The sequence below is a fragment of the Azospirillum largimobile genome, assembly GCF_977007025.2.
The window spans coordinates 169959-225455 of sequence record NZ_CDRMUA020000005.1 but is presented as its reverse complement, the minus strand read 5'-3'; the positions used below and the strand labels follow the sequence as shown (position 1 = coordinate 225455).

General features: G+C 69.5%; 58 protein-coding genes and 1 tRNA gene (2 of these 59 running past the window's edge). 26 read left to right on the top strand and 33 right to left on the bottom strand.

Annotation, left to right across the window (positions count from 1 at the left end):
• From ACWPKK_RS25770 to ACWPKK_RS25760, 3 genes are all read left to right on the top strand, one after another.
• On the top strand, positions 1–826 hold the 3' portion of the coding sequence (locus tag ACWPKK_RS25770; protein WP_452010108.1) for a UxaA family hydrolase. 698 nt of this gene lie to the left of the window's left edge; only the last 826 of its 1524 coding nucleotides appear in the window; its start codon lies off the left edge, out of view; its stop codon occupies positions 824–826.
• 42 nt (positions 827–868) lie between these two features.
• Complete coding sequence (locus ACWPKK_RS25765) at positions 869–1843, top strand: DMT family transporter (RefSeq protein WP_452010105.1); 975 nt, start codon at positions 869–871, stop codon at positions 1841–1843.
• Between the two features lie 70 nt (positions 1844–1913).
• On the top strand, positions 1914–2834 hold the full coding sequence (locus ACWPKK_RS25760; RefSeq protein ID WP_452010103.1) for a sugar kinase: 921 nt from the start codon (positions 1914–1916) through the stop codon (positions 2832–2834).
• Positions 2835–2856: 22 nt separating this feature from the next.
• On the opposite strand, the gene ACWPKK_RS25755 is transcribed toward ACWPKK_RS25760, so the two are convergent.
• The gene (locus tag ACWPKK_RS25755) at positions 2857–3408 is read right to left on the bottom strand and encodes a TetR/AcrR family transcriptional regulator (RefSeq protein WP_452010100.1); all 552 of its coding nucleotides are present in this window, start codon (positions 3406–3408) and stop codon (positions 2857–2859) included.
• Positions 3409–3547: 139 nt separating this feature from the next.
• Here ACWPKK_RS25755 and bdcA point away from each other — a divergent pair, with 139 nt between their 5' ends.
• A complete protein-coding gene (gene bdcA / locus ACWPKK_RS25750; RefSeq protein WP_452010097.1) occupies positions 3548–4261 on the top strand; it encodes an SDR family oxidoreductase in 714 nt (237 codons plus the stop codon).
• 49 nt (positions 4262–4310) lie between these two features.
• Here the strand turns inward: bdcA and ACWPKK_RS25745 are convergent, their stop codons facing one another.
• Both ACWPKK_RS25745 and ogt read right to left on the bottom strand, forming a co-directional pair.
• Complete coding sequence (locus ACWPKK_RS25745) at positions 4311–4622, bottom strand: hypothetical protein (RefSeq protein WP_452010094.1); 312 nt, start codon at positions 4620–4622, stop codon at positions 4311–4313.
• Positions 4623–4751: 129 nt separating this feature from the next.
• Positions 4752–5273, bottom strand: a complete 522-nt coding sequence (ogt, locus tag ACWPKK_RS25740; RefSeq protein ID WP_452010092.1) for a methylated-DNA--[protein]-cysteine S-methyltransferase — start codon at positions 5271–5273, stop codon at positions 4752–4754.
• Between ogt and ACWPKK_RS25735 the strand changes: the two genes are divergently transcribed.
• From ACWPKK_RS25735 to hydA, 6 genes are all read left to right on the top strand, one after another.
• Complete coding sequence (locus ACWPKK_RS25735) at positions 5272–5580, top strand: hypothetical protein (RefSeq protein ID WP_452010089.1); 309 nt, start codon at positions 5272–5274, stop codon at positions 5578–5580. The genes ogt and ACWPKK_RS25735 overlap by 2 nt on opposite strands.
• Positions 5581–5616: 36 nt before the next feature.
• Positions 5617–6939 carry an NAD(P)-dependent oxidoreductase gene (locus ACWPKK_RS25730; RefSeq protein ID WP_452010086.1) on the top strand — a complete coding sequence of 441 codons (1323 nt, stop codon included), beginning with the start codon at positions 5617–5619 and terminating at the stop codon, positions 6937–6939.
• Positions 6940–6956: 17 nt separating this feature from the next.
• Positions 6957–8240 carry an NAD-dependent dihydropyrimidine dehydrogenase subunit PreA gene (gene preA / locus ACWPKK_RS25725; RefSeq protein WP_452010083.1) on the top strand — a complete coding sequence of 428 codons (1284 nt, stop codon included), beginning with the start codon at positions 6957–6959 and terminating at the stop codon, positions 8238–8240.
• A 39-nt stretch (positions 8241–8279) separates the two neighbouring features.
• A complete protein-coding gene (locus tag ACWPKK_RS25720) occupies positions 8280–9548 on the top strand; it encodes a Zn-dependent hydrolase (RefSeq protein ID WP_452010081.1) in 1269 nt (422 codons plus the stop codon).
• Between the two features lie 185 nt (positions 9549–9733).
• Entirely contained in the window at positions 9734–10444 is a 711-nt protein-coding gene (locus ACWPKK_RS25715; RefSeq protein ID WP_452010078.1) for a TetR family transcriptional regulator C-terminal domain-containing protein, read from the top strand.
• A gap of 14 nt (positions 10445–10458) precedes the next feature.
• On the top strand, positions 10459–11901 hold the full coding sequence (gene hydA, locus ACWPKK_RS25710) for a dihydropyrimidinase (protein WP_452010075.1): 1443 nt from the start codon (positions 10459–10461) through the stop codon (positions 11899–11901).
• A gap of 21 nt (positions 11902–11922) precedes the next feature.
• Here the strand turns inward: hydA and ACWPKK_RS25705 are convergent, their stop codons facing one another.
• The 10 genes from ACWPKK_RS25705 to ACWPKK_RS25660 all read right to left on the bottom strand — a co-directional run bounded on the left by ACWPKK_RS25705 (position 11923) and on the right by ACWPKK_RS25660 (position 22286).
• Positions 11923–12165, bottom strand: a complete 243-nt coding sequence (locus ACWPKK_RS25705) for a hypothetical protein (RefSeq protein ID WP_452010073.1) — start codon at positions 12163–12165, stop codon at positions 11923–11925.
• Positions 12165–14363: a chemotaxis protein CheA gene (locus ACWPKK_RS25700; protein WP_452010070.1), complete on the bottom strand. Its 2199-nt coding sequence runs from the start codon at positions 14361–14363 to the stop codon at positions 12165–12167. The genes ACWPKK_RS25705 and ACWPKK_RS25700 overlap by 1 nt, the downstream gene beginning before the upstream one ends.
• Complete coding sequence (locus ACWPKK_RS25695; RefSeq protein ID WP_452010068.1) at positions 14360–14758, bottom strand: response regulator; 399 nt, start codon at positions 14756–14758, stop codon at positions 14360–14362. The genes ACWPKK_RS25700 and ACWPKK_RS25695 overlap by 4 nt, the downstream gene beginning before the upstream one ends.
• Positions 14755–15633, bottom strand: coding sequence for a CheR family methyltransferase (locus ACWPKK_RS25690; RefSeq protein WP_452010065.1), 879 nt, complete (start codon positions 15631–15633; stop codon positions 14755–14757). The genes ACWPKK_RS25695 and ACWPKK_RS25690 overlap by 4 nt, the downstream gene beginning before the upstream one ends.
• A 4-nt stretch (positions 15634–15637) precedes the next feature.
• Positions 15638–16276 carry a HEAT repeat domain-containing protein gene (locus ACWPKK_RS25685; RefSeq protein ID WP_452010062.1) on the bottom strand — a complete coding sequence of 213 codons (639 nt, stop codon included), beginning with the start codon at positions 16274–16276 and terminating at the stop codon, positions 15638–15640.
• 10 nt (positions 16277–16286) lie between these two features.
• Positions 16287–17405 carry a chemotaxis-specific protein-glutamate methyltransferase CheB gene (cheB, locus tag ACWPKK_RS25680; RefSeq protein WP_452010765.1) on the bottom strand — a complete coding sequence of 373 codons (1119 nt, stop codon included), beginning with the start codon at positions 17403–17405 and terminating at the stop codon, positions 16287–16289.
• Between the two features lie 19 nt (positions 17406–17424).
• On the bottom strand, positions 17425–19095 hold the full coding sequence (locus tag ACWPKK_RS25675; RefSeq protein ID WP_452010060.1) for a chemotaxis protein CheW: 1671 nt from the start codon (positions 19093–19095) through the stop codon (positions 17425–17427).
• Between the two features lie 5 nt (positions 19096–19100).
• The gene (locus ACWPKK_RS25670; RefSeq protein WP_452010058.1) at positions 19101–21095 is read right to left on the bottom strand and encodes a methyl-accepting chemotaxis protein; all 1995 of its coding nucleotides are present in this window, start codon (positions 21093–21095) and stop codon (positions 19101–19103) included.
• An 82-nt stretch (positions 21096–21177) separates the two neighbouring features.
• Positions 21178–21894: a chemotaxis protein CheC gene (locus ACWPKK_RS25665; RefSeq protein ID WP_452010056.1), complete on the bottom strand. Its 717-nt coding sequence runs from the start codon at positions 21892–21894 to the stop codon at positions 21178–21180.
• Positions 21891–22286, bottom strand: coding sequence for a response regulator transcription factor (locus tag ACWPKK_RS25660; protein WP_452010053.1), 396 nt, complete (start codon positions 22284–22286; stop codon positions 21891–21893). Before ACWPKK_RS25660 ends, ACWPKK_RS25665 begins: the two co-directional genes overlap by 4 nt.
• A gap of 185 nt (positions 22287–22471) precedes the next feature.
• Here ACWPKK_RS25660 and ACWPKK_RS25655 point away from each other — a divergent pair, with 185 nt between their 5' ends.
• On the top strand, positions 22472–26290 hold the full coding sequence (locus tag ACWPKK_RS25655; protein ID WP_452010051.1) for a tetratricopeptide repeat protein: 3819 nt from the start codon (positions 22472–22474) through the stop codon (positions 26288–26290).
• Here ACWPKK_RS25655 and ACWPKK_RS25650 read toward each other — a convergent pair.
• The 6 genes from ACWPKK_RS25650 to ACWPKK_RS25625 all read right to left on the bottom strand — a co-directional run bounded on the left by ACWPKK_RS25650 (position 26262) and on the right by ACWPKK_RS25625 (position 31572).
• A complete protein-coding gene (locus ACWPKK_RS25650; protein ID WP_452010048.1) occupies positions 26262–27053 on the bottom strand; it encodes a MetQ/NlpA family ABC transporter substrate-binding protein in 792 nt (263 codons plus the stop codon). The two genes, ACWPKK_RS25655 and ACWPKK_RS25650, sit on opposite strands and share 29 nt — an antisense overlap.
• 26 nt (positions 27054–27079) lie before the next feature.
• Positions 27080–27748: a methionine ABC transporter permease gene (locus tag ACWPKK_RS25645; protein WP_108548565.1), complete on the bottom strand. Its 669-nt coding sequence runs from the start codon at positions 27746–27748 to the stop codon at positions 27080–27082.
• Positions 27726–28778 carry a methionine ABC transporter ATP-binding protein gene (locus tag ACWPKK_RS25640; RefSeq protein ID WP_452010045.1) on the bottom strand — a complete coding sequence of 351 codons (1053 nt, stop codon included), beginning with the start codon at positions 28776–28778 and terminating at the stop codon, positions 27726–27728. The genes ACWPKK_RS25645 and ACWPKK_RS25640 overlap by 23 nt, the downstream gene beginning before the upstream one ends.
• 44 nt (positions 28779–28822) lie before the next feature.
• Positions 28823–29602, bottom strand: a complete 780-nt coding sequence (locus ACWPKK_RS25635) for a MetQ/NlpA family ABC transporter substrate-binding protein (protein WP_310115250.1) — start codon at positions 29600–29602, stop codon at positions 28823–28825.
• Positions 29603–29647: 45 nt separating this feature from the next.
• Positions 29648–29848 carry a hypothetical protein gene (locus tag ACWPKK_RS25630; RefSeq protein ID WP_149222881.1) on the bottom strand — a complete coding sequence of 67 codons (201 nt, stop codon included), beginning with the start codon at positions 29846–29848 and terminating at the stop codon, positions 29648–29650.
• Positions 29849–30312: 464 nt separating this feature from the next.
• Positions 30313–31572 carry a hypothetical protein gene (locus ACWPKK_RS25625; protein ID WP_452010042.1) on the bottom strand — a complete coding sequence of 420 codons (1260 nt, stop codon included), beginning with the start codon at positions 31570–31572 and terminating at the stop codon, positions 30313–30315.
• Between the two features lie 306 nt (positions 31573–31878).
• Here ACWPKK_RS25625 and hisG point away from each other — a divergent pair, with 306 nt between their 5' ends.
• Genes hisG through ACWPKK_RS25605 form a run of 4 tightly spaced genes read left to right on the top strand, consistent with a single transcriptional unit; the run spans position 31879 to position 34839 of the window.
• Positions 31879–32556, top strand: coding sequence for an ATP phosphoribosyltransferase (gene hisG / locus ACWPKK_RS25620; RefSeq protein ID WP_452010762.1), 678 nt, complete (start codon positions 31879–31881; stop codon positions 32554–32556).
• Positions 32540–33844: a histidinol dehydrogenase gene (hisD, locus tag ACWPKK_RS25615; RefSeq protein WP_452010040.1), complete on the top strand. Its 1305-nt coding sequence runs from the start codon at positions 32540–32542 to the stop codon at positions 33842–33844. The genes hisG and hisD overlap by 17 nt, the downstream gene beginning before the upstream one ends.
• A gap of 19 nt (positions 33845–33863) precedes the next feature.
• Positions 33864–34349, top strand: coding sequence for a UPF0262 family protein (locus ACWPKK_RS25610; protein ID WP_452010038.1), 486 nt, complete (start codon positions 33864–33866; stop codon positions 34347–34349).
• A 22-nt stretch (positions 34350–34371) separates the two neighbouring features.
• Positions 34372–34839: an arsenate-mycothiol transferase ArsC gene (locus ACWPKK_RS25605; RefSeq protein ID WP_452010035.1), complete on the top strand. Its 468-nt coding sequence runs from the start codon at positions 34372–34374 to the stop codon at positions 34837–34839.
• Positions 34840–34845: 6 nt separating this feature from the next.
• On the opposite strand, the gene ACWPKK_RS25600 is transcribed toward ACWPKK_RS25605, so the two are convergent.
• The 3 genes from ACWPKK_RS25600 to ACWPKK_RS25590 all read right to left on the bottom strand — a co-directional run bounded on the left by ACWPKK_RS25600 (position 34846) and on the right by ACWPKK_RS25590 (position 37038).
• Positions 34846–35058, bottom strand: a complete 213-nt coding sequence (locus ACWPKK_RS25600) for a hypothetical protein (RefSeq protein WP_452010033.1) — start codon at positions 35056–35058, stop codon at positions 34846–34848.
• Entirely contained in the window at positions 35055–35747 is a 693-nt protein-coding gene (locus tag ACWPKK_RS25595) for a hypothetical protein (RefSeq protein WP_452010030.1), read from the bottom strand. The genes ACWPKK_RS25600 and ACWPKK_RS25595 overlap by 4 nt, the downstream gene beginning before the upstream one ends.
• 88 nt (positions 35748–35835) lie before the next feature.
• Positions 35836–37038, bottom strand: a complete 1203-nt coding sequence (locus ACWPKK_RS25590) for a PepSY-associated TM helix domain-containing protein (RefSeq protein WP_452010028.1) — start codon at positions 37036–37038, stop codon at positions 35836–35838.
• A 277-nt stretch (positions 37039–37315) separates the two neighbouring features.
• Here ACWPKK_RS25590 and ACWPKK_RS25585 point away from each other — a divergent pair, with 277 nt between their 5' ends.
• From ACWPKK_RS25585 to ACWPKK_RS25555, 7 genes are all read left to right on the top strand, one after another.
• Positions 37316–39784, top strand: coding sequence for an ATP-binding protein (locus tag ACWPKK_RS25585; RefSeq protein WP_452010025.1), 2469 nt, complete (start codon positions 37316–37318; stop codon positions 39782–39784).
• Positions 39785–39896: 112 nt separating this feature from the next.
• Entirely contained in the window at positions 39897–41051 is a 1155-nt protein-coding gene (locus ACWPKK_RS25580; protein ID WP_452010023.1) for a lytic transglycosylase domain-containing protein, read from the top strand.
• A gap of 169 nt (positions 41052–41220) precedes the next feature.
• A complete protein-coding gene (gene infA / locus ACWPKK_RS25575) occupies positions 41221–41439 on the top strand; it encodes a translation initiation factor IF-1 (protein ID WP_012977999.1) in 219 nt (72 codons plus the stop codon).
• Positions 41440–41464: 25 nt separating this feature from the next.
• Complete coding sequence (locus tag ACWPKK_RS25570) at positions 41465–42094, top strand: Maf family protein (protein ID WP_452010021.1); 630 nt, start codon at positions 41465–41467, stop codon at positions 42092–42094.
• Positions 42091–43329: a ribonuclease E/G gene (locus ACWPKK_RS25565; protein WP_452010018.1), complete on the top strand. Its 1239-nt coding sequence runs from the start codon at positions 42091–42093 to the stop codon at positions 43327–43329. The genes ACWPKK_RS25570 and ACWPKK_RS25565 overlap by 4 nt, the downstream gene beginning before the upstream one ends.
• Positions 43330–43365: 36 nt before the next feature.
• Complete coding sequence (locus ACWPKK_RS25560) at positions 43366–43629, top strand: DNA gyrase inhibitor YacG (RefSeq protein ID WP_452010015.1); 264 nt, start codon at positions 43366–43368, stop codon at positions 43627–43629.
• A 117-nt stretch (positions 43630–43746) separates the two neighbouring features.
• Positions 43747–43822: transfer RNA gene (locus ACWPKK_RS25555), tRNA-Phe, on the top strand.
• Positions 43823–43914: 92 nt separating this feature from the next.
• On the opposite strand, the gene ACWPKK_RS25550 is transcribed toward ACWPKK_RS25555, so the two are convergent.
• From ACWPKK_RS25550 to ACWPKK_RS25540, 3 genes are all read right to left on the bottom strand, one after another.
• A complete protein-coding gene (locus ACWPKK_RS25550; RefSeq protein WP_452010013.1) occupies positions 43915–44679 on the bottom strand; it encodes a DUF3750 domain-containing protein in 765 nt (254 codons plus the stop codon).
• A 128-nt stretch (positions 44680–44807) separates the two neighbouring features.
• The gene (cysE, locus tag ACWPKK_RS25545) at positions 44808–45650 is read right to left on the bottom strand and encodes a serine O-acetyltransferase (protein WP_452010011.1); all 843 of its coding nucleotides are present in this window, start codon (positions 45648–45650) and stop codon (positions 44808–44810) included.
• 50 nt (positions 45651–45700) lie between these two features.
• On the bottom strand, positions 45701–46696 hold the full coding sequence (locus tag ACWPKK_RS25540; RefSeq protein WP_452010009.1) for a helix-turn-helix domain-containing protein: 996 nt from the start codon (positions 46694–46696) through the stop codon (positions 45701–45703).
• 161 nt (positions 46697–46857) lie between these two features.
• On the opposite strand from ACWPKK_RS25540, the gene pobA reads away from it, so the two are divergent.
• From pobA to ACWPKK_RS25520, 4 genes are all read left to right on the top strand, one after another.
• Positions 46858–48057, top strand: a complete 1200-nt coding sequence (gene pobA / locus ACWPKK_RS25535; protein WP_452010006.1) for a 4-hydroxybenzoate 3-monooxygenase — start codon at positions 46858–46860, stop codon at positions 48055–48057.
• Positions 48058–48281: 224 nt separating this feature from the next.
• Positions 48282–48638 (top strand): Lin0512 family protein, encoded by a 357-nt coding sequence (locus ACWPKK_RS25530; protein ID WP_452010004.1) that lies wholly within the window; start codon positions 48282–48284, stop codon positions 48636–48638.
• 106 nt (positions 48639–48744) lie between these two features.
• Positions 48745–49155, top strand: a complete 411-nt coding sequence (locus ACWPKK_RS25525; protein ID WP_452010002.1) for a DUF2000 domain-containing protein — start codon at positions 48745–48747, stop codon at positions 49153–49155.
• 12 nt (positions 49156–49167) lie between these two features.
• Positions 49168–49755 (top strand): LysE family translocator, encoded by a 588-nt coding sequence (locus ACWPKK_RS25520; protein ID WP_452010759.1) that lies wholly within the window; start codon positions 49168–49170, stop codon positions 49753–49755.
• Positions 49756–49760: 5 nt separating this feature from the next.
• On the opposite strand, the gene ACWPKK_RS25515 is transcribed toward ACWPKK_RS25520, so the two are convergent.
• From ACWPKK_RS25515 to ACWPKK_RS25480, 8 genes are all read right to left on the bottom strand, one after another.
• Positions 49761–50576, bottom strand: coding sequence for a helix-turn-helix domain-containing protein (locus tag ACWPKK_RS25515; RefSeq protein WP_452010000.1), 816 nt, complete (start codon positions 50574–50576; stop codon positions 49761–49763).
• A gap of 119 nt (positions 50577–50695) precedes the next feature.
• Positions 50696–51697 (bottom strand): AraC-like transcriptional regulator QhpR, encoded by a 1002-nt coding sequence (qhpR, locus tag ACWPKK_RS25510; protein WP_452009997.1) that lies wholly within the window; start codon positions 51695–51697, stop codon positions 50696–50698.
• 238 nt (positions 51698–51935) lie between these two features.
• Positions 51936–52703 (bottom strand): ABC transporter ATP-binding protein, encoded by a 768-nt coding sequence (locus ACWPKK_RS25505; RefSeq protein ID WP_452009995.1) that lies wholly within the window; start codon positions 52701–52703, stop codon positions 51936–51938.
• Entirely contained in the window at positions 52691–53443 is a 753-nt protein-coding gene (locus ACWPKK_RS25500) for an ABC transporter permease (protein WP_452009993.1), read from the bottom strand. The genes ACWPKK_RS25505 and ACWPKK_RS25500 overlap by 13 nt, the downstream gene beginning before the upstream one ends.
• Before the next feature lie 30 nt (positions 53444–53473).
• Positions 53474–54514 carry an ABC transporter substrate-binding protein gene (locus ACWPKK_RS25495; RefSeq protein ID WP_452009991.1) on the bottom strand — a complete coding sequence of 347 codons (1041 nt, stop codon included), beginning with the start codon at positions 54512–54514 and terminating at the stop codon, positions 53474–53476.
• A 183-nt stretch (positions 54515–54697) separates the two neighbouring features.
• The gene (locus ACWPKK_RS25490; protein WP_452009988.1) at positions 54698–54826 is read right to left on the bottom strand and encodes a hypothetical protein; all 129 of its coding nucleotides are present in this window, start codon (positions 54824–54826) and stop codon (positions 54698–54700) included.
• A 143-nt stretch (positions 54827–54969) separates the two neighbouring features.
• A complete protein-coding gene (locus ACWPKK_RS25485; protein ID WP_452009986.1) occupies positions 54970–55257 on the bottom strand; it encodes a DUF1330 domain-containing protein in 288 nt (95 codons plus the stop codon).
• A 112-nt stretch (positions 55258–55369) separates the two neighbouring features.
• Positions 55370–55497, bottom strand: partial view of an NAD(P)(+) transhydrogenase (Re/Si-specific) subunit beta gene (locus tag ACWPKK_RS25480; RefSeq protein WP_452009984.1) — the 3' end only. The gene runs 1267 nt beyond the window's last position; the window shows 128 of its 1395 coding nt (coding positions 1268–1395); the start codon falls outside the window, past its right edge; its stop codon occupies positions 55370–55372.

The following is a 55497-nucleotide window of genomic DNA, read 5'->3' as shown; positions in this document are numbered from 1 at the left end:
CGGCACCGCCGCCGCCGCCCGCGAGGGCATCCGCCGGATCGAGGCGCTGCTGCCGGAGATCAACGACGTCACCCGCCAGACCCTGCCGGCCAGCCACCTGACGCTGGCTCTGCAATGCGGCGGCTCCGACGGCTATTCGGGCATCACCGCCAACCCGGCGTTGGGCTATGCCGTCGACCTGCTGGTCCGCAACGGCGGCACCGCCGTGCTGAGCGAGACGCCGGAGGTCTATGGCGCCGAGCATCTGCTGACCCGCCGCGCCGTCCGCCGCGAGGTGGGCGAGGCGCTGGTCGAGCGCATCGGCTGGTGGGAGGAGTACACCAGCCGCACCGGCGGCGAGATGAACAACAACCCGTCGCCCGGCAACAAGAAGGGCGGCCTGACCACCATCCTGGAAAAGTCGCTGGGCGCGGTCGCCAAGGGCGGCACCACCCCGATGACCGCCGTCTACCGCTATGCCGAGCCGATCACCGACAAGGGCTTCGTCTTCATGGACACCCCCGGCTACGACCCGGTGTCGGCGACCGGCCAGGTGGCGGGCGGCGCCAATGTGCTGTGCTTCACCACCGGCCGCGGTTCGGTCTTCGGTTGCAAGCCGACGCCCAGCCTGAAGCTGGCGACCAACAGCGAGCTGTTCCGCAAGATGCCGGACGACATGGACATCGACTGCGGCGCCATCGCCAGCGGCGACGCCTCAATCGAGGAAATCGGCCGCGCGATCTTCCAGCTGGTTCTCGACACCGCGTCGGGCCGCAAGACCAAGAGCGAGGAACTCGGCGTCGGCGCCGATGAATTCGCTCCTTGGCAGATGGGAGCGGTTATGTAAGGGGTCCGCCCCCTTTTTCATGACCGATGACGAGCCGGCGCCATGCCTGACAGTTCCACCCCGCGCACCAGTGTTGAATCCGGTCCCGAACCGGTGAACGCGCCGCAGACCCCGATCCAGCCAACTGGATCGGGGGCCAGGGGCACGGAGCCGATGCGGGCGATCCTGCTGGTGGTGCTGGCGGTGGCCTGCCTGTCCTGCTCCGACGCCACGGCGAAATATCTCGCCCGGACCCTGCCGCCGGCCGAGATCGCCTGGATGCGCTATGTCGTCTTCACCGCGCTCGTGATGCCGCTGGCTCTGCGCGGCGGCTCGCTGCGGGTGCTGAAGACGACGCGGCCGGGGCTGCAGGTGCTGCGCGGCATGGGCATGCTGGGCTCGGCCCTGTTCTTCATCATGGCGATGCAGCATCTGCCGCTGGCGGAGGCCGCGGCAATCAGCTTCGTCTCGCCCGTCTTCGTCACCGTGCTGTCGATCCTGCTGCTGAAAGAGACGGTCGGCATCCGCCGCTGGGTGGCGCTGCTGGTCGGGCTTGCCGGCGTCATCATCGTCATCCGGCCGGGGGCGGACGGCTTCCAGCCCGCCTCGCTGCTGCCGATCCTGACCGCCTTCAGCTGGGCTTTGGGCTTGGTGGCGACGCGCAAGATGACGGTGCAGGAGAACCCGCTGACCACCATGGTGTGGAGCGCGCTCACCGGCCTGATCGTCCTGACGGCGCTGCTTCCGCTGCATGCGGCATGGCCGACGCCGTGGGAGATGCTGCTCGGGGTCTTCATCGGGCTGGTCTACACCCTGTCGCAATGGCTGCTGATCCTGGCCTACCGCCAGGGCGAGGCATCGGTGCTGGCGCCCTTCACCTACGTCCAGCTGATCTGGTCGACCGCGCTCGGCTTCCTCGTCTTCGGCGCCGTGCCCGACCATTGGACCTTCGTCGGCACCGGCGTGATCATCGCCAGCGGCCTCTACACCGCGCACCGCGAACGGATGCGGGCACAACTACGCCGCTCCGCGGCGTGATGAATGGTCCGCCGATTAGCGGCGTCATGACTGATTTGCCGGGGCGATCCCCGGCTTGTGGAGAAGAAACATGACCGACACGCCCAACCGCGTCGCCGCGCTCGGCGAATGCATGATCGAGATGTTCCGGCGGCCGGACGGGTCGCTGACCATGGGCTTCGGCGGCGACACGCTGAACACCGCGGTCTATCTGGCGCGTCTGGGCACGCCGGTCGACTATGTCACCGCGCTTGGCGACGACAGCATCAGCGACGGCATGGTGGCCGCCTGGGCGGCGGAAGGCGTCGGCACGTCCCATGTCCTGCGGGTGCCGAACCGCCTGCCCGGCCTCTACCTGATCGAGACGGATGCCAGCGGCGAGCGCCGCTTCCTCTATTGGCGCGACAAGGCCCCGGCGCGCGAGCTGTTCGCCCTGCCCCAGACGCCGGAGCTGTCCAAGGCGCTGGAGGGCTACGGCATCGTCTACCTGTCCGGCATCAGCATCGCCATCCTGGGCGAAGAGGGCCGCGAGCGGCTGTTCGAGGTGCTGCAGCGGGTGCGGGCGCGCGGCGGCAAGGTCGCCTTCGACACCAACTGGCGCCCGCGCCTGTGGCCGGACATCGAGACCGCCCGCGTCGCCTTCGACCGCATGCTGCGGCTGACCGACATCGCGCTGCCCGGCGTCACCGACTTGCGCGACCTCTATGGCGACGCCGATGCCGACGCCGTGCTGGCCCGCGTCCGCAACGCCGGCGTCACCGAGATCGTCCTGAAGCTGGAGCAGCCCGGCTGCGTGGTGATCGAGAATGGCGAAGCCGTCGAGGTCCCCGCGCAGAAGGTCGCCACGGTGGTGGACACCACGGCGGCCGGCGACAGCTTCAGCGCCGGCTATCTCGCCGCCCGCCTGCGCGGCGAAGGCCCGGTCGATGCCGCCCGCGCCGCCCACACGCTGGCCGCCGCCGTCATCCAGCACCGCGGCGCCATCATCCCGCGCGACGCCATGCCGGCCTGACCGCCGGTATCGGCACGCCGGATCAGCCTTCCGCCGCCAGTTCGCGGCGGAAGGCGCTACCCGCCATTTCTGCGAAGGCGGTGAGCGCCGCCTCGTCCGCGCCGTCGCGCGCCGCCGCCGACATCCCCTTCATCGCGATCGCCACGAAGTCGGCCAGCTCGCCAGCCCGTTCCGGCGCCTCCCCGGCGATGAAGTCGCGGATCGCCGACACGCCGGCCTTCCTCAGTGCCTCGGCCAACGCGCAGGCCTCCGGATCGGCGCTGTTGCGCGCGCCGTCGAGCACGAGACAGCCCGCCACCCCGTTCCGCTCCGGATAGAGCCGCGCCGCCAGCAGCAGCGTGCGCTCGATCACCTCGGCCACGCTGCCTCCCTCCGCCTGCGCCCGCGCGAAAATGTTCGCCTCCCCCGCCGCATAGCGCTGAAGCGCCCGTTCGAACAGCCCGGCCTTGCTGCCGAAGGCCGCATAGAAGCTCGGCGGCTTGATTCCCAGCTCCGCTCCCAGCTCGGCGACGCCCACGGCGTCGTAGCCGCGCGCATGGAACAGCTTCATCGCGGTCTCGACCGCCTCGTCCACATCGAACGACCGCCGCCGTCCGCGTGCCCCGGACGATTCCCTTGGGGATAATTCTGTAGCGACCACTATATTTTCTCCTTGCGCAAACCCCCTGCCCAATTTTATATAGCGCTCACTACATTTTCTCAAGGAGCGCATCATGGGTGAGTTCACCGGCCGCAAAGTCCTGGTCCTCGGCGGCAGCCGCGGCATCGGCAAGGCCATCGTCCGCCGCTTCGCCAAGGCCGGGGCCGAGGTTGCCTTCACCTATGCCGGGTCGAAGGACGCCGCCGACGCGCTTGCCGCCGAAACCGGCGCGGAGGCCATCCGCACCGACAGCGCCGACCGCGATGCCCTGATCGCCACCGTGGCCGACCGCGGCGCGCTCGACGTGCTGGTCGTCAATGCCGGCACGGCGATCATCGGCGATCCGCTGACTTTCGATCCCGACGCCGTCGACCGGATGATCGACATCAATGTCCGGGCGCCCTACCACGCGTCGGTCGAAGCGGCCCGGCGCATGAACGACGGTGGGCGCATCATCGTCATCGGGTCGGTCAACGGCGATCGCGTGCCCTTCGCCGGCGGTGCCGCCTACAGCATGACCAAATCGGCGGTGCAGAGCATGGTGCGCGGTCTCGCACGTGACTTCGGCCACCGCGGCATCACCGTGAACGCCATCCAGCCGGGTCCGACCGACAGCGACATGAATCCGGCCGACGGGCCGATGGCGCCGGCCATGCGCGAGTTCATGGCCATCAAGCGCCACATCCACGCCGACGAGGTCGCCGAACTGACCGCCTACGTCGCCGGTCCGCATGCGGCGATGATCACCGGCTCGTTCCAGACCATTGATGGCGGCTTCGGCGCCTGACCGTCGGCACTCAAAAAAAATTGGGGGACGGTGCTCGTCCCCCGATTTTTTATTTCTGCTGATCCTTGCGCGAGGCGCCCATGCCGCCGGTGGCGTCCGGCAGCGGCGTGTGGCCGGTATTGCCGGTGCGGTGCTGCGGGTCGTCGCCGGCCTGCGGCGTGTTGCCGGGCGACATGGCGTCGACGGCACGCTTGATCCGCTCGCCGCCCTCGCGCGCCTCCTGCTCGTGACCGGACAGATCGCCTGCGGCCTTGTCCTTTGCCTGATCGATAGCGTCCCTCATGCGATCATCGTCGCGTCCCTTTCCACCCTGGGCCTGATCCTGCCCACCGGCTTGGTTCTGGTCGTTCCGGTTGTCCATCGACGCTTCCTTCCCTGGGGTGACGGCACCGCAGACTGGTCAGAAAATGGGCCGGCCGCGGCACTCCTCCCTCAACAACCGGGCCGGAGCCGCAAAGTGTGCTGTGCAGAAGCGGTATGGACCACTCCCCTACCGCACGGCCGCACCTTCATGGGCCAGCAGCCAGCGCTTGCGCTCCACCCCGCCGCCATAGCCGGTCAGCGCCCCGGCGGAGCCAATCACCCGGTGGCAGGGCACCACGATGCTGATCGGGTTGGCGCCGTTGGCATGCCCCGCCGCCCGCACCGCCGCCGGACGTCCGGCCAGCGCCGCCAGTTCGCGGTAGCTGACGGTGCCGCCGCAGGGGATGGCGCGCAGCGCCGCCCACACCGCGCGCTGGAACGGCGTCCCGCCGGTGCGTACCGGCAACCGGTCGATCACCGCAAGCTCGCCCGCGAAATAGGCATTCATCGCCCGCGTCAGTCCGCCCGGATCGGCTGCCTGCCGCAACTCATAGCCGCCGGGATGATGCAGGCGCAGCAGCCGGTGCAGCCGATCCTCATGGTCGGTCCAGTCGATGGCCCGCAAGGCGCCCTCTTCATCCGCGACGACGATCAACTCGCCGATGGGCGTGGCGGTGCGGTCGATCAGCAGGCTGGAGACAGCGGACATGGCGACACCCCTATCCCTGATGCATAGGCGCGCTGCCGAAAATGAAGGCATCGCCTTTGCGGCGCAACTCTTTGATACGGCGCAATTTCCTATCCCCTGCCTGCGCCGTTCAACGGGTTTTCTTGCGCATCGCCGCCAAAAGAGGCTCCAAAAGGCTGAGTTGCGTGCAATCCGCATGGCTGGCATGATCGAACCATGCCTGTCCATACCGTCAATTCTTGACCGAACAGTCAGCTTTTCCGCCGCCTCCGTGCCTTGGCAGTGCTGGTTGGTTCTGTTGGCACGCGGGTTGCTGACGCTTCGGTAGACACGCCGCTCTGCGACCGAAGGGAAGCCATCCGCCATGACCCTGATCGCTACGCTTGCCGACAGCCCAAAACCCGACGCGGACCGTCCGCCCTCGCCCTACGCCGACCTGACGCCGGCGATGACGCCGGTGCAGGCGCTGGCCGAGTCCAACCGCTGCCTGTTCTGTTACGACGCCCCCTGCATCAAGGCCTGCCCGACCGGGATCGACATCCCGGCCTTCATCCGCTCCATCGCCACCGGCAACCTCAAGGGTGCCGCGACGACGATCCTGTCGGAGAACATCATGGGCGGCACCTGCGGCCGCGTCTGCCCGACCGAGACGCTGTGCGAACAGTCCTGCGTGCGCAACCGGGCGGAGGACCGCCCCGTCGCCATCGGCCGGCTGCAGCGCCACGCCACCGACCGCCTGATCGACGGCGAGCCGGCCCACCCCTTCGCCCGCGCCGCCGCCACCGGCAAGCGCGTGGCCGTGGTGGGCGCCGGCCCGGCCGGCCTGTCCTGCGCCCACCGCCTCGCCACGCTCGGCCATGAGGTGACGGTGTTCGAGGCCAAGGCAAAGTCCGGCGGCCTCAACGAATACGGCCTCGCCCCCTACAAGATGGCCGACGATTTCGCCCAGCGCGAGGTCGCCTTCATCCTCGGCGTCGGCGGCATCAGCGTGGAACATGGCCGCAAGCTTGGCGCCGACCTGTCGCTGGACAGCCTGCGCGCCGATTACGACGCGGTATTCCTTGGGCTCGGCCTCGGCACCAACAACCGGCTCGGCATCCCCGGCGAGGAGCGTGCGGGTGTGGAGGACGCCACCGCATTCATCGAGCGCGTGCGTCAGGCGCCCCCCGGCCAGCCGCCGGCCGTCGGCCGCAGCGTCGTGGTGATCGGCGGCGGCAACACCGCGGTGGACGCCGCCATCCAGGCCAAGCGCCTGGGCGCGGAGGACGTCACCCTGGTCTACCGACGCGGCCGGGCCCAAATGGGCGCCACCGCCTGGGAGCAGGAGTTGGCCCAGACCGAGGGCGTCGTGCTGAAGACCTTCGCCGCCCCGAAGGATATCGGCGACACCACCATCACCTTCGAGCGCACCCGCCTGACCGACGGCAAGCTGATCGGCACCGGCGAGACCTTCACCCTCCAGGCCGACATGGTGCTGAAGGCGGTGGGGCAGAAGCTGTCGGCCGACGCGCTCGACGGCCTGGAGGTCACCGGCGGCAAGATCGCCATCGACGATGCCTACCGCACCACGTTGGCCAAGGTCTGGGCCGGCGGCGATTGCGTCGCGACGGGCGAGGATCTGACGGTCCAGTCGGTGCAGGACGGCAAACTGGCCGCACTCGCCATCCACAGCCACCTGACCGCCTGAGGAAAGGGAGCCACATCATGGCCGATCTTCGCAGCACCATCGCCGGCATCCGCTCCCCCAACCCCTTCTGGCTGGCGTCGGCCCCGCCGACCGACAAGGCCTACAACGTCGTCCGCGCCTTCAAGGCGGGCTGGGGCGGCGTGGTGTGGAAGACACTGGGCGAGGACCCCCCGGTGGTCAACGTCTCCAGCCGCTACGGCGCGCATCTCGACACCGACCGCCGGATGATCGGCTTCAACAACATCGAGCTGATCTCCGACCGGCCGCTCGACGTGAATTTGCAGGAAATCATCCAGGTCAAGCGCGACTTCCCCGACCGCGCCATGGTCGTCTCGCTGATGGCGACCATGACGGAGACGGCCTGGGCCGGCCTCGCCCGCCGCATCGCCGAGACGGGGGCCGCCGACGGCCTCGAACTCAACCTCGGCTGCCCGCACGGCATGTGCGAGCGCGGCATGGGCTCCGCCATCGGGCAGGTGCCGGAGATGGTGGAGCAGGTCACCCGTTGGGTGAAGAACGCCGTCAACCTGCCGGTGATCGTCAAGCTGACCCCCAACATCACCAACATCCTGTGGTCGGCGGAAGCGGCCAAGCGCGGCGGCGCCGATGCGATCTCGCTGATCAACACGGTGAACTCCATCGTCGCGGTGGATCTCGACGCCATGGCGCCGACCCCGGTTGTCGACGGCAAGGGCAGCCATGGCGGCTATTGCGGCCCGGCGGTGAAGCCGATCGCGCTGAACATGGTGGCGGAGATCGCCCGCAATCCGGAGACGCGTGGAATGCCGGTCAGCGGCATCGGCGGCATCACCACATGGCGCGACGCGGCGGAGTTCCTGGCGCTGGGCGCCACCAACGTCCAGGTCTGCACCGCCGCCATGACCTACGGCTTCAAGATCGTCGAGGACATGATCGGCGGCCTGTCCAACTGGATGGACGAGAAGGGATACCGGACCCTGGACGAGCTGAGCGGCCGCGCGGTGCGCAACGTCGTCAACTGGAACGACCTGAACATGAACTTCTCGACCAAGGCGGTGATCGACCCCGCCTTGTGCATCGATTGCGGCCGCTGCCACATCGTCTGCGAGGACACCTCGCACCAGGCGATCCGCATCGACGCAGGCGAAGGCCGCCGCGTCTTCACCGTGGTCAACGAGGAGTGCGTGGGCTGCAACCTGTGCAGCCACATCTGCCCGGTGCCGGACTGCATCACCATGGTGCCGGAGCAGACTGACCTGCCCTACGTCACCTGGCCCAACGACGCCCGCAACCCGATGCGCGTTCCCGAAGCCGCTGAATAATAAGCCGTCTCATAAGAACGACGTTCAGGAGAGAGCAACATGTCCACCCCGCAGAATGTCGCCGTGAACGGCTCGCGCCTGTGGCAGAGCCTGATGGACATGGCGCAGATCGGCGCCACGCCCAAGGGCGGCGTGTGCCGGCTGGCGCTGACCGACCTCGACAAACAGGGCCGCGACCTGTTCGTTCGCTGGTGCGAGGAGGCCGGCTGCACGGTGTCGGTCGACAAGATGGGCAACATCTTCGCCCGCCGCCCCGGCCGCGACGACAGCCTGCCCCCGGTCATCATGGGCAGCCATCTCGACAGCCAGCCGACCGGCGGCAAATATGACGGCGTCTATGGCGTGCTGGCCGGGCTGGAGGTGGTGCGCAGCCTGAACGACATGAACTACGTCACCGAGGCTCCGGTGGAGGTCGCGGTCTGGACCAACGAGGAAGGCTCGCGCTTCGCCCCGGCCATGGTGTCGTCCGGCGTCTTCGCCGGGGTGTTCGACCTCGACTACGGCCTGTCGCGCGCCGACCTGGACGGCAAGACGATGGGCGAGGAACTGGCCCGCATCGGTTATGCCGGCGATAGGGAGGTGGGCGGCCGCAAGGTCGGCGCCTATTTCGAGGCCCACATCGAACAGGGTCCGATCCTGGAGATCGAGGGCAAGACCATCGGCGTCGTCACCGATTGCCAGGGCCAGCGCTGGTACGAGATCACCTTCACCGGCCAGGAGGCCCATGCCGGCCCGACCCCGATGGTCCGCCGCAAGGACGCGCTGCTGGGGGCCGCCCGCGTCGTCGATGCGGTCAATCGCATCGGCCTGAAATACGGCCCGCTGGCCTGCGCCACGGTGGGGCTGATGCAGATCCACCCCAACAGCCGCAACGTCATCCCCGGCCGCGTCTTCTTCACCGTCGATTTCCGCCACCCCGACGACGCCATCCTCGCCGCCATGGACGGCGAACTGCGCGCCGAGGTGGAGCGAATCGCCGGGGAGATCGGGCTGGAGAGCGATTTCCAGCAGATCTGGTACTACGCCCCGATCAAGTTCGACGAGACCTGCGTCGCCGCCGTCCGCAAGGGGGTGGAGCGCACCGGCCACAGCTTCCGCGACATCGTCTCGGGCGCCGGCCACGACGCCTGCTATTTGTCGAAGGTCGCGCCGACGGCCATGGTCTTCATCCCCTGCATCGACGGCATCAGCCACAACGAGGTCGAGGAAACGACGCCGGAATGGTCGACCGCCGGCTGCGAGGTGCTGCTGCACGCCGTGCTCGACCGAGCCAACGCCATGGCCGAGCAGGCAAAAGCCCCAGCGTGATACGCTCCCTCTCCCGTCTCGGGAGAGGGAAGGGGCCCGCCGCGAAGCGGTGGGAAGGGTGAGGGGGATTGCAAGAATCCCGAACCGCATGGCTTTGTGCCTAACCCCTCACCCTCCCCACTTCGTGGGTCCCCTCCCTCTCCCGGGGCGGGAGAGGGCACTTAGCAACAGCAATGGCGAAAGCGATGGCGCGAACGGCTGCCGACACCACCGACACCACGTCGCCCCAGGGCCGCATCCGGCGTGAGAACGTCGAGCGCATCCTGAAGGCGGCCGAGCGCGTCTTCGCCGAGGCCGGCTGCGCCGGCGCCACCATGGCCGACATCGCCGAGCGGGCCGGCCTGCCCAAGGCCAACCTGCATTATTATTTCGGCACCAAGGAGGACCTCTACCGCGCCGTGCTCGACAACATCCTGCGGATGTGGCTGGCGCCGATCGCCTCCTTCACCCCCGATGCCGATCCGGCGGCGACGCTGACCGCCTACGTCACCGCCAAGATGGAGGCGTCGCGCACCCGTCCCCATGCCTCCAAGGTCTTCGCCAACGAGATCCTGCATGGCGGGACCCAGGTCGAACGCTTCCTGGCGGAGGACCTGAAAGCGCTGGTCGACGCCAAGGCGGCGGTGATCGACGGCTGGGTCGCCGCCGGCCGCATGGCCCCGGTGGACGCCCGCCAATTCCTGTTCATGATCTGGGCGGTGACCCAGCATTACGCCGACTTCGACGTCCAGATCCGCAAGGTGCTGGGCCGCCGCAGCCTGACCCGCCAGGACTTCGCCGCCATGACGGCGGAGGTGCTTCGGCTGGTCCTGCGCGCTGCCGGCCTGCCGGAACCGCAGATATCCGAACCACAGACAACCGAAACGCCCATCGACTCCGCCCAACCAATCCTCTGAGGGAGCGCCCGAGCATGTCCACCATCCTGATCCGCGGCGGCACCGTCGTCACCGCCGAGCACACCCGCCGTGCCGACGTCCTCTGCCAGGACGGCATCATCACCGCTGTGGGCGACACTCTCGACGTGCCGGCGGGGGCGGAGGTGGTCGATGCCGGCGGCTGCTACGTCATGCCCGGCGGCATCGACCCGCACACCCACATGGAACTCCCCTTCATGGGCACGGTGACGACCGAGGATTTCTTCAGCGGCACCGCCGCCGGTTTTGCCGGGGGCACGACGATGATCATCGACTTCGTCATCCCCAACCCGAAGCAGAGCCTGATGGAGGCCTATCACACCTGGCGCGGCTGGGCGGAGAAGGCGGCCGGCGACTACAGCTTCCACGTCGCGGTGACGTGGTGGGACGAGAGCGTGCGGCAGGACATGGGCACGCTGGTCGCCGACCATGGGGTGAACAGCTTCAAGCACTTCATGGCCTACAAGAACGCCATCATGGCCGACGACGAGACGCTGGTGAACAGCTTCCAGCGCTGCCTGGAACTGGGCGCCATCCCCACCGTCCATGCCGAGAACGGCGAGTTGGTCTTCCAGCTGCAGAAGAAACTGCTGGCCCAGGGGCTGACCGGTCCGGAGGCGCACCCGCTGTCCCGCCCGCCGGAGGTGGAGGGCGAGGCCGCCAACCGCGCCATCCAGGTGGCGAAGGTCTTCGGCGTGCCGGTCTACATCGTCCATGTCTCCGCCAAGGAGGCGCTGGAGGCGATCGAGCGCGGCCAGACCGGCGGCCAGCGCGTGTTCGGCGAGGTGCTGGCCGGCCATCTGCTGATCGACGACAGCGTCTACCGCAACCCCGATTGGGACTTCGCCGCCGGCCATGTCATGAGCCCGCCCTTCCGCCCCAGGGAGCATCAGGACGCGCTGTGGCGCGGCCTGCAGGCGGGGCATCTGCACACCACCGCCACCGACCATTGCTGCTTCTGCGCGGAGCAGAAGGCGATGGGCCGCAACGACTTCACCAGGATCCCGAACGGCACGGCGGGCATCGAGGACCGCATGACTGCGCTGTGGACGCACGGCGTCAACAGCGGGCGGCTGACGATGAACGAGTTCGTCGCCGTCACCTCCGCCAATGCCGCCAAGATCTTCAATCTCTACCCGCGCAAGGGCTCGGTCAGCGTCGGGGCCGACGCCGATCTGGTGGTGTGGGACCCGAAGGCGACCAAGACCATCTCGGCCAAGACCCAGATGCAGAAGGTCGGCCTGAACATCTTCGAAGGCATGACCGTCACCGGCACCCCGGCCTACACGCTGAGCCAGGGCCGCATCGTCCACGCGCTGGGCGAAAGCCGTGCGGTGCGCGGTGCCGGCCGCTACGTCAACCGCCCTGCCTTCCCGCCGGTCTACGAGGCGGTGTCGAAGCGCAACGCCCTGAACGTCCCAGTGGCGGTGGAGCGGTAAGCCGGCGGGCGAAGGTCGGCTTCACCCGGCCTTCGCCAGGAGCGGCCCGACCCAGCGGGCCAGGAAGGCATCCTCCGGCGCTGCCGCCAGCGCTGGCCTTGCCGCCAGCAGCAATTGCAGCAGGGCGGTGTGCAGCTCGGTACAGGCGGACAAATCCACCCGCGGCGCTGCCGCCGTTTCCAGCCATTCGGCGAGCGGCAGCGCCTCTTCCGCCGTGCAGGCGGCCTCGAACCAAGCGAGGTCGGAGTCGAACCGGACCGGCATCACAGCAGCTCCCGCAAATCGAGCACCAGGATCAGGCGGCCGTCGCCCAGCACGGCGGTGCCGGCATAGCCGCGCAGGCTGCGCAGCACGCCGGTCATCGGGCGCAGCACCACGTCGGCACGCTCGCCGACATCGTCGACCGCCACCGCGACCGGGCCGTCGCCCAGTTCGGCCAGAACCACGCAATCCGCCTCGCGGACACGGTCGTCCTCCGACTGGCCCAGCAGGCGGCGCAGCCGGACCAGCGGCACCACCCGGTCGCGCAGCACCACGCTCTCCGCCCGCTTGACCGCGCGGATGGCGGTGCGCGGCACCCGCTGGATACCGCCGACCAGTGCCACGGGAATGCCGTAGAGGGCGCCCGCCGCCTCCACCACCACCACGCGGGTGATGCTGAGCGTCAGCGGCAGGGACAGCCGCACCCGCGTTCCGGCACCGGGGGTGGACGCGATCTCCACCCGGCCACCGGCCCGTTCGACCGCCGCCCGCACCGCATCCATGCCGACCCCGCGGCCCGACAGGTCGGACACGGCGCCCGCGGTGCTGAAGCCGGGGGCGAAGACCAGCCGCACCGCGTCGGCGTCCGACAGCGCCGCGGCAGCGTCGGGCACCAGCAGCCCCTTGGCGACGGCGGCACGGCGCATCGCCGCAGGATCGATGCCGGCGCCGTCGTCCGACACCTCCACCACCACCCCACCCTTGTCCTGCAGCGCGCGGACCCGCAGGGTGCCGCCGGGCGGCTTGCCGGCGGCCGTGCGGCGGTCCGGCGGCTCGATACCGTGGTCCAGGGCGTTGCGCACCAGATGCAGCAGCGGCTCGCCCAGCACGTCGAGGATGTCCTTGTCGGCCTCCGTCTCGGCCCCTTCCAGCACCAGCTCCACCGTCTTGTCCAGCCGGCGGGCGGTGTCCCGCACCAGCCGCGGCAGCGGATCGAAGACGCGGGCCAGCGGCAGCAGCCGCAGGCGCAGCGCCGCATGGCGCAAATCGCCGACCAGCGTGTCCAGCCGGGCGGAAAAGCCCTTCAGGTCGCGCCGCAACTCCGTCGCCAACTCACCATCCTCGGCACGGCGCAGCAGCGGCCCGAGTTGCCCCTTCACCACCGACAGCTCGCCGACCAGGGCCATCAGCGCGTCCATCCGTTCCGGTTCGACCCGCAGGGCGCGGCGGGCGGCGGGTATGGTTGCCGGCGGCGCTTCGGCTGCGGCCGGACGGGCCGGCCCTTCGGCGAGGAAGCGGTGCAGCGTGCCGGCATCGGCACAGGCCGCCTCGATCATGCGCCGGTCAGCCGGACGCCCGAGCGATGCCAGGATCGCGGCGACCGCCCGCGCCACCGCGGCGCGCCGGGAGTCGCGCTCCACGACGCTGCCGGGCAACTCCAGAATCCGCCCCTGCTCCTCCAGCATGCGCGCTGCCAGCGACTCCGGTGGGGCCACGGCAATGGGAGTCACGGCCGGCTTTTCGGCCGGCTTCAGCGTGACGGCGGCGATGTGCACCTGATCCGGCACGCTGCGGAAGGCCGACCGCACCGCCTCCGGCTCGGCACCGCTCAGCGCGTGGAAGCGCAGGACGCAACGGTAAGGGTCCATCTCCGCCGGTGCCGGCAGCGGTTCGGCCGGCTCGATGCGCAGCAGCCGCAGGTCGGGCACCCGGCGGAACAGCGCCAGCGGGTCGTCGCCGATGAAGAAGCACTCCGGATCGGGCCGGTAGTCGATGGCGGTCAGCCGCCCCTCGCCCGCCGCCGCCCTCTCTTCTCCGGTCAGTTCCATCAGCCAGGGGAATGTCCCGGTCTCCCCACCGACGGCGGCCGTATTCTCCGCTGCCCCCTCCCCCGCAAGCCCGCGGACCAGCGCTTCGGCTGCGGACGGTGCGTCGTCGGGCAGCGCGCCGGCAGTCTCCAGCGCCGCCACCCAGCGGGCGCACTGGTCGAGCACGCGGAACAGCGGGTCGGCCAAGTCCGGCGTCATGGCGCGCCGGCCGTCGCGCAGAAGCGACAGCGTGTCCTCCCCGGCATGGACCAGCCGGGTGAAGGGCGCCATCTCGAACAGGGCGCTCGCCCCCTTCAGCGTGTGGAAGGCGCGGAACAGCTCGTCCACCGACGCGCGGTCGGCCGGGTCGCGCTCCAGCGCCAGCAGCGCGCCGCCCGCGGTCTCCAGCAGGTCCTGCGCCTCGACGATGAACTGGTCGAACAGCTCGCTCATGGCGCCCCCTCCGGTCCCGTGGGACGGCCCGTCAGCAGGCGTGCCGCCTCCACCAAAACCTCCGGCCGCGGCGGCTTCACGATGTACCAGTTGGCCCCGGCCAGCAGCGCCTGTTCGCGGTCGCTGTCCTTGGATTCGGTGCTGATCATAATGGCGGGCACGTCGCGCAGCGCCGGGTCGCGGCGCAGGACGCGCAGCATGGTGTAGCCGTCCATCTTGCGCATGTTGACGTCGACGATCACCAGATCGGGCGGCACGGCCATCGCCCGTTCCAACCCCTCGATGCCGTTCACCGCCTCGTCCACCACGAAGCCGCCGGCCTCCAGCACGCGGCGGCTGAAGGCGCGGACGGTCACGGCGTCGTCCACCACCAGGATGCGCGGCCCGGCCGTCATGGCGCACCTCCGCCCACTGGCTTCTGGTAGAGGATCGCATCGGGGAAGCGGCGCGGGACGAACAGCGAGGACATGCGGCTCATGCTTTCCGAATGGCCGAGGCAGATGAAGCCGCCCGGCGCCAGGGCATCGTGGAACATGCTCGCCGCCTCCCGTCGGCCAAGGTCGTCGAAATAGATCAGCAGGTTGCGGCAGAAGATCACGTCGATCCCGCGGAATCCACGCACCTGCTGCGGGTCGGCGATGTTGACCAGCGAGAAGTCGACGGACTCCCGCAAGTCCTCGATGATCCGCCAGCGCGGCCCCCCGGCCTCGGCCGTCCCGCGCATGGGCTGGAAATACTTGGCGCGCAGATGGGCCGGCAGCCCCTGCAGGGCGCGCTCGTCATAGATGCCTTCGCGCGCCCGTTCCAGCACCGCGCTGTCGATGTCCGACGCCAGCAGCTCGATCTCGTAATCGTCCACGCGGCCCCAGCTCTCCAGCAGCATGATGGCGATGGAATAGGGCTCCTCCCCCGTGGCGCAGCCGGCCGACCAGATGCGCAGCCGCGATCCCTTCGGCTTGTCCCGCACCAGCTCGTCCAAGACGGAGTTCACCAGGCAGTCGAACTGGTACTTCTCGCGGAAGAAATAGGTCTCGTTGACCGTCATCAGGTTGACGAGCCGCTGCAGCTCCTCTCCTGACGCCTGGAAGCGCAGCAGGTTCAGGTAGGCGCGCAGGCCCGTCGCGCCGACCGCCTGCATGCGGGCGGCGACGCGGCGGTCGACGAAATAGCGCTTGGCCTCGGTGAAGGACAGGCCGGTGCGATCCCGCAGGAAATCGCACAGGGTCGCATAATCCTCCGGCGACAGGCCGTCCGGTTCGCTCTCCCTCACGCGCTCACCCACCCCGGAAGCTGGAGCGGGTGGCGTCGACGGCGAAGGCGACGAAGGGATCGTCGGGGAAGCGCCGGGCCAGGGTTTCCAGACTGGACAGCGCCTCCGGACTGCCGGCCTCGGCCAGCGCCTCCACCGCGGCAAGGCCGACATTGACGTCGGCGTCCCGCTCCATCACCGCCGCCAGCCAGTCCGCCCGGCCGGGATGGGCAAGGCCGCCCAGCCCCTGCACCGCGAAGATGCGCAGGTCCGGGTCGGCATGGCCGAGCAGCGGCAGCAGGGCCGGAGCGGCGACATCCGCCGGCATCTGCTGCAGGCTTTCCAGCACGCCGTTGCGCAGGGCCGCGTCCTCGCGGTCGAGGAAGGGGAGCAGCGCCGCCGCCGCCTCGTCCGTCGCGATGCGGGCGAGCGACGTGAGGATCGCCTCCCGCACGCCGGCATCGCCCTCCGCCTCCAGCCGGCGGGCGAGCGCCGCGACGGCCCCCGGAGTGGCCGTATGGCCGAGTCCGTGGGCAGCGTCGCGGCGGACCGATGCGTCGGCATCCTCCAGCGCCGCCAGCGGATCGGCCATCCGATCGGCTTGCGCGTCGGACGCCGCAGGACCGGATGGCGTCGCGCCGGCCTTCTTCTTCACCAGTCCCATGGCGTCCTCCCTAATGCCCGCCGGCCCGCCGCTGGGCGGGCGCCAGCCAGCGGATCAGCTGGCCGGCGATGCGGTCCGACGGCAGCACGATGCCGGCACCGCCCCGCCGGATCAAATCCTGCGGCATGCCGAAGACGACGGCGCTGTCCTCCGACTCCGCGATGGTCCGTCCGCCCCGGGCGTGCAGCTCCGCCATCGAGGCGGCGCCGTCGTTGCCCATGCCGGTCAGCAGCACCCCGACCAGCCGGTCCGGCGGCAGCAGCCGCATGGCGCTGGTCACCAGCCTGTCGGCATTGGGATGCCAGGGCCGGTCGGCCGCCGCGGGCACGCAAACCGCCTGCAGCCGCCCGCCCCGCCGCGCCAGCTCCACATCGGCGCCGCCGCGAGCGATGCAGACCATGCCCGGCTCCAGCACCGTCGCCCGCTCCACCTCCAGCACGCGCAAGGCGCACAGCTCGTCCAGCCGACGCGCCAGCGTCGCGGTGAAGGCGACCGGCATATGCTGGGCCACCACCACCGGCCAGGGGAAATCGGCCGGCAGCAGGGGCAGGATGTCCTCCAGCGTGCTGGGTCCACCGGTGGACACGCCCACCAGCACCACCCCGTCTCCCTCCGCGCCCGCAGTGGTCTTTCCCGCGGGCGGAGCCGGCAGCGGAGCGGGAAGTGATGGGGGCGCGACGAAATCCTCCCCGGCGATGCGGGCGCGGGCCAGCCGCAGCCGCTCGCGCAGGCCATGCACCCGGCGCGGGCGCGACGATGCGGCGGCGCGCACCGTCTCCACCAGTTCCTCGCCGATGCGGCCGATGGCACCGGCGGCCGGCTTCTGCACCGCCTCCACCGCCCCCAGCCGCAACGCCTCCAGCGTTTCCTCCGCGCCGGCACCGGTGAGGGCGGAGACCATGACCACCGGCTTCGGGTGTTCCACCATGATGCGGGCGAGGCAGGCCAGCCCGTCCATGCCGGGCATGGTCACGTCGAGCGTCACCACGTCCGGATCGACGACCGGCAGGCGCGCCAGGGCTTCCTCCCCCGTCGCGGCGGTCTCCACCCGGAAGCCGGCCTCGCTCAGCAGCTCCGCGATGCGCCGGCGCATCAACGCGGAATCGTCCACCACCAGCACCGTCAGCACGCCGTCCCCCATCGAACCGTCACTGCTGGGTAACGAGCAGGCCGGCCAACCGGTCCATGTCGAGCAGGCTTTCCGCATCCATCAGCAGGATCAGGCGCGCGGCGCCGCCGGCACCCTGCCCCGCCAATTCCGGTTCGCGGGGCACCAGGGTCGCGACCCGGCGGATCAGCCGGCGTTGCGCCGCCGACACCGCCGGAGCCGGACCGATCCGCTCCGCCGGGATCGTCACCAGCCCGGACAGCCCGTCGACCAGCAGCCCGACCCGCGCGGCATCGGCCCCATCACGGCCAACCACCACCACCCGGCCACGCGCGATTCCGGTGGCAGCTTCACCGCTCACGGCCGGCAGATGCAGCAACCGGCGCTGGTCGATCAGCGGCAGCACCTCGCCGCGCAGCGTCAGCACGCCGCTGACGAAATCGGGGGCGTTGGGCAGGGGCGTGATGCTGTCGGGCCGGCGCAGCACCTCGCGCACGGCGGCGACGGGCAGGCCGTATTCCGCCCCGGCGAGGCTGAAGACGACGAAACGCTCCGTCACGCCGCCTGTGCCGCCCGTGCTGCCCGCATCCGCGGGCCTTGCCGGTTCCATGCCCTCCCTCTCCCCATCCGCGCCGATCGCCGCGCCATGCCGGAACAGCCGCCCGGCCGACAGCACGGAGACCAGCCGCCGCCCGCCATCCGCCCGCGCGATGCCGTCCAAATCCTCGAACTCCGGTTCGCGGGCGAGAAAGGGCGGAACCGGGTCGATCTGCGCGGGGTCGAGCCGCAGGATCTCCCGCACCTCGTCCACCAGGACGCCGACCGGGGCCTGCCCCTGGCCGGGCCGCACCACGACCACCCGTCGTCCGAGCGCTTGTCCCCCGGCCGCCTGTTCCCCGGCCTCCTGTTCCCGAACGCCGTCCAGCCCGAACAGCGCGCGCAGGCCCACCAGCGGCAGCAGCCGGTCGCGCACCGACATCACCCCCAGCAGATGCGCCCTGGACCGCGCCATGCGGGCGATCTCGCGCGGGGCTGGCAGCACTTCGCGCACGCGCTCCACCGGCAGGGCGAATTCCTGCCCGGCGACCTCGAAGACCAGCAGCGCCAGCCGGTCGATTCCGCCCGCGGCCTTGCCGCCGGCGCTCCGGTCATTGCCCGGGCCTGCGGCCTGCCCGAGGCTGCCGACCAGCCCGCCCGCGCTCGCCGTTCGGTCGCTCTCGCCCGAATCGCCGAACTGCCGGTCGATCAGGACGGCCGGCTTCAGGATGGTGGCCGGGCCGTCGCGCAGCAGGCCGTCCAACATGGCGGGGTCGAGCCCGCCATCCTCGGCGGTCACCGGGTCGATGCGGTCGGGCTCGCTGCGCAGGATGCCGGCCATGGCGTCCACCCGCAGGCCGACCGGCTGGCCGCGATGCCCGACCAGAACCACGCGGGTCTCGCGCGTGTCGGGCGTCCCGCCATCCCGTCCAAGCGCTATCGCGAGGTCCAGCACCGGCACCGCGTCGCCATGCCAATGCGCCAGCCCCTCCAGCCCCGGCGGGCCCAGCGGGATGCGCACCAGCTCCGGCGGACGGATAACCGCTTGCACGGACGACATCGGCAGGGCGAGGCGCAAGTCGCCGACCGTCATGGTGACGAAGGCGAGGCTGCCCGCCCCGCCATCGTCGGACGCCCCGCCGGATGCCCCGCCGGCTGCGGCTTCCGTCGCCACGGCGGTCAAACCGCGCCGAGCAGGCTGTCGGCCATCGCCGCGATCTCCTCGATCGCCGACGCCAGCTCCTCGGCCCCCTTGGCCTGCTCGCGGGCGGCCTTGGCCGCCTCGGTCGCGGAAAGGTTGGCGGCGGCGGCGGCGGTGGCCACCTGCTCCACCCCGGTGCGGGTCTCCCGCAGGGCGACGGTGGTCTCCGCGGCGGCGTCCAGGATCTCGCGGCTGCCGGCGGTGACCACCCGCAGCTCCTGCGCGCCGGCGGTCAGGGTGACGCCGAAGGCGCGGTGGCGCGCGGTTTCCGCCAGCGCGGTTGCCGAGACGTCGTCGATGTCGCGGCGCACCCGCAGCATCTGATCCTGGATGTTGCGGACGATGTCCTTGACCCGCTCGGCGCTCTCCGCGCTGTCGCCGGCCAGCTTGCGGATGTCGCCGCTGACCACGGTGAAACCGCGGCCGAACTCGCCCGCCCGCGCCGCCTCGATGGAGCCGCTGACCGCCAGCATGCCGGTCTGGATGGCGACGGTGGCGATGGCGTCGACCACCTTGTCGATGCGCCGGCCGATCCGCTCCAGCGCGTCCAGCCGCTCGCCGGCCCGGCGGGACGAGTCCACCGCCTCCAGCATGCCGTCGGCCAGCCGGCCGATGGTGTCGCGGGTCTCGCCCAGCAGGGCTTCCATCGACGTGCAGCGCTCGACCGAATCCTGCGCCCGGTTGGCGGCGAGCGTCGCCGCCGCGTCGATCTCCGCGATGGCGGAGGCGAGCTGGTGGGTGGCGGCGCTCTGCGACTGGGCGCCGCCGGAAATCTGACCGATCGCCGTCATGATCTGGGCGGCGGCGCGGTTGATCTCCTCGATGGCGGCCGACAGCTCCTCCGCGGCCGAGGCCAGCTCGTCGGCGGTGGCGGCAAGGTCGGCGGTGCCCTCCAGATCCTCGGCCAGTTCCGACAGCTGGCCTGCGGCGCGCTGGCTCTGGTTCAGGGCGACGGCCTGCTCGCCCGCGGTCTTCAGGGCCTCCTCGGCGGCGGCGGACTGCTCCTCGGCGCTGGCGGCGATGGTTTCCGCCCCGCGCAGGGCTTCGCGCGCGGCCTGATCGGCCTCCACGGCGGCGCGGATCGTCTCCTGCGCGCCCTGCACCAGCGCGGTCATGTCCGACCGCACGCCTTCCAGCTGCTTAACGATGGTGCGCCCGCGCTCCACCTCGGCCTTGGCGGCATCGGACGAGGCGACGATGCCGGCGGCGATGGCGGCCACCGCCTCCTGGATTTCGCCGACCATCCCCTGGATGTCGTTGGCGCTGCGTTCGGACCGTTCGGCCAGCGCCTGGACCTCGTCGGCGACGACGGCGAAGCCCTTGCCGGCCTCCCCCGCCCGCGCGGCCTCGATGGCGGCGTTCAGGGCCAGCAGGTTGGTCTGGTCGGCGATGGCGGCCACGCTCTGCACGATGGCGCCGATCTCGCGCGCCTGGGCCTCCAGGTCGCGCACCAGCCGGACCGAGGCCTCCTGCCGTTCGGCGGCGCGGACGATGCCGTCGATGGAGGACAGGATCTGGCCGCTGACGTCCTTCAGCGTGCCCTGCAGCGCCTCGACCCGCAGCACCGCCTGCTCGGCGGTGGCGCGCGAGCGGGCCAGCAGTTCCGACGCGCGGCCGATCATGCGCTGCGACTGCTGGGTGGCGCCGGCCGACTCCTCGGCCCCGGCGGCGATCTGCTCCATCGCCCGGCGCAGTTCCTCGGCGGCGGAGGCCGCCTGGGTGACGCCGCTCGCCAGTTCGGTCGAGGCGGCGGCGATGCCGCTGGCGGCCTGCCGGCGGCGCGAGTCGGCACGCGCCCGGCGGCGCTGCGGAGCGTTCGGACCGGCACCTTCCGGCGAAGCGGCTTTCATGGTCGGGACGGCGGCCGCTTCGGCGGCTTCGACTGCGCCCCCATCCGGACCGGCATCGGCACCGCCGTCCTTGTTCCGGGCCGTGCGTGCCGTGTCGATCCTGGTCTTCTTGATGAGTGCCATCGTCCTTCCCCGCCTTTCCAGTCGGTTCTTCTTGGCCGGTTCTTGTTGGCCGATTCTTCTGCGCCGGTTCTTCTTGATGCTCTTACGTCACCATCCGCCCGATATAGCGGCCGAGCGTGGCCTGCAGCGTGCCCGCCGAGCCAGAATCGAGCAGCAGGACCACCCGCCCCCCGACCCCGACCGAGGCCCCGACCCCGACCCCGACTGAGGCCCCGTCCCCATCGCCGTCCGGAAGGCTGGTGTGCAGATCGATGTGGAAGAGCACCGCAGCAGCCCCCAAACCGGACTGGGCCGCACCGGCCTCCGCCACGATGGCCGGCGCCACCACGGCGCAGCTGCGCAGGATTTCCGCCCCGCTGCCGCGGATCACCACGGGCAGGCCGGTGTCCACCGGCTCGCCCAGCAGGTTGGCGACCAGCGCCAGCGCGCTGTTCAGAACGACGTTGCCCAGTTCCGCCAGGACTTCGTCCTCAAGTTCGGGAACGTCGTCCGGCGGAACGCCCGGGGGCAGGGCCGCGCGCACCAGCGGCAGGCTGCCGGCCTGGGGGAAGACCAGCAGGGCGCAGCCGGCGAACAGGCCGTCCAGCCTTTCCGAAACGCCCACCAGCGGCGGCGTCAGCGCCCGGTCCAGCAGCCCGGCCACCTCGTCCGGCGGCACCATCTCGACCGACGGCACCGACAGCGTCACCAGACCGCCCAGCATGCGGCCGAGCGCGGTCGATGCCTTGCCGATCCCGATGTTGCCCAGTTCGGCCAGGGCATCGCGCTCCAGCTCGCTCAGCATGGGGGCGGCGGTCACTCCGGTGCGGCCTGGGAGGGGCGGCGGGGCGGCAGGGCGGTGGAGTTCAGGAAGCGGGCGACCTGCTCCTCCTCCAGCGGCTTGGGCATGAAGGCGGCGCCGACCGCCCGGATGCCGGACACCACCGCGTCCTGCGCGTTGGCGGTGATGATGGCGACATGGACGTTCGGATGGCTCTGGCGCAGCTTGGCCGCGCTCTCCACGCCATTGTCGCCGGGCATGTTGTAATCGATGATCGCAACATCCACAGGCGTGTCCTGAAGCGTCTTGAAGAGTTCATCGCCGTTCGCCGCCTCGACGACCGACCAGTCCGGCTTGTTGCGCAAGACCATCGCCCGCACATGCATGCGCGAAAGCTTGCTATCGTCGACAATGATTACAGTCTTACCCAAGATATAGGCCTTTTGGATAGAGCTCGACCGGCAGAGCCGAATTGTGCGCAAGTATACAGAATGAATGTCGTCACGCCAGTCCCCTTGATCGCAGCCGGGAATAGGCGTGGGGATTTTGCGGGCGCGGCGGCCGGCCGACTCATGCTATCGAGACGGACCGCTTCCTTCGATCCGGCCCCCGTTCCATGCCGTCATCATCATCCGCCGCCGAACTGGCCGCCCTGTTGGGCCAAGCGCTGGGCCATCACCGCGCCGGCGACCTGGATGGGGCGGAACGGGCCTACCGCGCGATGCTGGCGACCGACCGCGGCAACCCCGATGCGCTGCACCTGCTGGGCGTGCTGCACCACCAGCGCAGGGAAGATGCCGAGGCGGTCCGGCTGATCGGCCAAGCCATCGCGCGGCGCCCCCGGATGGCGGAGCAGCACGCCAACCTCGGCCTCGCCCTCCACGCGCTCGGCCGGCTGGGTGAAGCGGAGGCGGAATACCGCCGGGCTCTCGCCCTGCGCGAGGCCTATCCGCAGGCGCACAACAGCTTGGGCAGCGCGTTGCAGGAGCAGGACCGGCTGGATGATGCCGCCGTCCATTACCGCCGCGCGCTCGACCTCGACGCCGGTTATGCCGAGGCCTGGGCCAATCTCGGCACGCTGCTGCGGGCGCGGGACGAGTATGGCGAGGCGGAGACGGCACTGCGCCACGCCCTGCGGCTCGACCCCGGCCATGCCACCGCCCTGACCAATCTCGGCGTCGTGCTGAAGGAGAGGGGTCGCATCGGGGAGGCGGAGACCGCGCATCGGGAGGCGCTGCGCCTTGCCCCCGGCGATGCCGAAACCATGGTGAATCTCGCCCTGCTGCGCGAGGCACAAGGCCGCGGCGGGGAGGCGGAGGCGCTGTACCGGCAGGCGCTCGCGCTGTCTCCCGGCTTCGCGCTGGCACGCTGGAACCTCGCCCTGCGCCTGCTCGGCCACGGACGATTGGCGGAGGGATGGGACGAGTATGAGGCGCGCTTCGCCTCCCGCCGCGTCTCGGCCGGACGCAGCTTCACGCTGCCGCCCCGGGACGGTGCCGCGGGCGGTGTTGCGGGCGGGCGCCTGCTGGTCTGGCGCGAACAGGGGTTGGGCGACGAGCTGATGTTCGGCACCGCCCTGCCCGACCTCGCCGCCAGGATCGGGCCGGGAAATCTGGTGGTGGAGGTCGATGCCCGGCTGACCGGGCTGGTCGGCCGCGCCCTGCCCGGCGTCACGGTGCGGGCGGAGACGACCGACCCCAAGGACGCCGACGCCCATCTGGCGATGGGATCGTTGCCCCGGCTGCTGCGGCCGACGCTGTCCGCCTTTCCCGACCGGCGGTCCTGGCTGGCGCCCGATCCGGCCCGGCTGGCGGACTGGCGCGACCGGCTGGCGGCGCTGGGGCCGGGCCTGCGCGTCGGCATCTGCTGGGGCAGCCAGAACATTCTGGGGGAGCGCAAGGCCGCCTACACGACGCTCGCCGACTGGGCGCCGCTGCTGACCCTGCCCGGCCTGATCCCAATCACCCTTCAATATGACGGACGCGAGGCGGAGATCGCCGCGACCGAAGCACAACTCGGCGGGCGCATCCACCGCTGGCCGAACACCGATCTGAAGAACGACCTGGAAGGGGTGGCGGCGCTGATCGCCGGGCTCGACCTCGTGGTGACGGTGGCGAGTTCGGTCGGCGAGATGGCCGGCGCGCTCGGCGTGCCGGTCTGGCGCTTCGGCCCTGCCGGCGACTGGACGGCGCTGGGCAGCGCGGTGCGGCCCTGGTTCCCGTCGATGCGGCTGTGGAGCGCGCGGCCCGGCGAAGGGCTGGCGGACGTGCTGCTGCGCATGGCGGCGGAGCTGCGCCGGCTGGTTCCCGCCTTGCCCATCGCCGACTGGCTGGCGGAGGCGCGGGACCTGCACGAGTCCGGCCGCTGGCCGGAGGCGGAGAAAGCCTATCAGCGCATCCTCGACCAGGGCGGTGAGGTGCCCGCGGCGCTGGAGGGCTACGGCCTGCTCGGCCATCAGGCCGGCCGTCCCGACATCGCCGTCACCCTGCTGACCCGCGCCATCACTGCGGAGCCGAGTGCCGGCCGCCACAAGCGCCGCGCACTGGCCCACCAGGAGATGGGCGCGATGGGCGAGGCTGAGGCCGACTGGCAGGCCGCCGCGTCCCTCGACCCCGAGGATGTGGAGGCGCTCGGCAATCTCGGCGCCCTCCGCGTGACCCGCGGGGCGGGACAGGAAGCGGCGGAGGCGACCGAGGCGGCGCTGCGCCTCGCCCCCTTCCATGCCGGGCTGTGGGCCAATGCTGGACTCGCCCGGCAGGCGATGGGCCGCGACGGCGTGCCGTTCTTCCGGCGGGCGCTCGTCCTTGATCCCGCTTTGGCGGAGGCCTGGACCGCCCTGTCGGCCGAGGCGCTCCGCGACGCGGCGCGTGCCGCCGAGGCGGAACGCGCGGCGGAGCGGGCCTTGCGCCTGCGGCCCGGCGATCCGTCTGCGGTCGGCAATCTCGGGCTGGCGGCGCTGGCGCTCGACCGCCCGGCGGAGGCGGTGGGAAATCTGCGTCTGGCGCTCCAGGGCCGTCCGGGCGACCTCGGTACGATCGGCAACCTCGCCCTGGCGCTGGAGCGGGCGGGCGACGGCGCCGCGGCGGGACTGGCATGGTGGCGGGTGATCCTGCTGGCTCCCGGCATCGGCGCCGGCTGGGCCGGTCTGGCCGACCTGCGGCAGCGCCAAGGCCGGTTGGATGCCGCGCTGAAGGGCTGGAGCCGGGCGCTGGCGCTGGAGCCCACGCGGGCGGAATGGCGCTACAATCTGGGCAACGCCCTGCACGCCGCTGGGCGGCCGGAGCAGGCCGATGCGGCCTATCGGCAGGCGGTGGAGGACGACCCGAGCCTGACGCTCGCCGCCTTCAACCGCGGCTATGCGGCGCTGGCGCGCGGCGAACTCGCCACCGGATGGACCGGGCTGGAAGCCCGCTTCGCCGCCGGACGGGCTCTGCCGGACCGCCGCCTCCGCATCCCGGCCTGGGACGGCGGCGACCTGACGAGGAAGACCGTGCTGGTCTGGCGCGAACAGGGGGTGGGCGACGAACTGATGTACAGTGCCTGCTATGCCGACCTGATCGGGCGCGCGGAACAGGCGGGCGGCCGGGTGATCGTGGAGTGCGAGCCGCGGCTGGTCGCGCTCTTCGCGCGCTCCTTCCCGCAGGCGCTGGTGCGGGCGGCGACGGCGGATCCGGTGGATGCCGACTGCCACGTCCCGGCGGGGTCGCTGCCGCTGCGGCTGGGCTGGGGGTTGGGCGGCTTTCCGGAACGCGGGGGATGGCTGCGCGCGGACGAGGCGGCGATGGAGCGGTGGCGGGGGTGGTTGGGTGAATTTTCCGGAAACACTTGCCCCCACCCCAACCCTCCCCCGCTGGGCGGGGGAGGGGGATCAAGTGCTTGTTCGGGAGAGCGGCGGCAGTCCCTCCCCCGCCCAGCGGGGGAGGTTAGGTGGGGGTCTAACGCCGCAGAAAGCGACGCCCTCACCATAGGCCTCTGCTGGCGTAGCGGCCTGCGCAACGCCTTGCGCGACGCCAACTACGTGCCGCTGACCGACTGGGCGCCGATCCTCACCCTGCCCGGCCTGCGCCTGATCACTCTTCAATACGACGACTGCGAGGCCGAACTCGCCGAGGCGGAAGCGCGCTTCGACATCACCATCCACCGCCCGCCGCTCGACTTGAAGAACGACCTCGACGGCGCGGCGGCCCTGACGGCGGCGCTGGACCTGGTGATCTCCGCCGGAACGTCGGTGGCGGAGATGGCCGGCGCGCTCGGGGTGCCGGTCTGGCGGGTCGGGCCGGCGGGGGACTGGACGGCGCTCGGCACCGCGTGCCGGCCCTGGTATCCGTCGATGCGGCTGGTCTGCCCGAAACCGGGCGAGACGCTCGGCGACGCGCTGGGCGCCGCCGGGCGTGCTCTCAGCAATCTCAGAACGCGGGAACCACGGCGTTCTTGAACTTGGTGAGGATGAATTCCTTCACCTCGGGGCTGTTGTAGGACTTCACCAGCTTGGCGACCCAGGGCTTGTCCTTGTCGGCCTTGCGCACGACGATGACGTTGGCATAGGGGCTGTCGGCCGCTTCGCGGGCGATGGCATCCTTGACCGGGTCGATGCCGGCTTCCAGCGCGAAGTTGGTGTTGATGGCGGCGGCGGTCACGTCGTCCAGCGAGCGCGGCAGCTGGGCGGCGTCCAGTTCGACGATCTCCAGCTTCTTCGGGTTCTCGACGATGTCGATCGGCGAGGCCTTCAGGTTGCCGCCGTCCTTCAGCTTGATCAGGCCCTTGGCCTGCAGAAGCAGCAGGACGCGACCGCCGTTGGTCGGGTCGTTGGGGATGGCGAACTTGGACCCGGCCGGCAGTTCCTCCAGGCTCTTCACCTTCTTGGAATAGATGCCGATCGGATAGACCACCGTCTTGCCGACGCTGACCAGATCGAAGCCGCGGTCCTTCACCTGGTTGTCCAGATAGGGCTGGTGCTGGAAGCTGTTGGCGTCCAGGTCGCCACCGGCCAGCGCCTGGTTCGGGATGACGTAGTCGGTGAATTCCAGGATCTGGATGTCCAGCCCGTCCTTGGCGGCGATGGGCTTCACCGCTTCCAGGATCTGGGCATGCGGGCCGGCGGTGACGCCGACCTTGATGGTCTCGGCAGAAGCACCGAAGGCGATGGCCATGGTGGCGGCGCCGGCCAGCAGGGAAGCCAGCGAACGGAAGCGCAGCATCTCGAACACTCCTCGGGTATTTTGAATCAGGATTTCAGATTACGCTTGTTGACGCGGCGGGCGATCAGGTCGCCCGTCGACTGGACGATCTGCACCAGCACGATCAGCACGATCACCACCGCCAGCATCACCTCCGGCAGGAAGCGCTGGTAGCCATAGCGGATGCCGAGGTCGCCCAGGCCGCCGCCGCCGACCGCGCCGACCATGGCGGAATAGCCGATCAGGCTGACCGCCGACAGGGTCAGGCCGGCGACGATGCCCGGCAGGGCTTCCGGCAGCAGGACCTTGCGGATGATCTGGAAGGGCGTGGCGCCCATCGCCTGCGCCGCCTCGACCAGACCGCGGTCGACCTCGCGCACCGCATTCTCCACCACGCGGGCGATGAAGGGGGCGGCGGCGACGGTCAGCGGCACGATGGCGGCGTTGGTGCCGATGGAGGTGCCGGCGATCAGCCGGGTGAAGGGGATGATCGCCACCACCAGGATGATGAAGGGGGTGGAGCGGGTCATGTTCACCACCGCCCCCATCACCTTGTTGAAGGCGAAGTTCTGCAGCAGCTCGCCCCGGCCGGTGACGGCCAGCATCACGCCGATGGGCAGCCCGATCAGCGTCCCGATGGCGCCCGACACCGCCACCATGTGCAGCGTGTCGATCAGCCCCTTGATCAGCAGGTCAATGATTTGCGGGGAGAGCATGGCCCAACACCTCGACGCCCAGATTGTTCTCTTTCACCAGTGCGATGGCGGCATCGACCTTGGCCGTGTCGCCCAGCGCCTCCACCACCAGCGTGCCGAAGGGGGCGCCCTGGATCTCGTCGATCTGGCCGTGCCAGATGTTCAGGTCCAGGTTCAGGTGGCGGCTGATGGCGCTGATGACCGGGGTGGTCGCCTTCTCGCCGGTGAAGGTGATGCGCAGCACCGGGTTGCTCCCCAAGCCGGGCTGGGGCGACAGCCGGTCGCGCAGGCTGTCGGGAATCCCGCGGTTGATGACGGGATCGACGAAGCTGCGGGTGGTGGGGTGCCTGGGATGGGCGAAGATGTCGAAGACCGGCCCCTGCTCGATCACCCGGCCGCCTTCCATCACCGCCACCTTGTGGCAGATCTCCTTGATGACGGCGATCTCGTGGGTGATCAGCACGATGGTCAGGCCGAGCCGCCGGTTGATGTCGCCCAGCAGATGCAGGATCTGCGTCGTCGTCTCCGGGTCGAGCGCCGAGGTCGCCTCGTCCGACAGCAGCACCTTCGGCTTGCTGGCAAGGGCGCGGGCGATGCCGACGCGCTGCTTCTGCCCGCCCGACAGCTCTGCCGGATAACGGTTGCGCTTGTCGGCCAGCCCGACGAGGTCGAGCAGCGGCTCCACCGTCCGGCCGATCTCCGCCTTGGCCATGCCCGCCAGTTCCAGCGGCAGCGCCACATTGTCGAAGACGGTGCGCGAGGACAGCAGATTGAAGTGCTGGAAGATCATGCCGATGGAATGGCGGGCCTGCCGCAGTTCCGCCGCCGACAGGGTGGTCATCTCCACCCCATCCACCGTGACGCTGCCCGCCGTCGGGCTTTCCAGCAGGTTGACCGTGCGCAGCAGGGTGGACTTGCCGGCACCCGACCGGCCGATGATCCCGAAGACCTCGCCGCGTTCGATGGAGAGGTCGATGTCGGCCAGCGCGTGGACCGGTGACCCGCCGCCGCGGGCGGCGTAAGTCTTGCGAATGTTTGTTAGCGTTATCATCTTTTATTCGGCAAAAGGGGACGTCCAGCGTCCCCCCAGCCCCCTCACCAAGTCGGAATGATGGAACCGTTGAAGCGCGTTTCGATAAACTGCCGCACTTCGGGCGAACGATACAGCGCAATGAAGCGCTTGATCGTCGGGTCTTCCATGCGATCCTTGCGGACCGCCCAGACCAGGTTCCATTTGGACTGGTCATCCTCCAGCACCAGCGCCTTCTTCGGCTCCAGCCCGGCCAGCACGGCATAGTTGAGGGTGATGACCGACGCATCCACGTCGTCGAGCGAGCGGGGAAGCTGGGCGGCGTCCAGTTCCACCAGCTTGATGCCCTTCGGGTTCACCACGTCGGCGATGGTGGTGTTCAGCCCCGCCCCGTCCTTCAGCCCGATCACGCCGGCCTTGGCCAGCAGGAACAGGGCGCGGGCGCCATTGGTGGGGTCGTTGGGGATCGACACCGAAGCGCCGGGCTTCAGGTCGGCCAGCGCCTTCACCTTGGCACTGTAGACGCCCATCGGCACCACGACGCTCTTGGCGACGGAGACGATGTCGTAGCCGCGCTGCTTCACCTGATTGTCCAGGAAGGGCTGGTGCTGGAAATTGTTGGCGTCGATGTCGCCGGCCTGGAGCGCCGCGTTCGGCATGTTCCAATCCGTGAACTCGATCACCTGCGCCTCGATGCCCTCCTTGGCGGCCAGCTTGGCGGTGAATTCCAGGATCTCGCCATAGGGGCCGGCCGACACGCCCAGCTTCAGCGGAGCGGCGAAGGCAGAGGTCGCGGCGGTCAGCAGGCCGGCGGCGACGGCCACCGACATCAGGATGCGCTTCATCGGGTCTTTCCTCAGGGTTTCTTGGCAGCGGGCATTTATCGGGGGTCAGCGGCGGCGGGTGTCCGGCAGCCGGCTGTAATGCTGGTGGGCGGCGCGCTGGGCCTGTCCGACATTGCGGAAGACGCGGCGGTCGAGATCACGGAAAGCCCAATCGGACACGAAGAAGGTGAAGCCGCCGCGCTCGGCGACGACGATGCCGGCGGAGCGGCCCTGGACTTCGATGGCGTAGGCGCTGGCGTGGGACATGGCGAAGGACTCCCCCTGGCGCGGCCGGGCCCTCGGCACACTGGGGCGGGGCGGGACGGCGGCGCAAATGCGTTCAGGACTGGCGGATGTGCGGAATGGGCGCTGTGTCTTGGGGCCGCGAGGTCAGCGGCAACACAGGCCCGGGCGCATCATGCAGGCCGGGAAAGCGGTCCGAAGCACGGATGGGGGAGCGGAAACTCGCGATGTCATTCCGGTCTCTCCTTCTTGAAGAGGTCCACGACCGGTATCGTGGCGCTTTAGCGTTTGGTGACGCGGCGCAAGCTGCAGAAGTCAAATTGCCGCGGGATGCCCCGGCGGGGCGTCCGATGGATAATGTCTACTGCCGATATCGGTATTCAGTCAACCGGCTTTTTCGCAAATAAGTGTACTTTCCACGTTTATACATTTTTCTGATGGTAAATGCGCGGCGGTCTGCGGAAACCGCCGCGCACGAATGGTGCCGGTTACTGCGACAGCTGCTTGAAGCCGATCTGGCCGCAGGACTGGTCGAACAGGTAGTCGACCTTGCTCAGCCAATGCCGGCCGGTGTTGATGAAGTTGCCATTGCTCGGCTCGATCCAGGTCGCCTGGGACTGGTCGAGCGGCAGCACCACCTTCGGCGGATTCAGCTGTGCGGTCAGGGTCGGGTTCAGCGTGGTGCCCGCCACGGTCAGTTCCATGGTCAGGCCGGGGGTGACGATCGTCTCTTTCACCGGCTTGGTTCCGCCGCCGGGCTGGGGCACGTTCACGGTGACGGTGTCCACGGAACCGGCCGGGCGGGCGCTGTCGCTGAAAGCCATGAACATGTAGTCCAGGCCGGTATCCACCAGCGTGCTGCCGCAGAGCGGGGCGCCCAGCGCGGTCCCCTTCGAATCCTTCAGCGTGATACAGGCGGTTGCCCCGTTCCACACCGTGCCGCCGGTCGTCGGCTGCGGCGACACCTGGGTCAGCTGAACCGTCTGGAACCCGCTGGCGTTCGCCTGGGTCAGGCCGATGTCGATGCCCTGCTGGGTGAAGACATAGCCGGCATGTGCCGCGGCCGGCACGTTCAGGAAAGGATTGTTGGTGGTGGTCGGGGATGTTCCGCGGTCGAAGCCGACGCCGATCATGCCGAAGCCGTCGCTGACCTTGGCGCAGTTCGCCAAGCTGGTGCCGGTCTTGCCGTTCACCGGGGCGGTGCCCTCATAGCTGGCGCAGTTGTTCGGATCCACCGTGGCGGTGCTGGTCGGCGGGTTGGAGGTCACCTGGCAATGGCAGCTGGTGGCGATGATGTCGACCGGCGTGGTGTTGGTATAGCCGCCGCCGCTCAGCGGCAGGGCGATCGCCGCCTTGACGTTCTTGCCGGCGTAGTAATTGCCGGAGCTGGAATAGGCGATCTGGGTCGTCTGGGTGGAGGCGTTCCAGACGCTGGCCGGAACCTTGCCGGACGGCAGGGCGAGGCCGGTGGAGCCGGTGTCGACCATCACCGGCTGGACGCCGGCCGATGCCGCGTTGTTCGCGTCGAGCACCGCGACGTCGATCATGTACCCGTTCAGAACCGACGATGCGCCCGAGCTGAGCGCCAGCGACACCGAACCGCTCTGCGGATAGGCGCAATTGCCGGAGGAGGTGGAAGAGGCGGCAAGGGCGCCAGCCATGGGGGCGGCGGAGAGCGCCAGGGCCAAGGCCGTCAGAATAGCCGGCCGGACGGCGCCTTGGGAAATGGGATGGAGCGACGCAATCATTGCTTTGATGTTCCTTAAAGTGAATGGACGAAAATTGTATAAATCCTGTCAATGCGCCTACTGATGGATTTTCTGAATCAAATTGTAACCATATCCCGGCAACCTGCCGCCGTCGTGCCGCAGCCGCCGGCGACCAACGGGCCACGCGGACGATGCGGGGCGCGACACCGACAGGTGACGGGCGCGCGGAATGTGCTATCTATCGCGTCGATGGTTCATCCGGGGCCTGCACACCGCCCCGGCGAGCGATGCGAGGAGAGTGTTTTGTCCGCCGATCCCAGCGCCCAAGGGGTGACTGCCGCAGCGATGACGGCCGCACCGGTCGATGACCAACTGGTGCTGGCCCTGCCCAAGGGCCGCATCCTGAAGGAGCTGCGCCCGCTGCTGTCCCATGCCGGCATCCATCCGGAGCCGGCCTTCGACGACGACAAGAGCCGGCTCCTGCGCTTCGCCACCAATGTGCCGAACCTCAGCATCATCCGCGTCCGCTCCTTCGACGTGGCGACCTTCGTCGCCTTCGGCGCCGCCCATCTGGGCGTGGCGGGCAACGATGTGCTGATGGAGTTCGACTATCCGGAGATCTACGCGCCGCTCGACCTCGGCATCGGCGCCTGCCGCCTGTCGGTCGCCGAGCCGGTGGAGATGATGGAGAGCGACGATCCGTCGCGGTGGAGCCATGTGCGCGTCGCCACCAAATATCCGGAGGTGACGAAGCGCCACTTCGCCGCCCGCGGCGTCCAGGCCGAGTGCGTCAAGCTGAACGGCGCGATGGAATTGGCGCCGACGCTGGGCCTGTGCCGCCGCATCGTCGATCTGGTCTCCACCGGATCGACGCTGAAGGCCAACGGGCTGGTGGAGGTGGAGCATATCGCCGACGTCACCTCGCGCCTGATCGTCAACCGCGCCGCCTTCAAGACGCGGACGGCCGAGATTTCTCAGTGGATCGACAAGTTCCGGGAGGCGGTGAATGCCCGTCAGGCTTGATATTCGCGACGCGGACTTCGCCGCCGGCTTCGAGGCCCTGCTGCACGCCAAGCGCGAGGCCAGCGAGGATGTCCAGACGCTGGTCGCCGGGGTGATCGAACAGGTGCGCACGCGCGGCGACGATGCCCTGATCGACTACACCGCCCGCTGGGACCGCCTGACCCTGACGGCCGACACCCTGCGCATCGGCCGGGACGAAATCGACGCCGCCACGACCAAATGCTCCGCCGAGACGCTGGAGGCGCTCGACCTCGCCGCCGCGCGGATCGAGGAGTTCCACCGCCGCCAGATCCCGGAGGTCACCGACTACCGCGACGCCGCCGGCGTGCGGCTGGGCGCGCGCTGGACGCCGGTCGGCGCCGTCGGCCTCTATGTGCCGGGCGGCACCGCCTCCTACCCGTCGTCGGTGCTGATGAACGCCCTGCCGGCCAAGGTGGCGGGCGTCGAGCGTGTCGTCATGGTGGTGCCGACGCCGGACGGGGCGATCAACCCGCTGGTGCTGGCCGCCGCCAAGCGCTGCGGCATCGACGAGATCTACCGCATCGGCGGCGCCCAGGCGGTCGCGGCGCTGGCCCACGGCACGGCGACGATCCGGCCGGTGGACAAGATCGTCGGCCCCGGCAACGCCTTCGTCGCCGCCGCCAAGCGGCAGGTCTACGGCCTTGTCGGCATCGACAGCATCGCCGGCCCGTCGGAAATCCTGGTGGTGGCGGACGGCCACAACGATCCGGCCTGGATCGCCATGGACCTGCTGTCGCAGGCCGAACACGACACCTCGGCCCAGTCGATCCTGATCACCGACGACGCCGTCTTCGCCGACGCGGTCGCGGCGGCGGTCGACAAGCATCTGGAAACGCTGCCACGCACGGCAATCGCCGGCGAGAGCTGGCGCGAGCATGGCGCCATCGTCCTGGTCGGCGACCTGACGGCCGATGCGCCGGCCCTGGTCGACCGTCTGGCGCCGGAGCATCTGGAACTGGCGGTCGAGGATCCGGACGCGCTGGCGGCCCGGATCCGCAATGCCGGTGCCATCTTCCTCGGCCGCTACACGCCGGAAGCCATTGGCGACTATGTGGCCGGGCCGAACCATGTGCTGCCGACGGCGCGCAGCGCCCGCTTCTCCTCCGGCCTCAACGTGCTGGACTTCATGAAGCGGACGACCTTCGTCGCCTGCGACGCCGAAAGCCTGCGGGCCATCGGCCCGGCGGCGGTGACGCTGGCGATGGCCGAGGGGCTGGAGGCGCATGCGCGCTCCGTCGCCCAGCGGCTGCCGGGTTATAAAGCGTAAGAAGCAGGGGAGACGGGGCGTGACGACGGCGAAAAGCAAGCGGCGCATCACCCATGTGACGCTCGACGAGCGGAGTGTCGTCCGCCACAAGCCCGAGGTGGAGCATGAGCGCGCCGTCGCCATCTTCGACCTGCTGGAAGACAACGAGTTCTGCCCCTGCGACTTCGCGGAGGACGGGCCGTACCACCTGCACCTGTCGATCGAGGACAACCGGCTGGTCTTCGACATCCGGCGCGAGGACAACAGCGAACTCGACAGGCTGATGCTTCCGATCACCGGCTTCCGGTCGATCGTCCGCGATTACTTCCTGATCTGCGAGAGCTATTACGCCGCCATCAAGCGGTCGACGCCCTCGCAGATCGAGGCCATCGACATGGGCCGCCGCGGCCTGCACAACGAGGGGTCCGAGATGCTGCGCGAACGGCTGGCCGGCAAGGTGGAGATGGACCTGCAGACCGCGCGCCGGCTGTTCACGCTGATCTGCGTCCTGCATATCCGCGGTTGACGGACACGGGCGGCGCAAGGCCATGGCGGCGACCCCGGTCCTCACCCCCCTGCCGGCGACGAGCGTCTTGTTCGCCTGCACCTACAACATGATCCGTTCGCCGATGGCGGCGGCGATGATGCGCCATTACCACGGCACGCGCGTCTATGTGGATTCGGTCGGCGTCCGCGAGGGCGACGAGGTCGATCCCTTCGCCGTCGCGGTGATGGAGGAGATCGGCATCGACCTGTCCAAGCACCGCTGCCGCACCTTCGAGGACCTGGAAGACACCAACTTCGACCTGATCGTCTCGCTGTCGCCCGAGGCACAGCACCGCGCCATCGAGATGACGCGCACCATGGCCTGCGACGTGGAGTTCTGGAACACCTTCGACCCCACCCTGGTCGACGGCACCCGCGATACCATGCTGGAAGCCTACCGGCAGGTGCGCGACGGACTGTTGGCCAAGGTCAAGCAGCGCTTCCCGTTGACGCGCGGGCCAACGGTGTAACGGCGGTCAGCCGGCGGCAACAGCCCTATACGGCCCGATCCCTGCTCGATATCGTTCGATCCGACCGATTTCGGCATCGGCGTCGGCGATCGCATCGGAGAGCAGGCGCTTCTGAATGCCGTCGGCTCCATCATGCAGTCGGACGAGCGTCTCCCGCCACTGCTGCCAGGGTTCAACATGGAAGAAATCGTCGGGAGGTGATGGGACGCCCAGGCTCATCTTCTGCTCCCCAGTGAATTCCGCAACTCCGCTGCCGACCTCGATATCAGCAAGTCCGCCGCGAGGGTTGCGAACTCGTACCCCTTGCGCCGCTCCGCAACCTTGCGGAAACGATAGTCGATCATGTCGGCAGCCTGCAAGATCAGGCACAGCACGTGGGTTGTGATCCATGCACCGTCAAGTCGGCTTGCCGGCGCCACCAGCGCGTTGGAGCGATGCCAGTCGGTGACGACACCCTGCACCTGCCGCATGGCCCTGCCGATATTTCCCCGCTGCAGAATGGTCGCTCTGTATGCGATGCCATCATGACCATGAGCAAAAATCGTGGCAATTCCTGGGAAATACTCGAAAAGTCGGAGGTCGGCCGCGCTCAGGGAGGAGCCGTTGGGATGATTGTGGTGGATGACGATGCGGCGGTGAGCGTCCGCACCGGCACAGGCGAGGGTCTCCGGAATACCGACCCGCTCGGGCTCGCCATCGCTGTGACGGCAGATCTCCTTTTCCGCATCGAGGTCATACGCGAACAGATGCTCGTATCCCGTTGCTTTCCCGTGTCCGACGACATAGCTCCTGGCGTCGCCATCCAATTTCAGATGGCAATCATCGGCATGGTGATGAAGCGCTGCCGCAATATGCCGAGGCAGGACACCACGCCCCCTGCCACTTTCCAGATCATGGTCGTCTGCCACAGCCTGCCCTGGAGATAGAAAGCTATCCGCGAACTACCATGGCGCGAATGGAAAGAAAAGCGGGCAGCCAAAAGAAACAAGGCAAGCATTACCCTCCGGCCCGCGCCGCCACCGGCCGCGGCCGTTTCTTCTGCCGCCAGCGCACCACGCCGGTGACCAGAAGCAATGCCGGCAGCAGGCCGGCCACCGCCACCAGGATGCGGCAGCACAGGCCGAAGCACTCGCCGTTGTGCAGCGGATGCTGCCAGCCGAAGAAGGCGTCGCCGAAGGTCCAGCGGGTGGGGTCGCGCAGGTCCAGGATCGTGCCGTCGCCGCCGTCCACCCAGACGCTGGTCTTCGGAAAGCGCCAGCCGGGCTCGCCGGCCTGGAACAGGCGGATGTGGTAGGCGCCGCCCGCTTGCGCCGGCACCTCGACCCAGCGCGGCTCGGCCTGCGGAAAGCGGGCGAGCGCCGCGGCCAGGGCGGCGTCCGCCCCCACCTCCATCCCCGCTTTGGCCGACGCGACGGCGGGCGCCGGGGTCAGCGGCGACAGCCTCTCGACCATCGGCTTCACCCAGTCCGGCTGTTCCATGACCACCCCGGTGACGATCAGCGGCAGCAGGACGACGAGGCCGTAGACGCCCGCCAGCACATGGATGTCGAACACCTGCCGGACGAAGCCGGAGCGGATGCGGGGCATCAGCGCCCGTCCCCATTTCCCGGCGGCCGGCCACCACAGATAGACCCCGCTGGCCAGGATCAGCAGGCTGGCGATGCCGCCCGCCGCCAGCACCATCCGGCCGGTGTCGCCGGCCAGCAGCAGGTAATGCAGATCATAGGTCCAGGTCATGGCGGTCCGCCCCCAGAAGCGGGAGGACAGCACCTCCCCGCTATACGGGTTCACCGCCACCATCAGGGGGGCGAAGGATTTCCCCGCCGTCTCCTCCGGCTTCATGTAGCGCGCCATGATCGGATGGTCGGGGCCATGGGGAAGTTCCAGGCGCCAGCCGCCGGTCCGATGCGGATGGGCCTCGCGCAACGCCTGAACCACCCGGTCGAGCGGCGCCGGGGCCGTCCGCCCATCCCTTTGTCCGGCCGGGACCACCAGTTCCGGCGTCAGCATGCGGTCGATGTCGACGTAGAAGACCAGCAGACTGCCCGTCAGCGCGGTCAGGGCCAGCAGTCCTCCAACCACGAGCCCCAGCGTCAGATGCAGGGTCAGCACGATCCGCCGGATGCGCTGCCTTGCCATGCCGGCGCCCCGGCCGGACGGTCTCGCCGGGGTCATGACGCAGTCGCTGTGGGTTTGCATCGGGCGGGCCTCCTGACGGATGGATCGGTGCAAGGATGATCGGTGCAGTGGGCGAACCATCCTGGAAGCCCGGCCGGCCGGCCTTGACGGCCGTCAAATGCCGCCGCACGGCACACGGCATGGTCGGTAATAATTTTGGCATTTTGCAACTTTTTGCGCTGCAGCCTGTTCCCATGGCGTCCCGCGCAATGCTATTGAGCTGTGTCATCGCAAACCACTGCGTGCCGGCCTAGGCTCGGGTGTGTCGACGCCCGTTCCCGCGGAGAGCCCCTGATCCATGCCCGCCGGTCTGCTGCCCCGCCTTCTCCGCGCCTTCAGTCCGCGCAGCCTGCGTGCACGCCTGATGGGCGTCGTGCTGGCATCGCTGGCCCTTCCGCTGGCGGGTGCGCTCTATCTGGCCGACCAGCAGCTCGACGACCGCATCGATGCGGCACGCGAACTGGCCCTGCACCTCGCCGACGACGGGGTGGAGCGCCAGCGCGACCTGATCGGGGAGGCGCGCAACCTGCTCGGCGTGCTGTCGCTGGTTCCGGCGATCCGTGATGCGACGCCCATCGACACCGATTCCTGCGTCGCCACCCTGTCGCCGATGCCGCGCCAGCACCGCTGGACCACCGGCGTCTGGCTGACCGACGCCGAAGGCAACATCATCTGCGACACCACCGGCCCCGGCGCCGGCATCTCGCTCAGGGAACGCGAGTATTTCCAGCGCGTCCTCGACACGAAGAACTGGGTGGTCAGCGACTTCATCATCGGCAAGCGCTCGCTGAAGCCGCTGATCATCGTCGCCGGCCCCATCATGGAGAATGGACGGATCGTCCGCGTGATCGGCGTGGCGGTGGACCTCACCTGGCTGACCGATCTGGTGAAGGTGCTGAAGCAGCCGGACGCCCGCGTCATGGTTCTGGACCGTCACGGCGTGATCGTGGCCCGCCAGCCGGACCCGGAAGGCTGGCTGAACCGCAACGTCTTCCACATGCAGCATGTCCAGCACATGCTGCGCGAGCGCAACGGCGCCTTCGATTCCGAAAGCGCCGACGGCCGCGGCCGGCTGTGGGCCTTCCGCCATTCCAGCGAGACCGACACCGTCTTCGCCGTCGGCATGCCGACCGCCCCGATCATCGCGGAGGCCCGGCGCGACCTGTGGCAAAGCCTGGGCCTGCTCGCCATCGCCGGGCTGGTCAGCGTCATCGCGCTGTGGGTGCTGCTGCGCGCCTCCGTCCTGCGCTGGGTGTGGGAGCTGGGAAGTGCCGCCACCCGCATCGGCGACGGCGGCGGCGGCACCATGATCGAGGCCGATCGCGCGCCCCACGAATTCCGCGTCGTCTCCCACGCCTTCAACAACATGTCGCGCCGCCTGAAGCAGCGCGAACAGGAACTGCGCTCCGCCATGGAGGAGGCGCGGGCCGGCAGCCGCGCCAAGGAGGAATTCCTCGCCACCATGAGCCACGAGATCCGCACGCCGATGAACGGCGTGATCGGATTCGCGGAAATGCTGCTGGAAACGCCGCTGACGACCGAACAGCGCCGCTATGCCTCGCAGGTGCGCGATGCCGGCCGGTCGCTGCTGACCGTCATCAACGACGTGCTCGACCTGTCGAAGCTGGAGGCCGGGCGGCTCGATCTGGTCAGCGTGCCGTTCCGGCTTGACGATCTGGCCGACCGCTGCGTCGCCATCGTCCGGCTTGCCGCCGAACAGAAGGGGCTGGAGATCCAGACCACCATCTCCGCCACCGCCCGCGGCTTCGTCATGGGCGATCCCGACCGGCTGCGCCAGATCCTGCTGAACCTGCTGGGCAATGCGGTGAAATTCACCGACCGCGGGTCCGTCCGGCTGACCGTGAAGGCGGTGGAGGACGACGGCAGCAGTCTGGGAGGCGGCAAGTCCGGGGGCCGGCCGGGCGGGAACCGCATCTGCACCTTCACCGTCACGGATACCGGAATCGGCATCGCCGCCGACCGGCAGCGCGACCTGTTCCAGCGCTTCACCCAGCTGGAGCGCGGGCGCGGCGGTACCGGGCTGGGCCTTGCCATCTGCCGCCGTCTGGTGGAGCTGATGGGCGGCGAGATCGGCATGGACAGCAAGGTGGGCGCCGGCAGCACCTTCTGGTTCTCGCTGCCGCTGCTGTCAGCCGGCAGCGCCGCGGTCCAGCCCGACAGCACCGCCGTCTCCAGCATCGAGCCGGGCAGCCCCGGCGTGCGCATCCTGCTGGCCGAGGATCTGGCGATGAACCGCGATCTGGCGATGACCATGCTGACCAAGGCGGGGCATCATGTCGACGCCGTGGTCGACGGCGCCGCCGCCGTCGCCGCCGTGCAGGAACAGACCTACGACATCGTGCTGATGGACGTGCAGATGCCGGTGATGGACGGGTTGGAGGCCACCCGCCGCATCCGCGCCCTGCCCGCTCCGATCGGCAGGATCCCGATCCTGGCCCTGACCGCCGGCGTGATGCAGGTGGAGGTCGAGCGCTGCCTGCAGGCGGGCATGAACGCGCATCTGGCAAAGCCGCTCGAAAAGTCGAAGCTTCTGGCCGCCGTCGGCCGCTGGGCCCGCCCCGATGACGGCCACAACGACAGGTCCGGGGACCGGTCCGGCGACCGGTCCGGCGGCGGCGAGTTCGGCCATGAGCGTGATGGGGGGCGCGATGGGGCCCGGGATGGGGCCCGGGATGGGGCCCGGGATGGGGCCCGGGATGGGGATGGTCCCGATGCCCAGCGCCCGCAGTTGATCGCACACAGCTGACGAGTCGGTGTTATAGTGCCTGCACCGTCCCGGCCGCGCTCACGCTCCCGATGCGCGGCCGGGCGGGCCTCGACCCCGGCAGGCTCTGCCGGCCTGCAGCGAAGTGTGTGCCATGAAGGTTGCGCAGCCCCCTCTCGCCCCTGTTCCGGAGCGCAAGCCCGAAATCCTTCCGCCGCCGGCCAATGGTGCCGGCGCCGAGCCGTCCTTTCGCGACTCGCTGGCCCAGACCTCGCAAGGCCGTTCGGCGAGCGTTCCGGTCGGCCGGCTCGTCAACGGCCAGAAGGCACCACCTCTGCCCTTGGGCAAGCCGGCGGCCCCGGTCCTGCTGGACGACGGCACCCAGGTTCCCCTTCCTGCGGCGAAGCCGGTGACACCCATCAGGCTGGCCGACGGCACGACCGTGCCGGTGCCCGCCGCCAAGCCCGCGGCACCCGTCCTGCTGGCTGCCGAGGCCGGCCCGGCGACCGCGGGGGCGCCGCGCGCGCCACTGCCCGGACTGAAGCCGGTGGTTCCGGCCCCGGTGCCAAGCTCCGCCAGGGTCGCGGACGCCGTGGAGGCGGTGACCTCCGACAATCCGACCGCAGCGCGGGTGCTGGTCGCCTCGCAGCAGGTCGCCGGCCTGTCCGGCCACAGCTTCACGGCCATCCTGGCCCAGGCGACGCAGGAAAGCGGGCTGGACAGCGCGGCGAAGAACAGCCGCAGCTCCGCCGCCGGGCCGTTCCAGTTCCTGGAATCCACCTGGCTCGACCTGTTCCGCCGCCATGGCGCCGCCTATGGGCAAGGTGAACTCGCCTCGCACATCCAGGTCCGCAACGGCGTGTCCAGCGTCAAGGATCCGGCGATCCGCCGCCAGATCCTGGAACTGCGCCACGATGTCGACCTGTCGGCCGGCATGGCCGCCCGCTATCTGGCCGAGGGACGGGACGCGCTGGAGAAGCGGCTGGGCCGCCAGGCCAGCGAATCGGAGAGCCGCATGGCCTATGTTCTGGGCTCCGGCGGGGCGGCGAAGCTGATTCGCGCCGCCGAATCGACGCCGGGCGCCGTCGCCGCAGACCTGCTGCCCAGCGCCGCGAAGTCGAATCACAGCCTGTTTCACGACCGGTCCAGCGGCCGCGCCCTGAGCGCGGCGGAAACCGTGAGCCGCCTGACGCGGCGCATGGAGATCGACCAGCGCGAGATGTTCGCGGCCATCGGCCAAGCGCTGGAACGGCCGCGCCGCCTGGACGAGGGCAGCGCATCGCCGCTCAACCCCCATCAGTCGGTCTGACCGAAGGGCCAGCGGAAGCGGTGCCGGAGGGTTGTCCGACCCGCAACGCGGGGCTGCCCCGCGCGGCTGGGCTGCGGCCGAACGCATCGGCGATGGGAATCCCACTTGACCCGGCGGCTTTGGAAGGTCAGTTATTGCCGCGAAACTATTAGGACGGACATAAGGGCCTATGGCAAAGGAAGATCTGATCGAGTTTTCCGGGACCGTCGTCGAATTGCTTCCGAACGCGATGTTCCGGGTGAAGCTCGACAACGATCACGAGGTTCTCGCGCACACCTCGGGCAAGATGCGTAAGAATCGGATTCGCGTCCTGGCTGGCGACCGCGTCAATGTGGAAATGACGCCGTACGACCTGACCAAGGGCCGCATCACCTTCCGGTTCAAGTAGCATCCTTGCTGCATCGCGGTTCCCCGTGACGTTCCCGTCCAAGGCGCCCCGGCTGGTGCTGGCTTCGGCCTCGCCCCGCCGGCTCGACCTGTTGCGCCAGATCGGCATCGTGCCCGACGCGGTCGATCCCGCCGATCTCGACGAAGCGCCGTTGCGCGACGAACTCCCGCCCCAGCACGCCTTGCGTCTGGCGGCGGAGAAGGCGTCGTGCGTCGCTGCGCGCCATCCCGATTCGTGGATTCTCGCCGCCGACACCGTTGTCGCCTGCGGCCGCCGCATCCTGCCCAAGGCCGAGCGGGAGGAGGAGGCGCGACGCTGCCTGTCCCTGCTGTCCGGCCGGCGGCACCGGGTGCTGGGCGGCATCGTCCTGCTGGTGCCCGACGCTGGCAGAGAGGGCCACCGCAGGATCGACCGGCTGGTCCGCACCGACGTCACCTTCAAGGTGCTCGACCGGTCGGAAACCGATGCCTACATCGCGTCCGGCGAATGGAAGGGCAAGGCCGGCGGCTATGCCATCCAGGGCCGGGCGGGTGCGCTGGTGCGCTGGATCGGCGGCTCCTACAGCAATGTCGTCGGGCTGTCGCTCCACGAGGTCGCCGGCATGCTGCACGGCGCCGGCTTCCCGCCTTCTCCCCCTGCCCCGCCTGAGCAATGAACAGGCTTGAGCTGCTGGTCGACCGCGACGGTCCGCTGACGCGGGCGGCGGTGCTGGCCGACGGCCGCCTGACCGACCTGCACATCGACCATGCCGACCGCCCGTCGCTGCTGGGCGCCGTCATGCTCGGCCGGGTGGAGCGAATCGCCACCGGCCTGAACGGTGCCTTCATCGATCTTGGCGGCGGCCTGTCCGGCCTGCTGCCGGCCGCCGACGTGCGCCGCCCCGTTCTCGACGACGACTCCCCCCAATCGCGCTCCCATCCCCGTCCGGGGTCGAAGCCGGCCGCCATCGGCGCGCTGCTGCGCGCCGGCCAGCCGGTGGTGGTGCAGGTGAAGGCCGATGCCGCGGGGGCCAAGGGGCCGTCGCTGACGATGGACATCACCCTTCCCGGCCGCTTCCTGGTGCATGCGCCGCTCGGCCGCGACATCGCGGTGTCGAAGCGCCTGGGTACCGGCCCGGAGCGCGCGGCGCTCGGCCGCCGCATCGAAGAGCTTGTCACCGGCGCCGGCTGGATCGTCCGCGCCGGGGCCGGCCAGGTGTCCGACGATCTTCTGGCCGCCGAATCGGAAGCGCTGCACCTGCAATGGCGCGCCATCCGCGACGATGCCCGCGCCGGTTCCGCCCCCCGCCTGCTTCACCCCGGCCCCGACGCCCCCACCCGCGCCCTGATCGAGCAGGGCGCCGTGGCACCCGAGTCCATCATCGTCGACGACCCGGCCCCAGCCGGCGGCATCGCCGTCGGAGAGGGTCCGCTGCTGTCGGCCTTGCGCGGCTGGTGCGACCGCCACGCCCCCGACCTGCTGCCACGGCTGACCGCCCACAGGGCCTCCCAGCGCCTGTTCGACCTGCGCGACCTCGACTCTGCGATTGCGGAGCTTCTCGACGTCCGAGTGCCGCTGCCGCTCGGCGGTTCGCTGGTGATCGAGCGGACGGAGGCGCTGACGGTGGTGGACGTCAATGCCGGGGAGCGCGGCAACCCGGTGGACGTCAACATCGACGCCGCGGCAGAGATCGCCCGCCAGCTTCGCCTGCGCAATGTCGGCGGCATCGTGGTGGTGGATTTCGTCAACATGCGCGGCCGCGGCGATGCCGAGCGCGTGCTGGCCGCCCTGTCGCATGCGGTGGAAAGCGACCCGGTGCAGACCCAAGTTTATGGCATGTCGAAGCTTGGCCTGGTCGAGCTGACCCGCGCCCGCCGCGGCACGCCGCTGGCCGCCCTGCTGCGTCCCTAGCCGCTTACAGCAGTAGTTCGTTACGGAGACCGTCCCTTGTCCGATCCCCAATCCCCCGGCGCCGAGCAGCGCCCCCATTCCCATGAGCATTCCCACGCCGGCGCCAAGGCGGGCTCCATCGGCGAGAAAGGCACCCAGTGCCCGATCTGCGGCCGCCCGACCGAACCGGCCACCCGCCCCTTCTGTTCCAAGCGCTGTGCCGACATCGACCTGTCGCGCTGGCTGGGCGAAGGCTACCGCATTCCGGGCTCGGAAGCCCCGGTTCCGACCCGCGATTCCGACCCTGACGATGGGCTGTAAGGGGGTCGAAAATTTTCTGAATTTTTCTCTGGACAGCCCGTCCGAACCTCTCTAAAAAGCGCCCCACACGACGCGCCGCACCGACCGAAACGGTCACCCACCAAGCGGCGCAGAGATGCCCAGGTAGCTCAGTTGGTAGAGCAGGGGACTGAAAATCCCCGTGTCGGCGGTTCGACTCCGTCCCTGGGCACCATCCTCCCTTCAAAGTTCAAGGTCAGGATGGTGTGCTTCGGTCAAACCAACTGACCGTCTTCTTTCCCCTTACAATCTGCGTCTTTGGTTCCTTCAAGCCGATCCGGAATCGAACCATCCGATACGCCCAAGTCCCGGCAGTTTCACTGCAAGGTCCAGCGGGTCGATGCCGATGGTCAGGCCCAGCAGGTTGATCTCCAGCCCCTCCTCCAGCGCCAGCAGCAGGCCGGCGACGCCGAACAGGCTGACCTGCCAGCCGGTGCCGCTCGGCGCCCGCGCGAACAGGCCGCGGCCCAGATAATCCTTGCCCAGCGCGGTGGACGGCAGGTCGAGCCGCAGTTCCGGTACGGCGCGGGCGACCCAGGCGGCGAAGGTGTTGCTGTTGGGGCCGGGCCAGACCCGGTACTCGCCGGCAAAGGGGTAGCTGGCGGCGGCCGCAGCGATCTTGGGGATCGCGGCCTCGGCGGCGGCACCGCGCAGTTCCCCCAGCAGGGCGGGCTGGGCACCGAACCAGCGGCCGTCGGGATCACGGTTGCTGACGGCCACCACCGGCAGGCCACGGTAGGCGCGCCAGCCGATCACCTCGTAGACGGTGTAGCTGCGGGCGCCGGCCGGCTTCACGGCGAACCAGGGATGCACGCCGAAGGCGCCGCGCCAGGACAGCACGCGCGCGGCATAGACCTGCACCACCGCCTCCGGCGTCGTCGCCGCGTCGGGGGCGAGGCCCACCGGGCTGCGGTCGATGCGGCTCCAGTCGACGGCCGTCGGTACGGCTCCGGACGCGATGAGAAAGGCCGGCCCGGCGAGCAGCAGGACCAGCGTCAACAGAAATGCCAGCAGCACCTTCAAAACCCTCACGCCCTGCCCCCGCGCGGACTCCACGCCCGTCTTCTATGTAGGCACCCCGACAGCGGATTTCCGGTGACAGCGGAGAGACAGCGCAAGGGACGGCATGAGGGACACGGCCAATTCAGGCCGCAAGGCGGTCAGATGCTGTAGTCGCCCTGCTGCAGGCTCTGGTCCATGGTGAGCGCCGGGGCCGGCTCGTCGCGGCACCAGCCGACGACCTTGGCGGGCACGCCGGCCACGGTGGCGCAGCCGGGGACGTCCTTCAGCACGACGCTGCCGGCGCCCACCTTGGCGTGGGCGCCGATGGTGATGTTGCCCAACACCTTGGCCCCGGCCGACAGCAGCACGCCGTCGCGGACCTTGGGGTGACGGTCGCCATGCTCCTTGCCGGTGCCGCCCAGCGTGACGTTCTGCAGAATCGACACGTCGTTGCCGATCACCGCGGTCTCGCCGATCACCACGCCGGTGCCGTGGTCGATGAAGACGCCGCGCCCGACCGGAACCGCGGGGTGGATGTCGACGGCGAACGCCTCCGACACGCGGCTCTGCAGGAAATGGGCAAGGTCGTGGCGCTGCCGCTTCCACAGCCAGTTGGCGACGCGGTGCCATTGCAGGGCATGGAAGCCCTTGAAGTAGAGGAAGGGCGTCAGGCAGCCGTCGGCGGCCGGGTCGCGCGCCAGGATGGCGGCGAGGTCGGCGGCGGCGGCATCGACGATGGCCGGATCGGACTCCATGGCGTCGCGCACCACGGCGGCCAACCGGTCCTCCGGCATGGCGCGGTCGGCCAGCTTGCGCACCAGGAGCGCCGCCAGCGCCGGCCCGAAGCCGTCGCGCGCCAGCACCGCGTCATACAGGAAGGGGGCGAGGCCGCTTTCCTCCTCCGCAACGCGAACGGCATCGGCGCGCAGGCGGCGCCACAGCGACTGTTCGACCGACTCCGCCGTATCCCGCATCGTCACGTCTAGGCTGTCCATCGCCATCACCCCTTCCCGCAGGGCGTGCCCGGCCGCCCCACCAAATCCGCAGGATGCTACTGTGGTGAGACGCCCCCGGTCCGGTCAAGACCGTTGCCGTCAAGGCTGCCTCCCGCTGCGCCGTCGGCCTCCTGCGCGTCCTTGGCGTGTGCCCGCCGGAAGGCCTGCGGCGACCGCCCCTCGCGCTTGGTGAAGAAGCGGGAGAAATAGGCCGGATCCTCGAAGCCCAGGGCGTAGCCGATCTCCGCCATGCCGTGGCTGGTGTAGATCAGCGACCGCCGGGCCTCCAGCATCAGCCGGGCATGGACCAACTGCAGGGTCGACAGGCCGGTGACGCGGCGGCAGGCGGCATTCAGCCGGCCGGGCGTGACGCCCAGCGCCGCGGCATAGCGCTCCACCGGCCAATGCCGGCTGAACCGCTCGTCGATCATCGGCCGCAGCCGGGCGAGCAGCCGGACATCGGGGGACTGCCCCTGCCCGTCGCGGGCCCCATCGTCGCGCCGGTCGGCCCTCAGCCGCGCCACGGCGACCAGCAGCAGCATCACATGGGCGGCAATCGCGCTGGCCCGGCCGACATGATGGGCGCGGAACTCCCGCCGGATGGCGGCGAAGGCATGGGACAACGCCGTCGCCTCGTCCGATCCCTCGCCCAAATCCCAGGCCAGGGGCAGGGGCGGGGCGTCGCGCAGTTCCGCCTCCGGCGCGGCGGCGAGCACGCCGGCCAGGAAGCCCTCCGACATGGTCAACACATGGCCGTCGGTTCCGGGATAGAACCTGAAACCATGCACCACCTGCGCCGGCACGACGATGAGGGCGGGGGCGCGAAAGGCGGTGTCCACCCCATCGGCAGTGAGCCGCCCGCCGCCGCCGGTGACCAGCAGCGCGTGACTCAGCCCGTCGTGGCGGTGGGGGCGGACCTCCCAATTGTACAAGCGCATCCGTTCCGGGATCGTCTCGATATGGACGAAGCGCAGCTCCGGGACGGCCGGCGGCTCTCCGTAGAGCCAATAGCGGGGAATGGGTTCGGCGCTGTGGGCATGCTGGGCGGACATCGCACGGGCTCCGGCGGCCTGACGATGAAAAGTACAAGCCTTTCACCGGTTCGTCTATGTCCGGCCATCCGCCTGCGGGAATAGCATGAGCACGAATGATTGGCGCTTATAACAATCAGCAAAAACGCGCCGAACCCGGTTTCCCGAAGAGGGCGAGAGACATGCAAACCACCGGATCGACCCGCACACAGGTCGCCATCGTCGGCGCCGGCCCGGCCGGCCTGTTCCTGTCCCATCTGCTGCACCGCCAGGGCATCGAGTCGGTGATCCTGGAGCATCGCAGCCGCGAGGAGATCGAGGGCACCATCCGCGCCGGCGTGCTGGAGCAGTGGGTGGTGGACCTGATGAACGAGATGGGCCTGGGCGGCCGCATGATGCGCGAGGGCCATTTCCACTCCGGCATCACGCTGCGCTTCGACCGCCGGAGCCATCATATCGACATGGCCGAGCTGACCGGCGGCAAGCGCGTCACTGTCTATGCCCAGCACGAGGTGATCCGCGACCTCGTCTCCGCACGGCTGGAGGATGGCGGCAGCATCCTGTTCGGCGTGTCGGACGTGCAGTTCCACGATCTCGACGGCAAGGCGCCGCGCGTCCGGTTCCGCCGCGGCCCCGACGGCCCGGTGGAGGAACTGCGCTGCGATTTCGTCGCCGGCTGCGACGGCTTCCACGGGCCGAGCCGGCAGGAGATTCCCGCCGCCGCGCGCACCGAATACCAGATGATCTATCCCTTCGGCTGGCTCGGCATCCTGACCGAGGCGCCGCCGTCGCACGGTGAGCTGATCTACGCCAACCACGAGCGCGGCTTCGCCCTGCTCAGCACCCGGTCGCCGGAGGTGCAGCGGCTCTACATCCAGGTCGATCCCAAGGACGACATCGCCAACTGGTCGGACGACCGCATCTGGTCCGAACTGCACCGCCGGCTGGAGGACGACAGCGGCTGGACCCTGACGGAGGGCCCGATCTTCCAGAAGGGCATCATCGCCATGCGCAGCTTCGTCTGCGATCCCATGCAGCACGGCCGCCTGTTCATTGCCGGCGACGCCGCCCACATCGTGCCGCCGACCGGCGCCAAGGGCCTGAACTTGGCGGTCGCCGACGTGCTCGTCCTGTCCCGCGCCATGACGGCCTACTACAAGTCCGGCAGCACCGAGGGGCTGGAACGCTACAGCGCCACCTGCCTGCGCCGCATCTGGAAGGCGGAGCGCTTCTCCTGGTCCATGACCACCATGCTGCACCGGAACGAACGCGAGTCGCCCTTCGAGCAGCGCGTGCATCTGGCGGAACTGGACTATCTCGTCCACTCCCGCGCCGCGATGACGGCACTGGCGGAGAATTACGTGGGGCTGCCGATGGAGTGAGGGGATGCGGCTGGCCCCCTCCCTAGCCCTCCCCCACCTTCGGTGGGAGAGGGGACTGGCGCCACTTCGCATAAGGCACCCTCTCCCGCGAAGCGGGGGAGGGTTGGGGAGGGGGCAAATCCACCGCTTCCACCCCCCGAAAATCCCACCCCTGCCCCCTGGTCCTCCCCACGCCTGCGCGCCATCATCCCCACCACCCGACACCGACAGGAAAGCCCGACGCGATGAAGCAGGTGATGTTCGTGGAACTCGGCATGGGGGTGGACCTGCACGGCCAGGACGTAACCAAGGCCGCCGTCCGCGCCGTGCGCAACGCCATAGAGCGCAACTCCATGCCCGGCATGCGCGCCCTGGTGGATGGCGACACCGGCAGGATGCAGGTGAGGGTCCACCTTGCCGTCCCGGCCGATGCTGACCGGCTGGACCACGAGGCGGTGAAGGCCGTCTTCCCCTATGGCGCCGTCACCATCCATGTCACCAGCGGCGGCATGCTGGCGCCCAGCGGCATCTTCCTGGCGGACAAGAACGACCGCAACGAGCAGATCTACGTCGTCAACGCGGCGGTGGAGGTCGGCCTCTGAACGGCAGGACACTTCCCGGCCCGGGGTAATTTCCTTCAATACCGGCCCCCGCCCCACCCGCGACAGTCCACCGGCCTGACCTTCGTCCAACAGAGGAAAGCCGGACGTGACACGCTGCGCCTTCATCATCGACCGCGCCCTGCCACCGGGGCTGATCGCCAACACCGCCGCCGCCCTGTCGATGACGCTGGGGAAAGAGCGGCCCGAACTGGTGGGTTGCGACCTGAACGATGCCGACGGCATCGGCCATCCCGGCATCACCACCATCGTGATGCCGATCCTGGTTTCCGATGCCGACGGGCTGCGCGCCCTGCGCGGGCAGGCGGCGGAACGGGAAGCGGACGGGCTCCGCGTGATCGGCATGACCGACGTCGCCCAGCGTGCCAAAAGCTACGACGACTACAGCCGGCGCCTCGCCGCCACCCGGCAGGAGGAATTGCGCTATCTCGGCCTCTGCCTGCACGGACCGGCGGCTCTGGTCCGGTCGCTGACCGGCTCCCTGCCACTGCTGAAATAGGGCGGGACGATGATGTCGCTCTACTTGTCGATGGCCGGCTTTGCGCTGGCCGCGTCGATCTCTCCCGGGCCGGTCAACGTGGTGGCTCTGTCCAGCGGGGTGGCCCACGGCCTGCGCGCCACCCTGCCTCATGTCGCCGGGGCCACCCTGGGTTTCGTCCTGCTGCTGCTGTTGGCCGGGCTTGGGCTTGCGGAGCTGCTGCACGGCTGGCCCGCCGCCGTCACGCTCACCCGCTGGGCAGGCATGGCCTTCCTGCTGTGGATGGGGTGGGCGCTGTGGCGGAGCGACGGCAAGGTGGCGGCGGGAGAACAGCCGCCCGCCCCCACCCTGCTGCAGGGGGCCGCCATGCAGTGGCTGAACCCCAAAGCCTGGGTTGCCGCGCTTGCCGGGGTCGGCGCCTATGCCGGAGACGATCCGGCCCGGCTCTGGGTCTTCGCCGCGTTGTATTTCCTCATCTGCTATCTGTCCGTCGGCAGCTGGGCCTACGCTGGCGCCCGGCTGCGCCATCTGCTGGCGGACGAGCGGCGGATACGCTTGTTCAACCGCGCCATGGCCGCCCTGCTCGCGGCGAGTGCGCTCCATATCGGCATCGCCGCCTGACCCCGTCAGCCTCGGCGCATGTACTGGCCCGGAGTGGCGGCGACATGTCGCTTGAAAGCGCGCTGGAAATGGGCTTGGTCGGCGAAGCCGGCGTCCAGCGCGACCTCCACGATCGGCCGGCCGCGCTGCAGCTCACGCTTGCCGAACTGGATACGGCGGTTGATCTGGTAGGCGTGCGGGGTCAGCCCGTAGCGCGCCTTGAAGGACCGCACCAGATAGGACGGCGACAACCCGCAAACCACGGCGATGTCGGCCAGCCGCAAGGGCTGCGTGCAATGGGCGGAGATGAAGTCGGCCGCCCGTTCCAGCGCCCCATGTTCCCCGCCGTCCGCCCCATCGACAGGCGTTCCGCCAAGCGCCCGCCGCAGACTGGTGAAGAAGGACCGCACCGCCTCCTCAGTTCCGGCGCTGCCGGTGGTCGGGTCGAACAGCAGCCCGAACAGACGTCCCAGCCGGTCGGCCAAATCCGGGTCGCGGCTCACCGCCGGGGCGAAGGACCGGAACCGCTCCTCCCCCTCCACCGCCGCCAGCCATGCCGCGTCGGCATATAGCATGCAGTAGGACCAGGGCTGTCCGCCGAGCGGGTTGCAGACATGCGCCTCCTCCGGGTTCATCAGCACGATGGTGCCGGCGGAAACGCGGTGGCAGTCGCTGCCGATGCGGAATTCGCTGACCCCGCCGGTCACCAGCCCGATGGAGAAGGTCGGATGGCTGTGCCAGCCATAACAGACCCCGTGCCCATCCTCGATGCTCCGCGCCTCCAGATGCGGAAGGGCGGGATCCCGCCAGAAACGGTGAAGGTTCGTCGATGCGCGCGCCATATCCGGCCTGTCCCGCCCAGGGTCTGTTCCGCTTGGGAAATGTCCTGATGCCGATCTTATGACAGCCGGATCGCGTCCGCCATCGGCACGGGCCAGGATGCCGACGCCGGCGGGTACGGTCAGCCCTGCCCTTCGCGCATCCTCGCCGGCGACACGCCGAACCAGCGGCGGAAGGCCCGGCTGAAGGCGCTGACCTCCGAATAGCCCAGCAGCGCGCCGATGTCGGCGATGGGCACATGGCGCTGGCGGATGTACACGGCGGCCAGATCGCGCCGCACCCCCTCCACCAGATCGGAGAAGCTCAGCCCCTCGTCGGCCAGCCGGCGCTGCAGGGTCCAGCGGGCGATGCCGAGCCGGTCGGCGATGTCCTCGACATAGGGCGGTCCTTCCGGCAGCCGCGCCCGCACCTCCGCCTTCACGCGGTCGAGCAGCGGCGGCGTGCCGGTGCCGCGGGCGATGTCGATCAGCGTGCCGCAGAGCCCGGTCAGCCGGGCCATGTCGCCGCCGGGCATGCGGCGGTCGAGATGGCGGTCGCGCAGCAATATTGCGTTGGTACGCTGCCCGAAATGGGCGGGCGCGTCGAACAGCGCCTGATGCTGGCGCCAGCCCTCCGGCTTGGGATGCTCGAAATGCACCTCCTCCGGCATCCACTGCGGCCCCAGGCAGGCGCGCACCACATTGGCGAACATGCCCATGGTCAGCTCGGCATCCTGGCGCCGCTCGACGATGCAGCCGTCGAGGATGCGGTATTCCAGCCGCAGCAACTCGCCCTCGCGGACGAAGCGGGTTTCGGTCGCCTGCTGGTGGAAGGGGAACAGCCGGGCGAGATGGTCCAGCGCCGCGCCCAGCGTCGGGGCGGCCAGCGCGATGGAGCCGATCAGTCCCAGCATCTCCGGCTGGAACTGGCGGCCGAACATCAGGCCGAAATTGTCGTTGCCGGTCTCCGCCGCCGCCACCTCCATCATCGCCACATAGGCGCGGAGGTCGAGCGCCACCGTCGGCTGGCCGAGCGCCCGCTCCTCCACGCCGGCGCGGTGGAACACCCGGTCGGGACAGCCGCCCTGCGCGGCGATGAAGCTGGACACCCCGCAAGCCGCGGCGGCCAGGATGTTGTGTTGCACAGTTCCTGGGCGCTCCCCGCCAAGCTGGTCGGCGGTGTGCCCAATTGTCGGTCGGTGCGGCCCCATGACACAGCCTCTCGCAGCCGGTTTGCCGCAACGCAGCAAACATCATGCCGAAGTTCAGGCTGCCAGAGACTGTTCGTGTAGGAAATTGTACGATGGAGCTATGATGGGAAATTCAGGAAGCCGGGAATGCCCCTGCAAGGCACGAGCAGGAGCACTCTCCGGCCTTTTCCGATCAGATGCTGTAATTGTCGGCGATTTCCGACCGCAGCTGCTCCACCTGATCGCGAAACACCGAGCCGTCGCGGCCGGCGCTGTTGCGCACGTCGCGCACCACCCGCGCCGGGGTGCCGCCCAGCACGATGATGCGGTCGGCCAGATGCACCGCCTCTTCCAGGTCGTGGGTGACGAACAGCACGGTCTTGCCGGTCTCCTGGTGGATGCGGCGCAGCTCGTCCTGAAGGTTGTGGCGGGTGATGGCGTCCAGCGCGCCGAAGGGCTCGTCCATCAGCAGGATGTCCGGGTCCACCGCCATGGCGCGGGCGATGCCGATGCGCTGGCGCTGGCCGCCCGACAGCTCGTAGGGCCAGCGGCGGGCATAGCCGTCGAGCCGGACCAGCTTCAGCGCGGCCTCCGCCCGTTGGCGGCGCTCGTCGCGGCTGACCGGCAGGCCCTCCAGCCCGAACTCCACGTTGCGGATCACCCGGCGCCAGGGCAGCAGGCGGGAATCCTGGAACACCAGCCCGACCGGGCGATGGCCGGGACGCTTGTCCTGATGAATGGTGACGCCGCCGCTGCGGGCGGTGTGCAGCCCGGCGACGACGCGCAGCAGCGTCGACTTGCCGACGCCCGACGGACCGACGATGGCGACGAAGCTGCCGCGCTCGACCGACAGGTTGACGTCGACCAGAACCGGCGGCGCGTCCTTGCCGTAGCCGATCGACACGTCTTCCAGGTCGATCACCGACGCGGCGGCGGTCTTCGAGAGGGTCACCGCTGCCATGAGAGCACCCGCGACTGAACTTGCATGAACAGGAAATCCGACACGCCGTAGAGCAGCGCGATGGTGACCATGTAGAGCACGACGATGTGGGTCGCCAGCAGGCCCGACGCTTCCATCATCCGCATGCCGAGGCCCGAGATGCCGAACAGTTCGGCCGCGACCACGGTCATCCAGCCCTGGCCCAGCCCGGCGCGCAGGCCGGACAGGATGCCCGGCAGGGCGCCGGGCAGGACGATCTTGAACAGGCGCGGGATCAGCCCGCCCTGGCCGAAGGCATAGCCCAGCTCGATCAGATCCTTGTCCACCCCGCGCACCGCGGCGTAGCTGGCATAGTAGTTGATCCAGAACACCGTCAGCGCGATCAGGAAGGACGCCGCCGCCTCGCTGACGCCGAACCAGATGATGGCGAAGGGGATCCAGGCGATGGCCGGGATCGGGCGCAGCATGCGCACGACCCAGGCCTGGAGGGCGTCCCACTTGCCCCACAGCGCTGCCGCCGTGCCGAAGGACACGCCGAGGAAGGTGCCCAGCGACAGCCCGACCAGATAATGCGACAGGCTGGCCATCACCATCGCCTGCCAGATGCCGCTCTTGAACTCGGTCAGGAAGGCGGCGGGCACGGCGCTCGGCGACGGCAGCAGCCGGGCCGGCACCACGCCGCTGCGCGCCACCGCTTCCCACGCCAGCAGGAAGACGACGACGCCCAGCGCCGACAGGGCGATCTTGTTGGTGGTCTTCATCGGCTTTCCGATATCCCCGGGCGCGCCGGCTTACTTGGCGACGGCGTCGTAGAAGCTGAAGTCGAAGGCCTCGGCCACCGGGATGGTCTCGCTGGCCGACCCGATCTCCTTGGTGAAGGCCATCATCTTCTCCACCGCCGGCACGACCGAATGCGGATCGGCGACGAACTTGGACCCCGGCCCCTTGAAAGCGGCCTCCAGCGTCGCCGGTTCCATCAGGCCCTTGCCGAGATAGTTGTTCACCAGCTTCGCCGACGCGGCCGGGTCCTTGGCGATCATGTCGACGGCGCGGATGTGGGCCTTGACCAGCGCCTTGATGGCTTCGGGGCTCTTCTTCAGCACTTCCGCGCGGGCGGAGACGACGGTGCCGGGCTGGTCGGGGAACATCTGGGCGCCGGTGGCGACCAGGACGACGTTCGGGTCCATCTGCTGGGTGACGGTCACCGTCGGCTCGCGGATGGTGGCGGCGTCGAGCGCGCCGGCCAGCAGGGCCTGCTGCGTCTTCTCGATGCCCATCGGCACCAGTTCCACATCGGCCGGATCGACCTTCACCACCTTGAACAGCCAGTGCTTCAGCACGGTGTCGGGAACCGAGCCCGGCGGCTGGGTGCCGATCTTCGGCTTGCGGCCGGTATCGGCGGCGAATTTCTTGAAGGACTCGGCGGTCGGGGTGGCGCCGATCGCCTTGGCGAAGGGACCGCGGGCGGCCACCACCATCTCCTCCACCGCCGAGTTGGCGATGACGGAGATGTCGGCGCCCTTGGTGCGGGCGACCAGAACCGGGGCGACGCCGGCATAGAGCAGGTCGATCTGACCGGCGGCCATCGCCTGGATGGCGTGCGGGCCGGATTCGAAACGGGTCAGCTTCAGCTCGATTCCCCCCTCCTTGGCCCAGCCCTGCCCGTCGACGATGAACAGAGGCGACGCGGCCAGGATCGGGATGTAGCCGATCTCCAGCTTCACCGGGTCGGCGGCGCGCGCGGTGCCGGGCATGACGGCGACGGCCGATGCGGCAGCCGACGCGAGGGCGACCAGGGCGGCAAGGGTGGAGCGGCGGGTCAGGCGGAGCATCGGATCATCCTCGACTGGGGTTCCGACGCTATTTAGCACGGTTGCGCGTTTGGGGAAGAGAGATTTTCACACAATTGCGCACGGGAATTCGCAATAACACACACATACAGTGTTATTCATGGGTTCGGAATAGCCGGGAAACCGCGGGAATTGCGGGTTCGGCGCGGGACCGGCGGTCCGGACTCAGATCTCCGTCAGCAGGTAGATCGAGACGCCGCAGAGCGAGACACCCACCATTAGGATCGCCACCGCGATGCGGGTCCACAGCGCGATGTGCGAATCGAGCGGTTCGGCAAAGTCGTCTTCGTCCATATCCGGACTTCCGTCACAGTGGGGGAGACGGCGGGGCGGACCCCACCGGCTCTCGGTGACGGCAAGCGATAGCGGGACCGTGTTGCCGCCGTGTGTCCCGCGGGCGGCGTTGTGTAACCGATGGTAACGGCGCGCCCGGCGCGTTACAGCCCCTCCACCACGATCATCTTGAAGTCGGCGGCATCGCGCCGGGCCTCTCGCGCCTTGCGGTATTCCGGGCTGTCGTAGAAGGCCTTGGCGCTGCCCAAGTCCGGGAATTCCAGGATGACGATGCGGTTGGGCTGCCAATCGCCTTCCAGAACCGCCGTCTCGCCGCCGCGGCTGAGGAAACGCCCGCCGTTTTTGGCGATCGCATCGGGGGTCAGCGACTTGTAGACCTCATAGGCGACCGGGTCGGTCACACGCACGTCGGCGATGATGTAGGCGGCCATGGCTTCCGCATCCTCTCTTGTCTTTTTTCGGCCCAAAGAAAAGGGCGCGGAAAGCTTCGCCCCCGCGCCCTTCATGGTCAACTGGTTCCGGTCAACCGCAGATGGATGCCGATCAGGCTTCCATCGCCTTCACCACCTCTTCGGTGACCTTCTTGGCGTCACCGAACAGCATCATGGTGTTGGGGCGGAAGAACAGCTCGTTTTCGACGCCGGCATAGCCGGCGGCCATGCCGCGCTTGA

Excerpts from the sequence above, each read along its gene's own strand:
- ACWPKK_RS25505 (WP_452009995.1), bottom strand. The coding sequence starts at position 52,703 with ATGGCAGCGGTGACCCTCTCGAAGACCGCCGCCGCGTCGGTGATCGAC.
- ACWPKK_RS25625 (WP_452010042.1), bottom strand. The coding sequence starts at position 31,572 with ATGATTGCGTCGCTCCATCCCATTTCCCAAGGCGCCGTCCGGCCGGCT.
- ACWPKK_RS25670 (WP_452010058.1), bottom strand. The coding sequence starts at position 21,095 with ATGGCACTCATCAAGAAGACCAGGATCGACACGGCACGCACGGCCCGG.
- ACWPKK_RS25605 (WP_452010035.1), top strand. The coding sequence starts at position 34,372 with ATGGCGGCGACCCCGGTCCTCACCCCCCTGCCGGCGACGAGCGTCTTG.
- ACWPKK_RS25640 (WP_452010045.1), bottom strand. The coding sequence starts at position 28,778 with ATGATAACGCTAACAAACATTCGCAAGACTTACGCCGCCCGCGGCGGC.
- ACWPKK_RS25765 (WP_452010105.1), top strand. The coding sequence starts at position 869 with ATGCCTGACAGTTCCACCCCGCGCACCAGTGTTGAATCCGGTCCCGAA.
- pobA (WP_452010006.1), top strand. The coding sequence starts at position 46,858 with ATGCAAACCACCGGATCGACCCGCACACAGGTCGCCATCGTCGGCGCC.
- bdcA (WP_452010097.1), top strand. The coding sequence starts at position 3,548 with ATGGGTGAGTTCACCGGCCGCAAAGTCCTGGTCCTCGGCGGCAGCCGC.
- ACWPKK_RS25490 (WP_452009988.1), bottom strand. The coding sequence starts at position 54,826 with ATGGACGAAGACGACTTTGCCGAACCGCTCGATTCGCACATCGCGCTG.
- ACWPKK_RS25485 (WP_452009986.1), bottom strand. The coding sequence starts at position 55,257 with ATGGCCGCCTACATCATCGCCGACGTGCGTGTGACCGACCCGGTCGCC.
- ACWPKK_RS25700 (WP_452010070.1), bottom strand. The coding sequence starts at position 14,363 with ATGAGCGAGCTGTTCGACCAGTTCATCGTCGAGGCGCAGGACCTGCTG.
- ACWPKK_RS25695 (WP_452010068.1), bottom strand. The coding sequence starts at position 14,758 with ATGACGGCCGGGCCGCGCATCCTGGTGGTGGACGACGCCGTGACCGTC.
- ACWPKK_RS25590 (WP_452010028.1), bottom strand. The coding sequence starts at position 37,038 with ATGCAAACCCACAGCGACTGCGTCATGACCCCGGCGAGACCGTCCGGC.
- ACWPKK_RS25745 (WP_452010094.1), bottom strand. The coding sequence starts at position 4,622 with ATGGACAACCGGAACGACCAGAACCAAGCCGGTGGGCAGGATCAGGCC.
- ACWPKK_RS25650 (WP_452010048.1), bottom strand. The coding sequence starts at position 27,053 with ATGCTGCGCTTCCGTTCGCTGGCTTCCCTGCTGGCCGGCGCCGCCACC.
- ACWPKK_RS25580 (WP_452010023.1), top strand. The coding sequence starts at position 39,897 with ATGAAGGTTGCGCAGCCCCCTCTCGCCCCTGTTCCGGAGCGCAAGCCC.
- ACWPKK_RS25530 (WP_452010004.1), top strand. The coding sequence starts at position 48,282 with ATGAAGCAGGTGATGTTCGTGGAACTCGGCATGGGGGTGGACCTGCAC.
- ACWPKK_RS25760 (WP_452010103.1), top strand. The coding sequence starts at position 1,914 with ATGACCGACACGCCCAACCGCGTCGCCGCGCTCGGCGAATGCATGATC.
- ACWPKK_RS25630 (WP_149222881.1), bottom strand. The coding sequence starts at position 29,848 with ATGTCCCACGCCAGCGCCTACGCCATCGAAGTCCAGGGCCGCTCCGCC.
- ACWPKK_RS25495 (WP_452009991.1), bottom strand. The coding sequence starts at position 54,514 with ATGCTCCGCCTGACCCGCCGCTCCACCCTTGCCGCCCTGGTCGCCCTC.
- ACWPKK_RS25585 (WP_452010025.1), top strand. The coding sequence starts at position 37,316 with ATGCCCGCCGGTCTGCTGCCCCGCCTTCTCCGCGCCTTCAGTCCGCGC.
- infA (WP_012977999.1), top strand. The coding sequence starts at position 41,221 with ATGGCAAAGGAAGATCTGATCGAGTTTTCCGGGACCGTCGTCGAATTG.
- ACWPKK_RS25685 (WP_452010062.1), bottom strand. The coding sequence starts at position 16,276 with ATGGGACTGGTGAAGAAGAAGGCCGGCGCGACGCCATCCGGTCCTGCG.
- cysE (WP_452010011.1), bottom strand. The coding sequence starts at position 45,650 with ATGGCGATGGACAGCCTAGACGTGACGATGCGGGATACGGCGGAGTCG.
- preA (WP_452010083.1), top strand. The coding sequence starts at position 6,957 with ATGGCCGATCTTCGCAGCACCATCGCCGGCATCCGCTCCCCCAACCCC.
- hisG (WP_452010762.1), top strand. The coding sequence starts at position 31,879 with ATGACGGCCGCACCGGTCGATGACCAACTGGTGCTGGCCCTGCCCAAG.
- ACWPKK_RS25735 (WP_452010089.1), top strand. The coding sequence starts at position 5,272 with ATGGCGACACCCCTATCCCTGATGCATAGGCGCGCTGCCGAAAATGAA.
- ACWPKK_RS25520 (WP_452010759.1), top strand. The coding sequence starts at position 49,168 with ATGTCGCTCTACTTGTCGATGGCCGGCTTTGCGCTGGCCGCGTCGATC.
- ogt (WP_452010092.1), bottom strand. The coding sequence starts at position 5,273 with ATGTCCGCTGTCTCCAGCCTGCTGATCGACCGCACCGCCACGCCCATC.
- ACWPKK_RS25720 (WP_452010081.1), top strand. The coding sequence starts at position 8,280 with ATGTCCACCCCGCAGAATGTCGCCGTGAACGGCTCGCGCCTGTGGCAG.
- ACWPKK_RS25705 (WP_452010073.1), bottom strand. The coding sequence starts at position 12,165 with ATGCCGGTCCGGTTCGACTCCGACCTCGCTTGGTTCGAGGCCGCCTGC.
- ACWPKK_RS25730 (WP_452010086.1), top strand. The coding sequence starts at position 5,617 with ATGACCCTGATCGCTACGCTTGCCGACAGCCCAAAACCCGACGCGGAC.
- ACWPKK_RS25515 (WP_452010000.1), bottom strand. The coding sequence starts at position 50,576 with ATGGCGCGCGCATCGACGAACCTTCACCGTTTCTGGCGGGATCCCGCC.
- hydA (WP_452010075.1), top strand. The coding sequence starts at position 10,459 with ATGTCCACCATCCTGATCCGCGGCGGCACCGTCGTCACCGCCGAGCAC.
- ACWPKK_RS25600 (WP_452010033.1), bottom strand. The coding sequence starts at position 35,058 with ATGAGCCTGGGCGTCCCATCACCTCCCGACGATTTCTTCCATGTTGAA.
- ACWPKK_RS25645 (WP_108548565.1), bottom strand. The coding sequence starts at position 27,748 with ATGCTCTCCCCGCAAATCATTGACCTGCTGATCAAGGGGCTGATCGAC.
- ACWPKK_RS25655 (WP_452010051.1), top strand. The coding sequence starts at position 22,472 with ATGCCGTCATCATCATCCGCCGCCGAACTGGCCGCCCTGTTGGGCCAA.
- ACWPKK_RS25635 (WP_310115250.1), bottom strand. The coding sequence starts at position 29,602 with ATGAAGCGCATCCTGATGTCGGTGGCCGTCGCCGCCGGCCTGCTGACC.
- ACWPKK_RS25565 (WP_452010018.1), top strand. The coding sequence starts at position 42,091 with ATGAACAGGCTTGAGCTGCTGGTCGACCGCGACGGTCCGCTGACGCGG.
- ACWPKK_RS25500 (WP_452009993.1), bottom strand. The coding sequence starts at position 53,443 with ATGAAGACCACCAACAAGATCGCCCTGTCGGCGCTGGGCGTCGTCGTC.
- ACWPKK_RS25715 (WP_452010078.1), top strand. The coding sequence starts at position 9,734 with ATGGCGCGAACGGCTGCCGACACCACCGACACCACGTCGCCCCAGGGC.
- hisD (WP_452010040.1), top strand. The coding sequence starts at position 32,540 with ATGCCCGTCAGGCTTGATATTCGCGACGCGGACTTCGCCGCCGGCTTC.
- ACWPKK_RS25540 (WP_452010009.1), bottom strand. The coding sequence starts at position 46,696 with ATGTCCGCCCAGCATGCCCACAGCGCCGAACCCATTCCCCGCTATTGG.